The 56,692-nt window shown below is 76.5% G+C and carries 53 protein-coding genes (1 of these 53 running past the window's edge); 29 read left to right on the forward strand and 24 right to left on the reverse strand.

Translation table 11 applies throughout. The features are described 5' to 3' along the window. The 3 genes in view from CHB98_RS15170 to CHB98_RS15180 are tightly spaced (at most 48 nt apart) and all read right to left on the reverse strand, a layout consistent with a single transcriptional unit that may run on beyond the window. A protein-coding gene (locus CHB98_RS15170; protein ID WP_089306428.1) for an ABC transporter permease crosses the window boundary here: on the reverse strand, window positions 1-111 show its beginning. It extends 1,080 nt beyond the left edge of the window; 111 of the gene's 1,191 nt are visible here — the first part of the coding sequence; the start codon lies at window positions 109-111; its stop codon lies off the left edge, out of view. Then, window positions 108-1,019, reverse strand: coding sequence for an ABC transporter ATP-binding protein (locus CHB98_RS15175; RefSeq protein WP_089306429.1), 912 nt, complete (start codon window positions 1,017-1,019; stop codon window positions 108-110). The genes CHB98_RS15170 and CHB98_RS15175 overlap by 4 nt, the downstream gene beginning before the upstream one ends. 48 nt (window positions 1,020-1,067) lie before the next feature. Further along, window positions 1,068-1,778 (reverse strand): type 1 glutamine amidotransferase family protein, encoded by a 711-nt coding sequence (locus CHB98_RS15180; RefSeq protein WP_089306430.1) that lies wholly within the window; start codon window positions 1,776-1,778, stop codon window positions 1,068-1,070. Window positions 1,779-1,859: 81 nt separating this feature from the next. On the opposite strand from CHB98_RS15180, the gene CHB98_RS15185 reads away from it, so the two are divergent. Together CHB98_RS15185 and CHB98_RS15190 are read left to right on the forward strand one after the other, a co-directional pair. Next, window positions 1,860-2,534, forward strand: coding sequence for a UdgX family uracil-DNA binding protein (locus CHB98_RS15185; protein WP_089306431.1), 675 nt, complete (start codon window positions 1,860-1,862; stop codon window positions 2,532-2,534). Window positions 2,535-2,585: 51 nt separating this feature from the next. Next, a complete protein-coding gene (locus CHB98_RS15190) occupies window positions 2,586-3,029 on the forward strand; it encodes an organic hydroperoxide resistance protein (protein WP_089306432.1) in 444 nt (147 codons plus the stop codon). A 13-nt stretch (window positions 3,030-3,042) separates the two neighbouring features. On the opposite strand, the gene CHB98_RS15195 is transcribed toward CHB98_RS15190, so the two are convergent. Together CHB98_RS15195 and pdxH are read right to left on the reverse strand one after the other, a co-directional pair. Then, window positions 3,043-4,368: an MFS transporter gene (locus tag CHB98_RS15195; protein WP_089306433.1), complete on the reverse strand. Its 1,326-nt coding sequence runs from the start codon at window positions 4,366-4,368 to the stop codon at window positions 3,043-3,045. Window positions 4,369-4,444: 76 nt separating this feature from the next. Beyond that, window positions 4,445-5,101: a pyridoxamine 5'-phosphate oxidase gene (gene pdxH, locus CHB98_RS15200; protein WP_089306434.1), complete on the reverse strand. Its 657-nt coding sequence runs from the start codon at window positions 5,099-5,101 to the stop codon at window positions 4,445-4,447. 157 nt (window positions 5,102-5,258) lie between these two features. On the opposite strand from pdxH, the gene CHB98_RS15205 reads away from it, so the two are divergent. The 7 genes from CHB98_RS15205 (at window position 5,259) to CHB98_RS15235 (ending at window position 15,368) form a co-directional block, all read left to right on the forward strand. Further along, entirely contained in the window at window positions 5,259-6,389 is a 1,131-nt protein-coding gene (locus tag CHB98_RS15205; RefSeq protein WP_089306435.1) for a citrate synthase 2, read from the forward strand. Window positions 6,390-6,426: 37 nt separating this feature from the next. Next, entirely contained in the window at window positions 6,427-7,539 is a 1,113-nt protein-coding gene (serC, locus tag CHB98_RS15210) for a phosphoserine transaminase (protein WP_089306436.1), read from the forward strand. Between the two features lie 88 nt (window positions 7,540-7,627). Then, a complete protein-coding gene (locus CHB98_RS15215; protein WP_245821185.1) occupies window positions 7,628-9,079 on the forward strand; it encodes a family 14 glycosylhydrolase in 1,452 nt (483 codons plus the stop codon). Between the two features lie 136 nt (window positions 9,080-9,215). Beyond that, window positions 9,216-10,157, forward strand: coding sequence for a septation protein SepH (sepH, locus tag CHB98_RS15220; protein WP_089306437.1), 942 nt, complete (start codon window positions 9,216-9,218; stop codon window positions 10,155-10,157). Between the two features lie 241 nt (window positions 10,158-10,398). Then, entirely contained in the window at window positions 10,399-12,165 is a 1,767-nt protein-coding gene (locus CHB98_RS15225; protein ID WP_143425098.1) for a S8 family serine peptidase, read from the forward strand. Between the two features lie 162 nt (window positions 12,166-12,327). After that, window positions 12,328-14,811, forward strand: a complete 2,484-nt coding sequence (locus CHB98_RS15230; protein ID WP_089306439.1) for a putative bifunctional diguanylate cyclase/phosphodiesterase — start codon at window positions 12,328-12,330, stop codon at window positions 14,809-14,811. An 83-nt stretch (window positions 14,812-14,894) separates the two neighbouring features. Next, window positions 14,895-15,368 carry a YflT domain-containing protein gene (locus CHB98_RS15235; protein ID WP_089306440.1) on the forward strand — a complete coding sequence of 158 codons (474 nt, stop codon included), beginning with the start codon at window positions 14,895-14,897 and terminating at the stop codon, window positions 15,366-15,368. Here the strand turns inward: CHB98_RS15235 and CHB98_RS15240 are convergent. After that, window positions 15,365-16,174, reverse strand: coding sequence for a TrmH family RNA methyltransferase (locus CHB98_RS15240; RefSeq protein ID WP_089306441.1), 810 nt, complete (start codon window positions 16,172-16,174; stop codon window positions 15,365-15,367). The genes CHB98_RS15235 and CHB98_RS15240 overlap by 4 nt on opposite strands. A gap of 121 nt (window positions 16,175-16,295) precedes the next feature. On the opposite strand from CHB98_RS15240, the gene CHB98_RS15245 reads away from it, so the two are divergent. The 7 genes from CHB98_RS15245 (at window position 16,296) to CHB98_RS15275 (ending at window position 22,305) form a co-directional block, all read left to right on the forward strand. Then, window positions 16,296-17,243, forward strand: a complete 948-nt coding sequence (locus CHB98_RS15245) for an NAD(P)/FAD-dependent oxidoreductase (protein WP_245821187.1) — start codon at window positions 16,296-16,298, stop codon at window positions 17,241-17,243. A gap of 89 nt (window positions 17,244-17,332) precedes the next feature. Continuing rightward, window positions 17,333-18,055: an ABC transporter ATP-binding protein gene (locus CHB98_RS15250; protein WP_089306442.1), complete on the forward strand. Its 723-nt coding sequence runs from the start codon at window positions 17,333-17,335 to the stop codon at window positions 18,053-18,055. After that, the gene (locus tag CHB98_RS15255) at window positions 18,052-18,819 is read left to right on the forward strand and encodes an ABC transporter permease (RefSeq protein ID WP_089306443.1); all 768 of its coding nucleotides are present in this window, start codon (window positions 18,052-18,054) and stop codon (window positions 18,817-18,819) included. Before CHB98_RS15250 ends, CHB98_RS15255 begins: the two co-directional genes overlap by 4 nt. A gap of 59 nt (window positions 18,820-18,878) precedes the next feature. Beyond that, on the forward strand, window positions 18,879-19,436 hold the full coding sequence (locus CHB98_RS15260) for a TetR/AcrR family transcriptional regulator (RefSeq protein WP_089306444.1): 558 nt from the start codon (window positions 18,879-18,881) through the stop codon (window positions 19,434-19,436). 107 nt (window positions 19,437-19,543) lie between these two features. Further along, window positions 19,544-20,917: a hemolysin family protein gene (locus tag CHB98_RS15265; protein ID WP_089306445.1), complete on the forward strand. Its 1,374-nt coding sequence runs from the start codon at window positions 19,544-19,546 to the stop codon at window positions 20,915-20,917. Then, entirely contained in the window at window positions 20,914-21,939 is a 1,026-nt protein-coding gene (locus CHB98_RS15270) for a hemolysin family protein (RefSeq protein ID WP_089306446.1), read from the forward strand. The genes CHB98_RS15265 and CHB98_RS15270 overlap by 4 nt, the downstream gene beginning before the upstream one ends. 102 nt (window positions 21,940-22,041) lie before the next feature. Further along, on the forward strand, window positions 22,042-22,305 hold the full coding sequence (locus tag CHB98_RS15275; protein WP_089306447.1) for a GlsB/YeaQ/YmgE family stress response membrane protein: 264 nt from the start codon (window positions 22,042-22,044) through the stop codon (window positions 22,303-22,305). Window positions 22,306-22,324: 19 nt separating this feature from the next. Here CHB98_RS15275 and CHB98_RS15280 read toward each other — a convergent pair whose 3' ends face one another. Continuing rightward, entirely contained in the window at window positions 22,325-23,146 is an 822-nt protein-coding gene (locus tag CHB98_RS15280; RefSeq protein ID WP_089306448.1) for a thioesterase family protein, read from the reverse strand. Window positions 23,147-23,173: 27 nt separating this feature from the next. Between CHB98_RS15280 and CHB98_RS15285 the strand changes: the two genes are divergently transcribed. Continuing rightward, complete coding sequence (locus tag CHB98_RS15285; protein WP_089306517.1) at window positions 23,174-24,142, forward strand: aldo/keto reductase; 969 nt, start codon at window positions 23,174-23,176, stop codon at window positions 24,140-24,142. Between the two features lie 23 nt (window positions 24,143-24,165). On the opposite strand, the gene thpR is transcribed toward CHB98_RS15285, so the two are convergent. Genes thpR through CHB98_RS15310 form a run of 5 tightly spaced genes read right to left on the reverse strand, consistent with a single transcriptional unit; the run spans window position 24,166 to window position 28,587 of the window. After that, window positions 24,166-24,777 carry an RNA 2',3'-cyclic phosphodiesterase gene (thpR, locus tag CHB98_RS15290; protein WP_089306518.1) on the reverse strand — a complete coding sequence of 204 codons (612 nt, stop codon included), beginning with the start codon at window positions 24,775-24,777 and terminating at the stop codon, window positions 24,166-24,168. After that, on the reverse strand, window positions 24,774-25,172 hold the full coding sequence (locus CHB98_RS15295) for a hypothetical protein (RefSeq protein ID WP_089306449.1): 399 nt from the start codon (window positions 25,170-25,172) through the stop codon (window positions 24,774-24,776). The genes thpR and CHB98_RS15295 overlap by 4 nt, the downstream gene beginning before the upstream one ends. 57 nt (window positions 25,173-25,229) lie before the next feature. Next, on the reverse strand, window positions 25,230-26,552 hold the full coding sequence (locus tag CHB98_RS15300) for an MFS transporter (RefSeq protein ID WP_089306450.1): 1,323 nt from the start codon (window positions 26,550-26,552) through the stop codon (window positions 25,230-25,232). Next, window positions 26,549-26,983: a MarR family winged helix-turn-helix transcriptional regulator gene (locus CHB98_RS15305; protein WP_089306451.1), complete on the reverse strand. Its 435-nt coding sequence runs from the start codon at window positions 26,981-26,983 to the stop codon at window positions 26,549-26,551. Before CHB98_RS15305 ends, CHB98_RS15300 begins: the two co-directional genes overlap by 4 nt. A 59-nt stretch (window positions 26,984-27,042) precedes the next feature. Next, window positions 27,043-28,587 (reverse strand): NCS2 family permease, encoded by a 1,545-nt coding sequence (locus CHB98_RS15310; protein ID WP_089306452.1) that lies wholly within the window; start codon window positions 28,585-28,587, stop codon window positions 27,043-27,045. Between the two features lie 144 nt (window positions 28,588-28,731). Here CHB98_RS15310 and CHB98_RS15315 point away from each other — a divergent pair, with 144 nt between their 5' ends. Then, window positions 28,732-28,968 (forward strand): DUF2530 domain-containing protein, encoded by a 237-nt coding sequence (locus tag CHB98_RS15315; protein WP_089306453.1) that lies wholly within the window; start codon window positions 28,732-28,734, stop codon window positions 28,966-28,968. 344 nt (window positions 28,969-29,312) lie between these two features. Here CHB98_RS15315 and CHB98_RS15320 read toward each other — a convergent pair whose 3' ends face one another. Beyond that, complete coding sequence (locus CHB98_RS15320) at window positions 29,313-30,107, reverse strand: DUF3027 domain-containing protein (RefSeq protein WP_245821191.1); 795 nt, start codon at window positions 30,105-30,107, stop codon at window positions 29,313-29,315. A gap of 81 nt (window positions 30,108-30,188) precedes the next feature. Between CHB98_RS15320 and CHB98_RS15325 the strand changes: the two genes are divergently transcribed. After that, window positions 30,189-31,709 carry an MFS transporter gene (locus CHB98_RS15325; protein ID WP_245821193.1) on the forward strand — a complete coding sequence of 507 codons (1,521 nt, stop codon included), beginning with the start codon at window positions 30,189-30,191 and terminating at the stop codon, window positions 31,707-31,709. Between the two features lie 5 nt (window positions 31,710-31,714). Next, window positions 31,715-32,182 carry a DUF2771 family protein gene (locus CHB98_RS15330; protein ID WP_245821195.1) on the forward strand — a complete coding sequence of 156 codons (468 nt, stop codon included), beginning with the start codon at window positions 31,715-31,717 and terminating at the stop codon, window positions 32,180-32,182. Between the two features lie 91 nt (window positions 32,183-32,273). Here CHB98_RS15330 and CHB98_RS23090 read toward each other — a convergent pair whose 3' ends face one another. Further along, on the reverse strand, window positions 32,274-32,669 hold the full coding sequence (locus tag CHB98_RS23090; protein WP_089306457.1) for a cold-shock protein: 396 nt from the start codon (window positions 32,667-32,669) through the stop codon (window positions 32,274-32,276). A 170-nt stretch (window positions 32,670-32,839) separates the two neighbouring features. Here CHB98_RS23090 and CHB98_RS15340 point away from each other — a divergent pair, with 170 nt between their 5' ends. Both CHB98_RS15340 and CHB98_RS15345 read left to right on the forward strand, forming a co-directional pair. Next, window positions 32,840-33,199 (forward strand): YidH family protein, encoded by a 360-nt coding sequence (locus CHB98_RS15340; protein ID WP_089306519.1) that lies wholly within the window; start codon window positions 32,840-32,842, stop codon window positions 33,197-33,199. Further along, window positions 33,196-33,522 carry a DUF202 domain-containing protein gene (locus CHB98_RS15345; protein WP_089306458.1) on the forward strand — a complete coding sequence of 109 codons (327 nt, stop codon included), beginning with the start codon at window positions 33,196-33,198 and terminating at the stop codon, window positions 33,520-33,522. The genes CHB98_RS15340 and CHB98_RS15345 overlap by 4 nt, the downstream gene beginning before the upstream one ends. Here CHB98_RS15345 and CHB98_RS15350 read toward each other — a convergent pair. Next, entirely contained in the window at window positions 33,509-34,078 is a 570-nt protein-coding gene (locus CHB98_RS15350) for a nucleotidyltransferase family protein (RefSeq protein ID WP_089306459.1), read from the reverse strand. The genes CHB98_RS15345 and CHB98_RS15350 overlap by 14 nt on opposite strands. Window positions 34,079-34,154: 76 nt before the next feature. Here CHB98_RS15350 and CHB98_RS15355 point away from each other — a divergent pair, with 76 nt between their 5' ends. Beyond that, on the forward strand, window positions 34,155-34,925 hold the full coding sequence (locus CHB98_RS15355) for an endonuclease/exonuclease/phosphatase family protein (protein WP_089306460.1): 771 nt from the start codon (window positions 34,155-34,157) through the stop codon (window positions 34,923-34,925). A 102-nt stretch (window positions 34,926-35,027) separates the two neighbouring features. Here the strand turns inward: CHB98_RS15355 and CHB98_RS15360 are convergent, their stop codons facing one another. Beyond that, window positions 35,028-35,843: a ribonuclease III domain-containing protein gene (locus tag CHB98_RS15360; protein WP_143425099.1), complete on the reverse strand. Its 816-nt coding sequence runs from the start codon at window positions 35,841-35,843 to the stop codon at window positions 35,028-35,030. Between the two features lie 122 nt (window positions 35,844-35,965). On the opposite strand from CHB98_RS15360, the gene CHB98_RS15365 reads away from it, so the two are divergent. Then, window positions 35,966-39,037: a hypothetical protein gene (locus CHB98_RS15365; RefSeq protein WP_089306462.1), complete on the forward strand. Its 3,072-nt coding sequence runs from the start codon at window positions 35,966-35,968 to the stop codon at window positions 39,035-39,037. A gap of 13 nt (window positions 39,038-39,050) precedes the next feature. On the opposite strand, the gene CHB98_RS15370 is transcribed toward CHB98_RS15365, so the two are convergent. The 3 genes from CHB98_RS15370 to CHB98_RS15380 form a co-directional block, all read right to left on the reverse strand. Next, complete coding sequence (locus tag CHB98_RS15370; RefSeq protein ID WP_089306463.1) at window positions 39,051-40,706, reverse strand: AMP-binding protein; 1,656 nt, start codon at window positions 40,704-40,706, stop codon at window positions 39,051-39,053. Further along, entirely contained in the window at window positions 40,703-40,924 is a 222-nt protein-coding gene (locus CHB98_RS15375; RefSeq protein WP_089306464.1) for a hypothetical protein, read from the reverse strand. The genes CHB98_RS15370 and CHB98_RS15375 overlap by 4 nt, the downstream gene beginning before the upstream one ends. Before the next feature lie 104 nt (window positions 40,925-41,028). Next, entirely contained in the window at window positions 41,029-41,556 is a 528-nt protein-coding gene (locus CHB98_RS15380) for a hypothetical protein (RefSeq protein ID WP_089306465.1), read from the reverse strand. A 69-nt stretch (window positions 41,557-41,625) separates the two neighbouring features. On the opposite strand from CHB98_RS15380, the gene CHB98_RS15385 reads away from it, so the two are divergent. Continuing rightward, entirely contained in the window at window positions 41,626-43,884 is a 2,259-nt protein-coding gene (locus CHB98_RS15385) for a helicase C-terminal domain-containing protein (RefSeq protein ID WP_089306520.1), read from the forward strand. Between the two features lie 47 nt (window positions 43,885-43,931). Here CHB98_RS15385 and CHB98_RS15390 read toward each other — a convergent pair whose 3' ends face one another. Continuing rightward, window positions 43,932-44,909, reverse strand: a complete 978-nt coding sequence (locus CHB98_RS15390) for a GNAT family N-acetyltransferase (protein ID WP_143425100.1) — start codon at window positions 44,907-44,909, stop codon at window positions 43,932-43,934. Window positions 44,910-45,067: 158 nt separating this feature from the next. Here CHB98_RS15390 and CHB98_RS15395 point away from each other — a divergent pair, with 158 nt between their 5' ends. Then, window positions 45,068-46,753, forward strand: a complete 1,686-nt coding sequence (locus tag CHB98_RS15395; protein WP_089306467.1) for a DNA repair helicase XPB — start codon at window positions 45,068-45,070, stop codon at window positions 46,751-46,753. A gap of 20 nt (window positions 46,754-46,773) precedes the next feature. On the opposite strand, the gene CHB98_RS15400 is transcribed toward CHB98_RS15395, so the two are convergent. Further along, the gene (locus tag CHB98_RS15400; protein WP_143425101.1) at window positions 46,774-49,035 is read right to left on the reverse strand and encodes an ATP-binding protein; all 2,262 of its coding nucleotides are present in this window, start codon (window positions 49,033-49,035) and stop codon (window positions 46,774-46,776) included. Window positions 49,036-49,138: 103 nt separating this feature from the next. Between CHB98_RS15400 and CHB98_RS15405 the strand changes: the two genes are divergently transcribed. After that, window positions 49,139-49,456, forward strand: a complete 318-nt coding sequence (locus tag CHB98_RS15405) for a hypothetical protein (protein ID WP_143425102.1) — start codon at window positions 49,139-49,141, stop codon at window positions 49,454-49,456. Between the two features lies 1 nt (window position 49,457). Next, a complete protein-coding gene (locus CHB98_RS15410; protein ID WP_089306470.1) occupies window positions 49,458-50,303 on the forward strand; it encodes a CPBP family intramembrane glutamic endopeptidase in 846 nt (281 codons plus the stop codon). Window positions 50,304-50,515: 212 nt separating this feature from the next. Here CHB98_RS15410 and CHB98_RS15415 read toward each other — a convergent pair whose 3' ends face one another. Next, window positions 50,516-51,328, reverse strand: a complete 813-nt coding sequence (locus CHB98_RS15415) for an alpha/beta fold hydrolase (protein ID WP_089306471.1) — start codon at window positions 51,326-51,328, stop codon at window positions 50,516-50,518. Between the two features lie 296 nt (window positions 51,329-51,624). Here CHB98_RS15415 and CHB98_RS15420 point away from each other — a divergent pair, with 296 nt between their 5' ends. Then, the gene (locus CHB98_RS15420; protein WP_089306472.1) at window positions 51,625-53,418 is read left to right on the forward strand and encodes a DEAD/DEAH box helicase; all 1,794 of its coding nucleotides are present in this window, start codon (window positions 51,625-51,627) and stop codon (window positions 53,416-53,418) included. An 80-nt stretch (window positions 53,419-53,498) separates the two neighbouring features. Here the strand turns inward: CHB98_RS15420 and CHB98_RS21740 are convergent, their stop codons facing one another. Both CHB98_RS21740 and CHB98_RS15425 read right to left on the reverse strand, forming a co-directional pair. After that, a complete protein-coding gene (locus CHB98_RS21740; protein ID WP_179224545.1) occupies window positions 53,499-53,660 on the reverse strand; it encodes an LbetaH domain-containing protein in 162 nt (53 codons plus the stop codon). 49 nt (window positions 53,661-53,709) lie between these two features. Further along, on the reverse strand, window positions 53,710-56,688 hold the full coding sequence (locus CHB98_RS15425; protein WP_089306521.1) for an ATP-binding protein: 2,979 nt from the start codon (window positions 56,686-56,688) through the stop codon (window positions 53,710-53,712). Window positions 56,689-56,692 lie beyond the last annotated feature (4 nt).

Consider the following 56,692-nt stretch of genomic DNA (forward strand, 5'->3'; position numbering starts at 1 on the left):
GACGGAGCTGACGATGAAGTTCTTGTCCCGGATGCGGCTGGACACCTCCCGCGCGGCCACCAGCCGCACCAGGGCGGCGCTGCCCGGGTCGCGGGGGCCGGAGGCGGTCACGCGGCGACCGCCCGGCCCGGCGCGGCGACGGCCTCGCGGAACAGCTCGACCAGGGTCGGCTCGCGCCAGGCGAAGTGGGTGACCCGCCCGGTGCGCAGCGCCGCGGCCAACACGGCCTGGTCGTCTGCCCCGGCGGCCAGCTCGAGCAGGGTGTCGCCGGCGCGCTCGGAGGCCACCCGGACGCCGGGCAGCCCGGCCGCCCAGCCCGCGGGCGCGTCGGGGACCACCACCCGCAGCAGCCGGCCGGCCTCGCGGCGGCGCAGCTCGGCGACCGGCCCGGCGGCGACCATCGTGCCGCGCGCCAGGATGCCGACGGCGTCGCAGAGCCGCTCGACGAGGTCCAGCTGGTGGCTGGAGAAGACGACCGGCACACCGCCGCGGACCTGCTCGAGCAGCGCCTCGGCCAGGGCGTCGACCCCGACCGGGTCCAGGCCGGAGAACGGCTCGTCGAGGATGAGCACCTCCGGCCGGCCGACCAGGGCCGCGGCCAGCTGCACCCGCTGCTGGTTGCCCAGCGACAGCTTCTCCACCTGGTCGCGGCGGCGCTCGCCCAGCCCGAGGCGCTCGGCCCAGTGGTCGGCCGCGCGGGCGGCCGGGGCGGCGTCCAGGCCGTGCAGCCGGGCCAGGTAGGTCAGCTGCTCGGCGACCCGCATCCGGGGGTAGAGGCCGCGCTCCTCGGGCATGTAGCCGATCCGCCGGCGCAGCGCCTGGTCCAGCGGCCGCCTGCGCCAGCGCACCTCGCCGGCGTCGGCGCGGGCCAGCCCCATGGCGATCCGCATCGTGGTCGTCTTGCCGGCCCCGTTCGCGCCGCAGAAGCCGAACATCGAGCCGGGCGCGACGGTGAACGAGACGCCGTCGAGCACCCGGTCGGCCCCGTAGCTCTTGCACAGCCCGTCGAACTCCAGCACGCGCGCTCCCCAGGACGTGGACCCGCCGCCGACGCTAGCGGGGACCGCTCAGTGCACGCAGGCCCCGCTCCGCAGCGCGGTCACGGTCACGGCCGCGCCGCCGCCGTCCACCAGCCAGGCGGTGCCGCGCCCGGCCACCCGCGCTCCGTCGCCGTCGAGGTGGACGGCGGTGTCCTCGTCGAGCGCCAGCCCCCGCCCGGCACCGGCCACGGCGGTCAGCAGCCGCGGGAGGGTGCCCCACTGCGCGCAGTGCACGTCGACGGTCCACGGCGCCAGGCCCAGCCCCTCGACGACGGCGACCTCGTGCAGGTCCTCGGCGGCGTCCTCCGGGCAGACCGGCACCCCGCCGGAGCGCCAGCCGCCGACGAGGGCGCGGCCGGCGGCGACCGCCGCGCCGGCGGGGAACCCGCCGTAGGGCCGGTCACCCGCGGCCAGCCAGGCCCGCAGCTCCCCGGCGGCCGGTGCCAGCGCGGCGGCGTAGGCCGGGGTGAGGCCGCCGCAGACGAGCACCGCGTCCGCGTCGCCCAGCGCGGCCACGTCCAGCCGGCCGCCCAGCGGCACCAGCACCGGCACCGGCTCGCAGGTCGCCGTCCGCCGCAGGGCCCCGGCCCACCGCGCGGCCTGCGCCCCGCCGTCCCCCTCGTCGACCACCAGCGTGGCGACGACCGGTGCGGTGCCGGCGGCCTCCAGGAACGGCCCGTACACGGCGGCCGCGGCCGACGGGTCCCATCCCCCGCCGATCAGGTGGACGCTGGGCACGGCGGACTCCCCGGGGGTCGGTGGGTGTGGTGACGACAGTCTGCCTCGCGGGCCGGGCGCGGCCGGTGTCTCATCAGGGTCATGAGCCAGGAGAACGTGCCGGCGCAGCCGCCGACCGGGGTCGGGCTGGAGGGGCTGCGCGCCGCCGCGGCCGGCTGCCGGGCCTGCGAGCTGTGGGAGCCGGCGACCCAGACCGTCTTCGGCGAGGGCCCGGAGACCGCCCGGGTGGTCTTCGTCGGCGAGCAGCCCGGCGACCAGGAGGACCGCAGGGGCGAGCCGTTCGTCGGCCCGGCCGGGCGGCTGCTGGACCGGGCCCTGGGCGACGCCGGCATCGAGCGCGGCGACGCGTACATCACCAACGCCGTCAAGCACTTCCGCTTCACGCCGACGCCCAAGCGGCGGCTGCACCAGACGCCCGGGCCGGAGCACCTGCGCGCCTGCCGCCCGTGGCTGGAGGCGGAGTTCGCCGTCCTGCAGCCGGAGGTCGTCGTCTGCCTCGGTGCCACCGCCGCCAAGGCGCTGATCTCCCCGTCGTTCCGGATCACCAGGGAGCGCGGGCAGCTGCTGCCGTGGACCCCGCCGGGCGCGGACACGCTGTTCAGCGCGGCCGACGACGACGAGGACGCCCCCCACCAGACCTGGATGCTGGCCACCACGCACCCCTCGGCCATCCTGCGGACGCCGGACGAGGCCCGCCCGGCCGCCTACGACGCGCTCGTCGCCGACCTGCGGGTGGTCGCCCAGGCGCTGGCCTGAGCGCCGGCTGCCGCCGTGCGGGCACCCGGCCGGCCGGGTAGGACGGTGCCCATGGACCGCATCTACACCGCCGAGGCGACCGCCACCGGCGCCCGCACCGGCGAGGTGGCCTCCTCCGACGGGCGGCTGGAGGCCCAGCTGTCCCGGCCGTCGGAGATGGGCGGGGACGGCGGCCCGGGCACCAACCCCGAGCAGCTGTTCGCCGCGGGCTACGCCGCGTGCTTCCACAGCGCCATGCGCTTCGGGCTGGAGGAGCTCGGGCTGGGCCCGTCGGCGCTGGATGGCTCCTCGGTCACCGCCCGGGTGCACTTCCTGCGGGGCTCGCCCGGCGACTTCGGGCTGGCCGTGGACCTCTCCGCCCGGCTGCCGCGGCTGGACGAGGAGCAGGCCCGGCAGCTGATGGAGAAGACGCACACCGTCTGCCCGTACTCCCGGGCCACCGCGGGCAACGTCGAGGTCGTCCTGCACGTCGTCCCGACGTCCTCGGCCGCCTAGCCGGAGGGTCCGCTCACCCGCGTGCAGGGGGCTGGGCCGACCGGGAGGCCCGGAAGGCCCAGAAGGACGGGACGGCCAGCGCGACGACGACCATCGCGGCGACCACCAGCACGCCGCCGGACACCATCGCCACGGTGACCCCGGCGGCGCTGGCGACGGCACCGGCCCGGAGGTCGCCCAGCCGCGGCCCGCCGGCGACCACGACGAGGAAGACGCCCTGCATCCGGCCGCGCATCCCCTCCGGTGCGGCCAGCTGCAGCATCGAGGAGCGCAGCACCGCGCTCACCATGTCGCCGGCACCGGCCACGGCCAGGCAGAGGACGGCCAGCCACAGCGTCGGCGCGAACCCGAAGCCGATGATCGCCACGGCCCACACCGCGATGGCGGCGATGACCACCGCGCCCTGGCGGTCCACCCGGGACACCCACCCGGAGGTCAGCCCCATGAGCAGCGCGCCGATCGAGATGCCGGCGAACAGCCAGCCCAGCGCGGCCGGCGAGCCGGCGAAGCGGCCCTCGGCCAGCTCGGGGAAGACCGCCTGCGGCCAGGCGAAGAGCATCGCGACCACGTCGACCACGAAGGTCATCAGCAGCACCGGCTGGGTGCGCAGGAAGGCGAAGCCCTCGCCGACGCCGCGCACCGCGGCGCCCAGCCGCAGCGGCCCGGCGTCCCGCCCGGGCGGCAGCGGCGGCAGCCCGCGCAGCAGCCAGACGGCGACCAGGAACCCCACCGCGTCCAGGGCGTAGGTGACCGGCAGGCCGCCGAGGGCGATGAGCAGCCCGGCCAGCAGCGGGCCGGCGATGACGCCCACCTGGCGCACCGTCATCGCCAGGGCGTTCGCCGCCGGGACGCCGGCGTCCCCGACGAGCGCGGGGATGACCGCGCTGCGGGTGGGCTGGTTGACCGCGACCAGACCGGACATCGCCGCGGTCAGCACCCACAGCAGCGCCAGGTCGCCGCCCCCGGGCAGCAGCGCCTGGCCGGCCAGCAGCACGGCGGTGACCGCCGAGCCGACGCCGGTGACCAGCAGGAGGCGCCGGCGGTCCATCGAGTCGGCGATCGCCCCGCCGAGCAGGCCGAAGACGACCAGCGGCACCAGCGCCACGACCGAGGTGACGCCGACCATCAGCGAGGACCCGGTGAGGGCGTAGACCTGGTACGGGACGGCGACCAGCGTCATCTGCTGGCCGAGCATCGTGGCCGCCACGCCCCAGAACAGCCGGCGGAAGTGCGGGTTCCGCAGCGGCGTGGTGTCGATCGCCCAGGCCCGGCGGGGTCCGGGCGGGACCGGCTCCGCGACGGGGGCGCCGCCCTCGACCGGGTCGACCGGGGAGGTCACCGGTCCACCGGATGTGCACGCGTCGTCGTCCGGCCCAGCTGCGCAGCGCAGTGCGTGCACGAACCGCGGGGCGTCCTCACGGGGCGAGCCGCTGGAGGACCCAGCCCCCACCCTCCTCGTCATCGCGGACGAAGCGCAGCCGGTCGTGCAGCCGGTCGGCGCCGCCCTGCCAGAACTCCACGGTGTCGGGCACCACCCGGTAGCCGCCCCAGACCGGCGGGCGCGGCAGCTCCTCCCCCGCGGTGTCGGCGTCCAGCCGGCGCAGCCGGGCGACCAGCTCCTCGCGGGAGTCCACCGGCGTGGACTGGATCGACGCGGCGGCGGCCAGCTTCGCGCCGCGCGGGCGGGGGGCCCACAGATCGTCGGAGGCGCGCTCGCCCACCCGCTCCACCCGGCCGGTCACCCGCACCTGGCGCTGCAGCGCGTGCCACGGGAAGACCAGCGCGGCGCGCGGGTTCAGCGCCAGCTGGGCCCCCTTGGCCGAGGCCTGGCTGGAGACGAAGACGAAGCCCGCCTCGTCGTAGCCCTTGACCAGCACGATGCGCGCGTCCGGCGCCCCGTCGGCGTCGGCCGTGGCGACCACGACCGCGTTGGGCTCCGGCAGCTCCGCGGCGACCGCGTCGGCGAACCAGCGGTCGAACTGCTCGACCCAGGTGGGGGCCAGGTCGTCCTCCCGGAGGCCGCGGGTCGAGTAGTCCCTGCGCATGCGGGAGAGGTCGGGCACGACGTCCATCGTCCCAGCCGGGCAGGGGCGTCGTCGTCCCGGTCACCCGGGCACCGGGCCGCCGCCCCGGGTGACCCGGACCGGCCGGGTGCGCCTAGGGTCGCAACCGCAGTCGCCCGCGGCCCTCCGGCCGCGGACGAGTCCCGCGCGCAGAGGAGCATGCGAGATGGCCGACGACTTCGTACCCGGCCTGGAGGGCGTCGTCGCCTTCGAGACCGAGATCGCCGAGCCGGACAAGGACGGCGGCTCGCTCCGGTACCGGGGTGTCGACATCGAGGACCTCGTCGGCACGGTCACCTTCGGCAACGTCTGGGCGCTGCTGGTCGACGGGAAGTTCGGGCCCGGCCTGCCGCCGGCCGAGCCGTTCCCGATCCCGGTGCACAGCGGGGACGTCCGCGTCGACGTGCAGGCCGCCCTGGCGATGCTGGCGCCGGTCTGGGGCTACCGCCCGCTGCTGGACATCGACGCCCAGACCGCCCGCGACCAGCTGGCCCGCGCCGCGGTCATGGCGCTGTCCTACGTGGCGCAGTCCGCGCGCGGCATCGGCGTCCCGGCCGTGCCGCAGTCCCGCGTCGACGAGGCCGCGACCATCGTCGAGCGGTTCATGGTGCGCTGGCGCGGCGAGCCCGACCCCCGCCACGTGGCCGCCGTCGACGCCTACTGGACGTCGGCCGCCGAGCACGGCATGAACGCCTCCACCTTCACCGCCCGCGTCATCGCCTCCACCGGCGCCGACGTCGCCGCGGCCATGTCCGGCGCGATCGGCGCGATGTCCGGCCCGCTGCACGGCGGCGCCCCCTCCCGGGTGCTGCACATGCTCGACGGGGTCGAGGACAGCGGCAACGCCGAGACCTACGTCAAGGGCCTGCTCGACCGCGGCGACCGGCTGATGGGCTTCGGCCACCGCGTCTACCGCGCCGAGGACCCGCGCGCCCGCGTGCTGCGCCGGGCCGCCGAGGAGCTCCGCGCGCCCCGCTTCGAGGCCGCCCTGGCGCTGGAGCAGGCCGCCCTCAAGGAGCTGCGCGAGCGCCGCCCGGACCGGCCGATCGAGACGAACGTGGAGTTCTGGGCGGCCATCGTGCTGGACTTCGCCGAGGTGCCCGCGCACATGTTCACCTCGATGTTCACCTGCGCCCGCACCGCCGGCTGGTCGGCGCACATCCTCGAGCAGAAGAACACCGGCCGCCTGGTGCGCCCGGCGGCCCGCTACATCGGCCCCGACGCCCGCCGGCCGGAGGAGGTCGAGGGCTTCGACACGATCACCACCAAGGCCATCACCGAGGCCGCACCGGCCTAGCCGAAGGACCCCGCTGCCCCGAAAGGCGTCCCCCCGGATGAGCATCTCCATCCCCGCCGACCTGCTGCCGGCCGACGGCCGCTTCGGCTGCGGCCCCTCGAAGGTGCGCCCCGAGGCGCTCCGGGCCCTGGCCGACAGCGGCGCCACCCTGATGGGGACCTCGCACCGGCAGGCCCCGGTCAAGGGCCTGGTCCGCCAGGTCCGCGAGGGGCTCACCGAGCTGTTCGACCTGCCCGACGGCTACGAGGTCGTCCTGGGCAACGGCGGGACGACGGCGTTCTGGGACGCCGCCATCATCGGGCTGATCCGCGAGCGCAGCGCCCACGGCAGCTACGGCGAGTTCTCCGCGAAGTTCGCCAGCGGCGTGGCCGAGGCGCCCTTCCTCGCCGACCCGGCGGTCGCCCGGGCCGAGCCCGGCTCGCTGGCCCTGCCCACCGCCGCGGACGGCGTCGACGTCTACGCCTGGGCGCACAACGAGACCTCCACCGGCGTGATGGCCCCGGTGCAGCGGCCGCCCGGCACCGACGACGCGCTGGTGCTCGTCGACGCGACCAGCGGCGCGGGCGGCCTGCCGGTCGACGTGTCGCAGACCGACGTCTACTACTTCGCCCCGCAGAAGTGCTTCGGCGCCGACGGCGGGCTGTGGGTGGCGCTGATGTCCCGCGACGCCCTGGACCGGGTGGCCGAGATCAAGGCCTCCGGCCGCTGGGTGCCCGGCTTCCTGGACCTGTCGATCGCCGTCGACAACTCCGCCAAGGACCAGACCTACAACACCCCGGCCGTCGCCACGCTGTTCCTGCTGGCCGACCAGGTCCGCTGGCTGCTGTCCCTCGGCGGGCTGTCCGGGGCGGTGGCGCGCACCCAGGAGTCCGCCGGCCGGCTCTACGGGTGGGCCGAGCAGTCGTCGTTCGCCACCCCCTTCGTCGCCGACCGCGACCAGCGCTCCTACGTCGTGGGCACCATCGACTTCGACCCCGCCGTCGACGCCGCCGAGGTGGCCCGGGTGCTGCGCGCCCACGGCGTCGTCGACGTGGAGCCCTACCGCAAGCTCGGCCGCAACCAGCTGCGGGTGGGCATGTTCCCCGCGGTCGACCCCGAGGACGTCAGCGCGCTGACCGCCTGCATCGACCTGGTCGTCGGGAAGCTCTGAGCGGACACCGCCGGCACGTCCCCGCGTGTCGGGCGGGACACGCCGCGCGCGGCTGGACCGGCGCTGCCCGGCTGGCAGCATCGCCGGTGTGAGACGCGTCACCACCGCCCTGTCCGCGGTCGGCCTGCTGCTCGCCGGCGCCGCGCCCGCCGCCGCCACGCCCGCCGACGGGCCGGTCCCCCCGGGGGACGTGGCGCTGGGCGACCCGGCGTTCACGGCCAACGTGATGGCCCCGCTCGAGGTGACCGACTGGGCGGACTTCGAGGCCGACCTGGCGGCCGTGGCCGCCTACGGCGTGGACGCCGTCAGCGTCGACGTGTGGTGGGGCGACGTCGAGGGCGCGGCGGACAACCGGTTCGACTGGGCGTACTACGACCGGGTCTTCGCCACGATCACGGCGGCCGGCCTGGACCTCGCCCCGATCCTGTCCTTCCACCAGGCCGGCGGCAACGTCGGCGACGACTACACCAGCCTGCTGCCGGCGTGGCTGTGGGAGAAGTACGCCGGCGTCACGTACCGCGGCGTCGAGCTCGGTCCGACCGGGCTGCAGCACCGCAGCGAGCAGGGCAACCACAGCCGGGAGAGCGTGCAGGGCTGGGCCGACCCGCTGGTGCTGGCCGAGTACCGCGACTTCACCCGCGCCTTCGAGCAGCAGTACGGCGACCGCTACGCCACCGACGTCGTGGAGGTCAACGTCTCGCTCGGCCCCTCCGGCGAGCTGCGCTACCCCTCGTACAACCAGCACGACGTCGGCACCGGCTACCCGACCCGCGGCGCCCTGCAGGCGTACTCGCCCCTGGCGGTCCGCGACCTGCAGCGGGAGGTGCTGTGCCGCTACGGGTCCCTCGAGGCGGTCAACCGGGCCTGGGGGACCGACCTCGCGTCGGTCGAGGAGATCGGCCCGCCCGCGGACGCCGAGGCCTTCTTCACCAGCCGCGCGTACCTGGACACCCAGTACGGCCGTGACTTCGTCGACTGGTACAACGGCTCCCTCGTCGACCACGGCGAGCGGGTGCTGCGCACGGTGATCCGCGCCCTGGGCGAGGACTTCCCGGAAGCCGACATCGGCTACAAGGTGCCGGGCATCCACTGGTCGATGACCCACCCGGTGCACCCGCGGGCCACCGAGGTCACCACCGGGCTGATCCAGACCAGCGTGGACGTCGACTCGTGGGCCACCGGCCACGGTTACCGGCGGATCGTGGAGCTGGCCGACCGCTTCGACGGCGGTCCGCGCGAGGTGGTCCTGCACTTCACCGCGCTGGAGATGGACGACGACCCCGTCGAGCCCGCGTACTCGCTGGCCCAGACGCTGGTGCAGTGGGTCGGCGACGCCGCCCACCGCGCCGGGGTCGAGCTCAAGGGCGAGAACGCCCTCGCCGGGGGCGTGCGGTCCGACGAGGGCTGGGACAACATCGAGGAGGCCTTCGCCGGCTGGGGCTACCGCGGCCTGACCGTGCTGCGGATGGACGACGTGGCCTCGGGCAGCGGCGCCGCGCGCTACGCGGCCTTCATCGCCCGGTACCGCCCGGCGGCCTGAGGGAGGGCCGCCGCGCCACGCCGGGCGAGCCTGCCCACGCCCCCGCGCGCACGCCGATAGCCTCGGGGCACGGGCACCCCGTCCCGGGGCCGGTCCGTGCACCACCCGACCCCGTCCAGGCACCAGGAGGCCGCCCATGCGCATGCTGCGCCTCGTGGGCCTCTCCGACGACGGCTCCCACCTGGTCCTCGCCCTGGACGGCGCCGACCCCGGCGACGAGGAGGAGCGCTTCGAGCTGCCGGTCGACGAACGGGTCCGCGCCGCCGCGCGCGGGGACGCCCGCCGGCTGGGCCAGATCGACGTGGAGAGCGGCGTGACCCTGCCACCGCGGGTGATCCAGGCCCGCATCCGCGCCGGGGAGACCCCCGAGCAGGTGGCCCAGGCCTCGGGCATCCGCATCGAGCGGATCATGCGCTTCGCCCACCCGGTGCTGCAGGAGCGCGAGCGGGTGGCCGAGCAGGCCCGGGAAGCGCGGGTGCGGCTGTCCGACGGGCCCCCCGCCGTCCCGCTGCAGCAGTTCATGTCCGAGCGGCTGCGGCTGCTCGGCGCCGACCTCGACGCCGTCCGCTGGGACGCCCACCGCGCCGGCGACGGCGTCTGGCACGTCACCGCCGCCTGGCAGGCCGGCGCCAAGCACGGCGTCACCCGGTGGGCCTACGACCTCGCCGCGCGCACCGTGGCACCGGTCGACGCGGCCACCAGCGACTTCGCCGAGGGCACCCGCCTGGTGCGCGTGGTCCCCCACGTGCCGGCCGAGCGGCACGCGCCGGTGCGCGGCCGCCCGGTGGCCGTCGTCCCCGACGACGACGGCGTCGCCGCCCCCGCCTCCTCCCGGCTCGCCCGCGACGAGGACGACCCGACCCGGGACGACGACGTGCGGCCGGTGCGGCCCGTCGACGGCTCCCCCGCCGTCGGTGGGCGCACCGCCACCGATGCGCCCACCGACGAGGACGACATCAGCGAGCACGACACCGTCGTCCTCGGCCGCCCGGGCGGGAGCGGGGACGACGACGAGGACCCGCGCGCCCGCATCCCGGCGTGGGAGGACATCGTCTTCGGGGTCCGCCGGCACCGCTGAGCCGGGCGTCCTGCACCGTCCTCGCGAGTCCGCTGCGGCCCCCTCCACCCCGCACTCCCCATCGAGTGATGTCACGCCCGGTAGCTGGCCAAACACTCGCTGCTGGCTTCATGGTCGTCCCTGACCGACATCGGACGAAGGGACGGCCTGCATGAACGCAGGACAACGGAGGCTGGAGGCATGGCGGCGCCCCGCCGCACGTGCCGCAGCCGTGGCGATGGCCTCGGCCACGCTGGTGGGCATGGGGGTGACCCCGTCCGGCGCGACCGCCCCGGACGGACCCCTGGTGCCCGTGATCGTGGAGGGCGCGGCCGGCGCCGCCGCCGCCGGGGTCGAGCGGCTGGGCGGGGTCGTCGACCGCCGCCTGTCGATCCTCGACGGCCTGCACGCCCGGGTGCCGGCCGCCGGCATCCCGGCGCTGGCCCGGCTCGACGGGGTCCGGGCGGTGACGCCGGACGGTGCGCTGGTGGCCCTCGACGAGGTCTGGGGCGACGACGACACCCACGAGGACGAGCAGGCCTCGCTGGCCACCGGCCGCTGGGAGGCCGACCACGACCTCGGGTCGACCCACATCATCGCCAAGGCCACCGGCGCGGAGAACGTCTGGAGCCAGTCCGACCCCCACGACGGTCAGCGCAAGCTCACCGGGCACGGCGTGGGGGTCGCGCTGATCGACACGGGCGTGACGCCGGTGCACGGGCTCGACGGCCCGGGCAAGGTGGTCAACGGACCCGACCTGTCCCTGGACTCGCAGTCGGCCAACCTGCGCCACCTCGACGGCTACGGGCACGGCACGCACATGGCCGGCATCATCGCCGGCCGGGACGGGGGGGTGCGGTCGGGCAGCGAGAACGACAAGCAGTACTTCGTCGGCATGGCTCCGGATGCACGCATCGTCAACGTCAAGGCCGGTGCCGCCGATGGGTCGGTCGACGTCTCCCAGGTGATCGCGGGCATCGACTGGGTGGTCACCAACCGGGCCAGCCACAACATCCGGGTGCTCAACCTGAGCTACGGCACCGACTCCGCGCAGTCCTACGAGCTCGACCCGCTGGCGCACGCGGTGGAGAGCGCCTGGCGGGCCGGCATCGTGGTCGTCGTCGCTGCGGGCAACGACGGCGAGTCCGGGCCCAGGCCGCTGACCATGCCGGCGATCGACCCGTTCGTCATCGCCGTCGGGTCCAGCGACCACCTCGGCTACGACGACCGGGCACTGCACGTGGTGGGGAGCTGGACCAACTCCGGGACCAGCGCCCGTCGCCCGGATCTCCTGGCACCGGGCAAGTCGGTGGTCAGCCTGCGCGTGCACGGGTCCTTCGCCGACGCCGGGCACCCCGAGGCTCTGGTGACCGGCGACGCCTCCGGCCGCCTCTTCCGCGGCAGCGGCACCTCGCAGTCGGCGGCCGTGGTCGCGGGCGCCGCGGCCCTGCTGCTGCAGCAGGACCCGCGGCTGACACCCGACCAGGTCAAGGGTGTGCTGATGACCAACGCCGACCGGCTGCGCGCCGACGACAGCCCCGTGCAGGGCGCCGGCGTCCTCGACGTGAAGGGTGCCCACGAGCAGGTCAAGAGCGGCCTGGTGCCGGCCCACACCCAGTCGTGGGCCCACTCCACCGGCACGGGCTCGCTGGACGCGGCCCGCGGCGGCGTCTACCTCACCGACCCGGCCACCAGCACGGCGCTGCGAGGCGAGCAGGACGTCTTCGGTGTCCAGTGGGACGCCACGGCCTGGGCGGCCGCCTCGTCGGCGCGGACCGCGTGGTCGGGTGGCACGTGGCGGGGCACGGTCTGGACCGGTGACGGCTGGTCCGACGGCGCCTGGCCGACCGTCGCCTGGACCACGCCGTCGTGGACCGGCGTCGCCTGGGGCGACCGGTCGTGGTCACGGATGAGCTGGCGGGCCGACGACTGGCAGCGGATGAGCTGGCGGGACGACGACTGGCAGCGGATGAGCTGGCGGGCCGACGACTGGCAGCGGATGAGCTGGCGGGTCGCCGACGTCTGGTGACCCCCGGCAGGTGGGCCGAGGGGCGGGAGGAGCTGTGGGCCTCCCGCCCCTCGGCGCGCCTGCCCCTCCCGGGTGAGCGGACGGCCGACCGGGTCAAGGGACCGCCGCAGCCGGCCGATGTCCGACCTGACCCACCCCGCCGGACGGCGACAGGAGACGAACGTGGCCGGACCCGACCGCCGGCGCGACGCCGTCGTCGTCCTGCTGGCCGTGCTCATGGTGGCCGGCGCCCTGGGCTTGGCCGCCGGCCCCCTGGACGACGTCGACGCCGCCGTCCCCAGCCACGAGCTGCCCTGGTGGGCACTTGCCCCGTTGTTCACCGCGACCGAGCTGTTCCGCGTGCACCTGGTGGTCCGGCGGGAGTCCATCGCGATCTCCTTCGCCGAGATCCCCCTCGTCCTCGGCCTCGCGTTCTGCGATCCCACCGGCTACGTCGCGGCCAGCGTGCTCGGCTCGGCCGTGGGCCTGGTGTGGCACCGCCGCTTCGGTCTCGCCCTGCCGTTCAACCTGGCGCTGTTCGCGCTCGAGGCCGCGGTGGCCCAGACCGTCTACCACGCGGTCCTGGCGGGCGGCGACGCCACGGGCGTCCGCGGCCTCGCCGCCGCACTGGTCACCATCGTGGTGGCCCACGCGGTCAGCACCGTCGCCCTCGCCGCGGTCATCTTCATCACCTCGGGCCGGTTCTACGGCCGTGACATCGCCCGCACGGTGACGACGGCGCTGGTCGCCGGGCTGGCCAACAGCAGCGTGGGGCTGATGGTCGTGGTGCTCGTGGTGACGCAACCGGTCGCCCTGGGCCTCGTCGTGATCGTCGTCGCCACGCTCGCCGTCGCCTACCGCGCCTACTCCGTCCTCAGCCGCGGGCACGCCCGGCTGGAGTCCCTCTACCGCTTCACCGACCGCATCGGCGGTGCGGTCCGCACCGACCGGGTCGCCGAGGCCGTGCTCACCGAGGCCCGGGACGAGCTGGCCGCGGAGTCCGCCGAGCTGGTCCTGCTGCCCACGGCCGACCAGCCGGGCACGCACCTGCGCCTGGTCGGCGGCAGCGTCGTCCCGGTGCCCTTCGACCGGGCCCCGGCCTGGTGGACCCCGGCCCTGGACGGCGAGGCCGTGCTGCTCCCCCCGGGTGGCACCGCGCCCGGGGACGGCATCGCCGCGCCGCTGCGGGTGGAGGACACCGTGGTCGGCGCGCTGCTGGTCACCGACCGGCCGCCGCACCTGGACCCCTTCGGCGAGGCCGACCTGCGGCTGTTCGCCTCCCTGGCCAACCACGCCAGCCTGTCGCTGCACAAGGCGCACCTGGTGGACCGGCTGGCCGCCGAGGCCGCGGCCCAGGAGCACAGCTCGCTGCACGACCCGCTCACCGGCCTGCCCAACCGCCGCCACGTGCTGCGCCTGCTCCGCGCCCGGCTGGCCGAGGAGCCCCGCACGGCGGTCGTCATGGTCGACGTCGACGGCTTCAAGGACGTCAACGACGCGTTCGGGCACGCCACCGGCGACCTGCTGCTGTCCGAGGTCGGCCGGCGGCTGGCCGACCGGTTCGGCGCCGGCTCCGTGGCCCGGCTGGGCAACGACGAGTTCGCCGTCCTGGTGTCCGCGGTCGCCGACGCCGAGGACGCCCGCACCCGGGTGACCGCGCTGGTCGCCGCCGTCTCCGTCCCGTTCGCCGTGCACGGCCTGAGCGTCGACGTCCAGGTCAGCGCCGGGCTGGCCGTGGCCCCCGAGCACGGTGAGGACGCCGCCGGCCTGCTGCAGCGCGCCGACACCGCGCTCTACACCGCCAAGCAGCGGCGCCGCGACGTCGAGGTGTACGACAGCACCGCCGACCGCGCCAGCCACCGCGTGCGGATGACCGGCGACCTGCGCGACGCGATCGCCGCGGGCGCGCTCACCGTGCACTACCAGCCCAAGACCGACCCGGCGACGGGCCGGGTGCACGGCGCCGAGGCGCTGGTGCGCTGGGAGCACCCCGAGCACGGCCGGGTCAGCCCGGAGGAGTTCATCCCGCTCGCCGAGCAGACCGGCCTGATCCGGCCGCTGACCACGCTGGTCCTCGACACCGCGCTCGCGGCCTGCGCGGGGTGGCGCCGGCAGGGGCACCACCTCGGCGTGGCGGTCAACCTGTCCACCCGCAGCCTGACCGACACCGAGCTGCCGGCCCAGGTGGGCGAGGCGCTGCGGCGCGCGGGGCTGCCCCCGGCCGCGCTGACGCTGGAGATCACCGAGACCGCCGTCATGGCCGACCTCGCGCGCTCGGTGGCGGTGTTGCAGGAGCTGCGCGCCATCGGCGTGCGGCTGTCGGTCGACGACTTCGGGACCGGGCAGTCCTCGCTGGCCTACCTCAAGCTGCTGCCCGTCCACGAGATGAAGATCGACAAGGCCTTCGTGCTCGGGCTGGCCGACGACCAGGGCGACGCCGCCATCGTGCGGGCCGCGCTCAGCCTCGGGCGCGCCATGGGGCTGTGGGTCGTCGCCGAGGGCGTCGAGGACGGCACCACCCTGGCCCTGCTGGCCGAGTGGGGCTGCGACTCGGTGCAGGGCTACCACGTCAGCCGGCCGCTCCCCCCGGCCGCGCTGGAGGCCTGGCTGGACGCCCGGCACGCCCCGGAGCCGGTGGGCGCCGGCCGCGGGGCGCCGGGCGCCTGACCGCCCGCCGCGCGTGCCCCGACGTGACGGCGGCCTCCCGCCGGCCAGGTGTCCAGGGGCACGGCGAGGGTAGGGACGGAGCCATGTCAGCCTCGGTGTCCATGCCCCTCGGCGGCGTGCAGGTCGGTTCCTTCGACAGCTACGAGCGGGCCCAGGCCGCCGTCGACCACCTCTCCGACCAGAAGTTCCCCGTCGAGAACGTCACGATCATCGGCTCGGACCTGCGCCAGGTGGAGCGGGTCACCGGCCGGCTCACCTGGGGCCGGGTGCTCGCGGCCGGTGCGGCCGGCGGTGCCTGGTGGGGTCTGTTCGTCGGCCTGCTGCTCGGCCTGTTCGCCGTCGACGGCGGCGCCTGGGTCGGCTCCCTGCTCACCGGCCTGCTGATCGGCCTGGTGTTCGGCGCCCTGTTCGCCGCCATCGGCTACAGCGCCACCCGGGGACGGCGGGACTTCACCAGCGCCAGCGCGATCGTCGCCAACCGCTACGACGTCATGTGCAACCCGGCGCGGGCCGAGGAGGCCCGGGCGCACCTGGCCCGCTTCTCCCTGCGCGGCTAGCGCAGGGCCGCGAAGGCGACGGCGGCCGCGGCGGCGACGCCGAGGGAGTCCACCCCGGCCCGCATCGGGATCCGCGCGCGCACCCGCGCGGCCCGCTGCGCGGCCGGGGTCAGCCCCGGCCCCTCGGCGCCGAGCAGCACCGCGGTGCGCGGGTGCGCCCGCGGGTCGAGTCCGGCCAGGTCGACGGCGTCCGCGGCCGGGGTGAGCGCCACGGTCAGGTAGCCGGCGTCGTGCAGCCGGGTCAGCCCGCCGGGCCAGTCCGGCAGGACGGCGAACGGCAGCGCCAGCACGTGGCCCATCGACACCCGCACCGACCGGCGGTAGAGCGGGTCGGCGCAGCGTGGGTCCAGCAGCAGGGCGTCCACGCCCAGGGCCACCGCCGACCGGGCGATCGACCCCAGGTTCTCCGCGTCGTTGAGCGCCTCGAGCACGGCCAGCCGCCGGGGCGCGGCCGGGTCCGGCCCGGCCAGCAGCGCGTCGAGGTCGGCGGGCGGGCGGCGGTCGGCGGAGGCCAGCACGCCCCGGGTCAGCCGGAAGCCGACCACCTCCGAGAGCACCCACTTGTCCGCCTCGTAGGCCGCGACCTCCTCCGGCAGGCCCAGCGCCGCCACCCGACCGGGCACGCCGAGCACCGCCCGCACCCGGTAGGGCGAGGCGAGCAGCCGCTGCACCGCCGGGACGCCCTCGACGATGACCGGGCCGGTGCCGCGCGCGGTGCCCGGCCGCCGGTCGCCGGCCACGAGGTCGCGGAAGTCGGCCACCCGCGGGTCGTCCGGGTCGGTGATCGTCTCGGGGCTGGCGGGCACCCGCCGATCCTCGGGCACAGGAGGCAATGCGCATCGACAGCGGGTCCGGGACGTGGGCATTGCCTCCTGTGCCCACTCCGTCCGCCGCGCCGCTGCGCCGTCCGTCCCGCAGGATCGAGGCGTGCCCTCCCCCCACACCGTCGTCGGCGGCGGTATCGCCGGCATGGCCTGCGCCCGCGTCCTCGCCGGAGCCGGCGTCCCGGTCCGGGTGCTCGACCGCGGCCGCCGTCCGGGCGGGCGGATGGCCTCCCGCACCCTGCACGACCGTGCCGTCGACCTGGGCGCCTCCTACCTGACCGCCGAGGAGGGCTCGCCGTTCGCCGCGGTGGTGCGCGACTGGGTCGACCGCGGGGTGGCCCGCCCCTGGACGGACACCTTCGCCGTCGCCGGACCCGACGGCCTGCGGTCGACCACGACCGGCCCGGTGCGCTACGCCGCGCCGGGCGGGACGCGGTCGCTGGTGACCGACCTCGCCTCCGGGCTGGACGTCGAGAGCGGCCGCACGGTCACCGCCGTCGGCCCGGGCCCGCGGGTGGACGGCGAGGACGTGCCCGCCGCCGTGCTCGCCATGCCCGACCCGCAGGCCCGCCGGCTGCTGGACCCGGCGACGGCCGCCCGGCTGCTCGACGACCGGCCGTGGGAGCCGTCGCTGGCCGTCGTCCTCGGGTGGTCGCGGCGGCACTGGCCGGCCGACCTGCACGGCGCCTTCGTCAACGACGACCCGGTGGTCACCTGGGTCGCCGACGACGGCGACCGGCGCGGGGACGGCGCACCGGTGCTGGTGGCGCACACGACCGCGGAGTTCGCCGCCGCCCACCTGGCGGACCCCGACGCGGCCGCGGGCCCCGTGGCGGCCGCCGTCGGCCGGGCGCTGGGCGTCGACGTCGCCCCGGAGTGGACGACGGTGCACCGCTGGACGTACTCCCGTCCGGCGCAGGCCCGGTCCGAGCCGTTCGGCCTGGTCGACGGGATCGGCGCGTGCGGCGACGGGTGGGCCGCGCCGTCGCGGGTGCAGGCCGCCTGGACCTCCGGTACCGACCTCGGCCTGGCCCTCGCCGCAGCCCGCTGACCGCTTCCCCTCCCCGGGGGTCTTGACCGTGCCCGGAGAACTCACCTAGCGTTGACTTCATCAGGTGTTGAGTTCTCCGGGAGGTCACCGTGCACGACGCCGTCACCGTCTCGTCCCTCGTCGTCCACCGGGGCTCCCGGGAGGTCCTGCGCGGGCTGTCCTTCGGCGTCCCGGCCGGGCGGGTCACCGGGCTGCTGGGCCCCAGCGGCAGCGGCAAGACGACCCTGGCGCGCGCCGTGGTCGGGGTGCAGCGGGTGCGCTCCGGCACGGTGACCGTGCTCGGCGCGCCGGCCGGCTCCCCCGGGCTGCGCGCCCGCGTCGGCTACGTGACCCAGGCGCCGAGCGTGTACCCCGACCTCACCGTCGGCGAGAACGCCCGGTACTTCGCGGCCCTGTACGGGCGGGGCGCGCGCGAGGCGGCCGCCGCGGTGGCCGACGTCGGCCTGGCCGGGGACGCCGGCCGGCTGGTCCGCGACCTCTCCGGCGGGCAGCGCGGCCGGGCCTCGCTGGCCTGCGCGCTGGTCGGCGAGCCGGAGCTGCTGGTGCTCGACGAGCCGACCGTCGGGCTGGACCCGGTGCTGCGGGTGGAGCTGTGGGCCCGCTTCGCCGCCCTCGCCGCCGCGGGAGCCACGCTGCTGGTGTCCAGCCACGTCATGGACGAGGCGGCCCGCTGCGACCGGCTGCTGCTGCTGCGCGACGGCGACCTGCTGGCCGACTGCACCCCCGCCGAGCTGCGCGCCCGGTCGGGCACCGACGACCTCGAGGCGGCGTTCCTGCAGCTGGTCCGCGAGCGCGAGCAGGTGGCGGCGTGACCACCGCCCTCTCGCCGCGGCTGACCGCGGCCACCACCGGCCGGGTGCTCCGCCAGCTGCGCCACGACCACCGCACCATCGCGATGATGGTGCTGCTGCCCAGCCTGCTGCTCGGGTTGCTGTACCTGCTGTGGGCCGACCTGCCCGCCCCGCCCGGGACGCCGAGCACCTTCGACCGGGTGGGCCTGACCATGCTGGGGGTCTTCCCCTTCGTCGTGATGTTCCTCGTCACCAGCATCGCCATGCTGCGCGAGCGCACCTCCGGCACGCTGGAGCGGCTGCTCACCACCCCGCTGTCCCGCCCGGCCCTGCTGCTCGGCTACGGCGCCGCCTTCGGCCTGGCCGCGGCGGCGCAGGCCCTCGTCACGGTGACGGTCGCGACCACCCTCTACGACCTGGACCTCGCGGGGCCGCTGTGGGCGGTGGTGCTCATCGCCGTCGTCACCACCGCCCTGGGGGTGGCGCTGGGGCTGCTGGCCAGCGCCTTCGCCCGGAGCGAGTTCCAGGCGGTGCAGTTCATGCCGGTGGTCGTGCTGCCCCAGTTCTTCCTCTGCGGGCTGCTGGTGCCGCGCGAGCAGATGGCCGGCTGGCTGCAGGCGATCAGCGACGTCCTGCCGCTGACCTACGCGGTGGAGGCGCTGCAGGAGGTCGGGCGGTCGCCGGAGCCGACGGGCACCATGTGGGCGGACGTCGGCGTCGTCGCCGGCGCGGCCCTGCTCGCCCTCGCCCTCGCGGCGGCGACCCTGCGGAGGAGGACCGACTGAGCCAGGCACGCCGGCGACCCACGGGCCGCCGCCCCGGCAACCCCGACACCCGCGAGGCGGTGCTGGCCGCGGCCCGCACCGCCTTCGCCGAACGGGGCTACGACGGCGCCTCCATCCGGGCGATCGCGACCGCGGCCGGGGTGGACCCGGCCCTGGTGCACCACTACTTCGGCACCAAGGACCGGCTGTTCCTCGCCGCCGTGCAGGCGCCGGCCGACCCCGACGAGTTCCTGCCCGAGGTGCTCGCCGTCCCGCCCGACCAGCGGGGCGCCGCCGTCGTGGGCATGGTGCTGCGGGTCTGGGACGGCCCCACCCGGCCGGCGGTCCTCGCCCTGGTGCGCTCGGCGGTGAACCACGAGTGGTCGGCGCGGCTGCTGCGCGAGTTCGTGCTCAGCCGGATCGTGCGCCGGGTCGTCGGGTCGGTCGACGTGCCGGTCGAGGAGCGGGAGGCGCGCGGCGCGCTGGTCGCCTCCCAGGTCGTGGGCCTGGTGATGGCCCGGTACGTCTTCCGTATGGAGCCGCTGGCCTCGGCGCCGCCACCGTGGGTGGTCGCGGCGATCGGCCCGACGGTGCAGCGCTACCTCACCGGCGACGTCGAGCTGCCGCACCCCCGCTGACCCGGCCGCGGAACGGCTCCCGGCGCCCGCGCGTTGGACGGTCACATGAGGCCGGACCACAGACGCCCGGCCGTGCACCCGGTCCCCCGGAGGGCGGTGCGCGGCCGGTGACGGAGGTCCTCACGCTGCTCCTGGGCGTGCTGGTGGTGCTGGCGATCACCGCGGCCACCGGCTACTTCGTGGCCCAGGAGTTCGCCTACATGGCGGTCGACCGCTCGCAGCTGGGCGCCCGGGCCGCGGCCGGCGACGCCGCCGCCCAGCGCGCGCTCGGGGTCACCGGGCGCACCTCGTTCATGCTCTCCGGCGCGCAGCTCGGCATCACGGTCACCGGTCTGCTGGTCGGCTACGTCGCCGAGCCGCTGATCGGCGAGTCCCTCGGCGCCCTGCTCGGCGGGGTCGGTGTCCCGACCGCGGTCGGCATCGGCGTCGGCGCCGTCCTGGCGCTGCTGTTCTCCACGGTGGTCCAGATGGTGTTCGGCGAGTTGTTCCCGAAGAACCTGGCCATCGCCCGGCCCGAGCCGGTGGCCCGCCGGCTGGCCCGCTCCACGACGGTCTACCTCACCGTCTTCGGCTGGCTGATCCGGGTGTTCGACCAGGCCTCCAACCTGCTGTTGCGGGTCCTGCGGATCGAGCCCGTGCACGACGTCGAGCACGCCGCCACCGCCCGCGACCTCGAGCACATCGTCGAGGAGAGCCGGGACAGCGGGGACCTGCCCGTCGAGCTGTCCCTGCTGCTCGACCGCATCCTCGACTTCCCCCACCGCACCGTCGAGCACGCCATGATCCCGCGTTCCCGGGTGGACACCGTCACCGAGACGACGACCGTCGGCGAGCTGCGGCAGCTCATGTCCACCGGCCACTCCCGCTACCCCGTGCTGGCCGGCGGGGACGGCGACGTCGTCGGCGTGGTGCAGCTGGCCGACCTGCTCGGCACGGACGAGCCGGACACCGCCCCGGTGGCCGCCCTGACCCGCCCGGCGCTGGTCGTCTCGCACCTGACCCCGCTGCCCGACGTGCTGCGCCGGCTCGCGGACACCGGGGCGCAGCTGGCCTGCGTCGTCGACGAGTACGGCGGCTTCGCCGGCGTCATCACCGTCGAGGACCTCGCCGAGGAGCTGGTCGGGGAGATCACCGACGAGCACGACGAGGAGGCGAGCCCCGGCTACGAGCCGGTCGAGGACGACGGGGTCTGGGAGATGCCCGGCGAGGTGCACGTCGACGAGGTCGAGCGGGCGATCGGCACCGACCTCCCGCGCGGCGACTACGAGACCGTCGCCGGCCTGGTCATCGCCGCCCACGGCGGCCTGCCCGAGGCCGGCACCCGCCTGCAGGTCGAGCTGCCGCCGGACCCGGGCGACCTGGCCCACGACGGCGAGCCGGCCCTTCGCTCGCTGTCCGTGGAGGTGGTGGCCGTCGACCGGCACGTCCCGTCCCGGGTGCGCCTGGAACTGCCCGCCGCCGCCGAGGAGGGTGCCCGGTGACCGGCGACCCGTGGGCCGTCGTCCCGGTCACGATCGGCCTGATCGCCCTGAGCGCCTTCTTCGTCGCCGTGGAGTTCGCCCTGATCGCGGCCAAGCGGCACCGGCTGGAGGACGCCGCGTCCACCAGCCGGTCGGCCCGGGCCGCGCTGCGCAGCTCCACCGAGCTGACCCTGCTGCTGGCCGGTTCCCAGCTGGGCATCACCGCCTGCACCCTGGCCCTCGGCGCCGTGAGCAAGCCGGCGCTGGACCACGCCCTCACCCCGGTGTTCGAGGACTGGGGGATGCCGCCGGTCGTCGCCGACGTGCTCGCCTTCGTCCTCGCGCTGGCCGTCATCACCTTCCTGCACCTCGTGGTGGGCGAGATGGCCCCGAAGTCGTGGGCCATCGCGCACCCCGAGCGGTCGGCGACCCTGCTGGCCCTGCCGATGCGCGGGTTCATGTGGCTGTTCCGGCCGCTGCTGCGGGTGCTCAACGGGACGGCCAACTGGCTGGTCCGCCGCGCGGGCGTCGAACCGGCCGACGAGGTCGCCGCCGGGCAGGACCCGGCAGCGCTGCGCCACCTGGTCGAGCACTCGGCCGACGTGGGTGCCCTGGACGCACGGTTCTCCGCGCAGCTGTCCGGGGCGCTGGAGCTCGAGCAGCTGACCGTCCGGGACCTCCTGCGGCCCGGCGCCCGCGTCACCGGCGTCCCCGGGGGCGCGACCGTGGAGCAGGTGCGGGAGGCCACCCGCCGCTCCGGTCACCTGCGGGTCCTGCTCGGCGTCGCCGACGGCGAGCGCATCACCGGGGTCGTGCACGTCCGTGACACCCTCACCGCGGCCGGGTCCGCCCCGGCGGCCGCCTTCGCCCGGCCGGTGTTCGAGCTGGATGCCGGCACCAGCGTGCACGCGGCGCTCGAGGAGATGCGCGAGACCCGCAACCACCTGGCCGTCGTCACCGACGCCGGGGCCGTCGCCGGTGTCGTCACCCTGCCCGACGTGCTGCGCCGGCTGTTCCCCGGAGCGGCGCCCGCGGCCGCCTGAGCCCGGGACGGGCCCGTGACCGAGTCGTGTCCTCTGCCACGGATCGCGTCCGGACGTCCCGGGGTAAGCCCCCCTCTCCACCACGCGACAGGAGACAGTGCTGTGATCGGATTCCTCGTGGCCGGGCTCATCATCGGGGCTCTCGCCCGGCTCATCGTCCCCGGCAAGCAGCGCCTGGGGCTGCTGGCCACCCTCGGCCTGGGGCTGGTCGGCTCGCTCATCGGCGGCCTGATCGCCCAGTTCTTCGGCACCGGGAGCATCTGGGAGCTCAACGTCATCGGCTTCGTGCTGGCCGTGGTCGCCGCCGTCATGCTCATCGGGGTGGCCGAGAGCGTCGCCGGGGGCAGCCGCCGCCAGGTCCGCTGACGCCGGGGCGTCGCCGGGCTCAGCGGGGGGCGCGGGCCAGCTGGCGGCTCTGCGCGACCAGCCGGCCGGTGGCGTCCCAGATCCGGTAGTCCTCGTCCAGCCAGCCACCGGCGACCTCGCCGGCGCGGGCCTCGGCCAGGCACCAGCCCGGCGCGGGCAGGGCGCGCACCAGCACCTGCAGCTGCACCGTCGGCACCCAGCCGTACCGGCCGGTCGCCCAGCTGGTCGGCGGCAGGGCGTCGGCGAACAGCAGCAGCGCCAGCGGGTCGGGGTCGCGGCCGTCGGCCAGCCGCAGCCAGCCGCGCACGACCGGCTCGGTCCCCGGCCGGCCGCGCACCCACCCGGAGGTCAGCGGGTCCAGCCGGGTCTGCACGTGGGTGCGCAGCCCCACCTGCCCGCCGCGGTCGGGCGGGGCCACCTCGTCCGGCGCCAGGCAGTCGTCGACCGGGGTGGCCGACGGGCGCGGGACGGCGGACCACTCCGGCGGCGCATCCGTCAGCGTCGCCGTCGTCACCTGCGCGGTCAGCGACGGGCCGGCCGCGCCGGCGAGGACGACCGAGGCGTGCGCCAGCGTGCGCCCCGCCGGGCCGGGGGTGACGGCCAGCGACGCCGGGCCCGGGCCGGTGGCCGCCAGGAAGCCGGCCGACAGCGCGACCGGGTGCGGGTGCGGGCTCACCGCCAGCGCCGCCCGCGCCGCGACGGCGAGCAGGTAGCCGCCGTTGAGCACGCCGCCGCCGACGTCCCAGCCGGGGTCCAGGTCGGCCACCAGCCCGCCGTCCCCGGTGCGGGTCACGGCGGTGGCAGCGTCGAAGGCGGACGTCGTCCCATCGGTCTGCGGCACCCCGGGGAGCCTGCCAGGGTGGGGGCCGTGGAGTACACGCACCTGGGGCGCAGCGGCCTGTCGGTCTCCCGCCTCTGCCTGGGCACGATGAACCTCGGCTGGAAGACCGGGGAGGACGACTCCCACGAGATCATGGACCGGGCGCTGGCCGAGGGCGTCAACTTCTTCGACACCGCCAACGTCTACGGCTTCGAGGCCGGCAAGGGGCGCACCGAGGAGGTCCTCGGCAGCTGGTTCGCCCGGGGCGGGGAACGCCGGGACAAGACGGTGCTGGCCACCAAGGTCTACGGCTCGATGACCGACTGGCCGAACGACACCTTCCTGTCCGCGCGCAACCTGGTGCGCGCCTGCGAGGCCTCGCTGCGCCGGCTGCAGACCGACTGGATCGACCTCTACCAGTTCCACCACGTCGACCTCCGCACGCCGTGGGAGGAGGTCTGGCAGGCCTGCGAGACGCTGGTCGGGCAGGGCAAGGTCCTCTACGTCGGCTCCTCCAACCACGCCGCCTGGCAGATCGTCGCGGCCAACGAGGCGGCCGCGCGCCGGCACTTCACCGGGCTGGTCAGCGAGCAGTCGCACTACAACCTGCTGACCCGGCACGTGGAGCTGGAGGTGCTGCCGGCCGCCCAGCGGTACGGCGTCGGCATCATCCCGTGGAGCCCGCTGGCCCAGGGGCTGCTGGCCGGCGTGCTGGGCGACCAGGCCGGCGACCGCCGCCGCCTGGAGAGCAACCGCGAGCGCATCGAGGCCCACCGCCCGGCGCTGCAGGCCTACGAGGACGCCTGCCGGGAGTGGGGGCTCGCCCCGGCCGACGTCGGGCTGGCCTGGGTGCTGCACCAGCCGGCGGTGACCGCGCCGATCGTCGGCCCGCGCACCATGGAGCAGTTCGAGGGGTCGCTGCGGGCCCTGGACGTGCGTCTGGACGACGCCCAGCTGGCCCGGCTCGACGAGGTCTTCCCGGGCTACCGGCCGGCGCCCATGGAGTACGCCTGGTGAGCGAGGCCGCGGAGGGTGTGCGCTCAGGCCCCGTTCCCTGGGTCGGAACAGGGCATGCGCGCACCCGCTGACGATGCCACCGGCCAGCTCGCCAGCGGCTCGTAGCGGGGCTCGGGGCCCAGGTGGCTCTCCACGAGCTGCACCTCGGTCACCGGCCAGTCCGGCCCGCGGTAGCCGGCCAGCCGGGCGGGCAGGTCGCCGTCCGCCGGCCGGCCCGGCCGCCAGCGGCCGACGGTGAGGTGCGCACGGAACGGCCGGTCCTCCACCGGCAGACCCAACCCGCGGGCGGCGCCGGCCAGCCGGCCGGCCAGGGCGGACACCGCGGCGTCGTCCCCGGCCACCCCCACCCAGAACACCTGCGGACGGCGGCGCGAGCCGAACCGCCCCGCGCCGGCCAGCCGCAGCGCGGCCGGTCCGGTGCCCGCCACGGCGGGCCCCGTCGCGGCGAGCAGCCCCGCCACCCGGTGGGCGGGCACGGCCCCGAGGAACAGCAGCGTCAGGTGCCACCGCGCCGCCGGCGTCCACCGGGGTGCGCCCGGCTCCGCGCGCAGCGGCGCCAGCGCACGGTCCAGGTGCTCGACCACCCCGGCCGGCGGGGTCACCGCGAGGAACAGCCGGCGGCTGCCCGGGGTCAGTCCGGCACCGCCAGGCCGGCGTCGGCGAGGGCGGCCTGCACCCGCAGCCGCTCGACGTCCCGGGCCCGGCCGGGCCGCAGGTCGCCCAGCGCGTGCGGCACCTCCAGCAGCCGCGCGGCCTCGGTGAGCACGTCGTCGTAGGCCGCCTGCAGCCCCAGGCGCCGGGCCATGGGCGCCCCGGCCGGCACGGCGGCGACCTGGCGGCCCAGCCGGCGCAGGTCGGCGGCGACCTGCTCGAGCGGCCGGCCGGCGGGCGCGGCCTCGTGCTCGCGGCGACGGCTCCGCAGCGGCAGCCGCGCCGACCCGAACGCCAGCCGGGCCAGCCAGCCCATGAGCGCCACCGAGCCGACGACGCCGCCGACGATCGCCCCCAGGTGCGCCAGCGCGGTCCCCATGCCGCCTCCACCACGGATCGGGAGTGGTGCACGTCACGGTACGACGCGGCGGGCGGGTCAGCCCGTGCTGTGGCCGCCGGGCGCCTCGGCGGGCGTCCGCGCCGGGGAGACGTGCAGCTGCAGCCGCGGGGGGACGACGCCCGCCTCCACCCGCACCCGCCGCCCGCGCGCCAGCCACGCCGCCGCCGCGCTGCCCGCCAGGACGGCGACGGTCCCGCCGGTGACGAACCCCCAGGGCGCGCCGAAGCGCTCGGAGATCCAGCCGATCAGCGGAGCGCCCACCGGGGTGCCGCCCAGGAAGCAGGTGAAGTACAGCGCCATCACCCGCCCGCGCAGCTGCGGGTCGACGCCGAGCTGCACGAAGCTGTTGTTGGCCACGGCGAACACCAGGCCGGCGGCGCCGGTGGGCACGAGCAGCACGGCGAACGACCAGAACGTGGGCATGAGGCCGCAGGCGATGGACAGCAGCCCGAAGGCGACGGCGGCCAGGACCAGGAAGCGCTGCAGCGGCCGGGCGCTGCGGCGGGCGGACAGGAACGCGCCGGACAGCGAGCCGACCGCGAAGCAGGTGGTGAGCAGGCCGAACGCCTCGGCGCCGAGCCCGAACACCTCGCGGGCCATGAGCGCGATGGTCACCTGGGAGTTGAACGTGAAGGTGCCCAGCACCAGCGCGAGCCCCATCGCCAGCCGCAGGTCCGGCCGGGACCACACGTAGGCCAGGCCCTCGCGCAGCTGGCCGCGGCCGCGGGCGACCGGCGCGGTGGCGTGCAGCTCCTCCGGCCGCATGCACAGCAGCGCCCCGATGGTCACCGCGAAGCTGGCGGCGTTGACGAGGAAGGCCGGGGCGGTGTCGCCGGACGCGGCGCCGATGAGCAGCCCGGCCACGGCGGGGCCGACCAGCCGGGCGCCGTTGAAGATCGTGGAGTTGAGGCTGACGGCGTTGACCAGCAGGTCCGGCCCGACGAGCTCGGCCACGAAGGCCTGGCGCACCGGGGCGTCGACGGCGGACACCGAGCCGAGGGCGGCGGCGAGCACGAAGACGTGCCACAGCGCGATGCCGTCGGATGCCACCAGCACCCCGAGCAGCAGGGCGAGCAGCCCCATGAGCGTCTGGGTGGCCACCAGCATGCGGCGCTTGGGGTAGCGGTCGGCGAGCACCCCGCCGTAGAGGCTGAGCACCAGCGTGGGGGCGAACTGCAGGGCGGTGACCACCCCGAGGGCCACGCCGTTGTCGCCGGACAGCTGCAGGACCAGCCAGTCCTGGCCGATCCGCTGCATCCAGGTGCCGGTGAGGCTGACCAGGTTCGACGCCGCGTAGAACCGGTAGTTGCGCACGCGCAGCGACCGGAACGACCCGGAACGGTCGGCGGGCCGGCTCACCCACTCGCCAGCTCGTCCAGGATGACCGCCGCCTCGCGCAGGACCGCCCGTTCCTCGGCGGTCAGCGCCGCGAGCACGTCGGTGAGCCAGGCCTCGCGGGCGCGGGCCTCGGCACCGAGCAGCTCCTCCGCGGCCGGCGTCAGGTCGATGACCACCTGCCGCCCGTCGGTCGGGTGCGGGCTGCGCGTGACCAGGCCCATCCCCTCGAGGGCGACGACGACCCGGGTCATCGACGGCGGCTGGACCCGCTCGTGGCCGGCCAGCTCACCGGGGCTCATCGCGCCGTGCCGCTTGAGCGTGGACAGCGCCGCGAGGTGGGTCAGCGTGACCGAGCTGTCGACGCGCTGGTACCGGAGCCGGCGGGAGAAGCGCATGACGGCCAGCCGCAGGTCGTGGGCGAGCCCCGCGTCGTCCAGCCTCGTCCGGCTCACGGGTCGTCAGCCTAGCTAAGGACCTCCGGCCGGCGTCCCGGGGCTCGTCCCCAGCTCGCTCAGAACAGCTGCTGCAGCGGCTCCAGGGCGAAGTAGACGACGAACACCGCGGCGATGAGCCACATCAGCGGGTGCACCTCGCGCCGCCTGCCGACCGCGGTCCGCAGGAGCACGTAGCTGATGACGCCGGCGCCGATGCCGTTGGTGATCGAGTAGGTGAAGGGCATGAGCGCCAGCGCCAGGAACGCCGGGATGACCAGCGACAGGTCGTCCCACTGGAGGTGGCGGATCTGGCTGATCATCAGCGCGCCGACGACGACCAGCGCCGGGGCCGCCGCCTCCGACGGCACGACGAGCACCAGCGGGCTGAGGAACACCGTCCCGAGGAACAGCACGCCGGTGACGACGCTGGCGAGACCGGTGCGCGCGCCGTCGGCGACCCCGGAGGCGCTCTCGATGTAGGTGGTGTTGGAGGAGACGCTGCCCGCGCCGCCGGCCGCGGCGGCCAGCGAGTCGACCAGCAGCACCGGCTGGGACCGCGGCAGGTTGCGGTCCTCGTCGAGCAGGCCGCCCTCGGCCCCGACGGCGGTGACGGTGCCGACCGTGTCGAAGAAGTCCGCGATCATGATGGAGAAGACGATGAGCAGCGCGGCGATGACGCCGATCCGCTCGAACCCGCCGAACAGCGAGAACTCGCCCAGCAGCGACAGGTCGGGGGCGGCGACGACGTCGTCCGGCACGGCCGGGACCTGCAGCGCCCAGCCGCGCGGGTTGACCTCCTCGCCGTCGACGATCCGCGGGCCGACGTCGGCGACGGCCTCGATGACGATGGCGAGGACGGTGGTGGCGGCGATGCCGATGAGCAGGCCGCCGCGCACCCGGCGGACCACCAGGACGGCCATCAGCAGCAGGCCGACGACGAAGACCAGGATCGGCCAGCCGGCCAGCTGGCCCCCGACGCCGAAGCTGATCAGCGGGTTGCCGGGCCGGATGATCGCGGCGTCGGCCAGCCCGATGACGGTGAGGAAGAAGCCGATGCCCACGGCGATGGCCGTCTTCAGCTGCGGCGGGATGGCCTCGAACACGGCCTTCCGGAAGCCGGTCAGCACCAGCACGGTGATGGCCAGGCCCTCCAGCACGACCAGGCCCATGATCTCCGGCCAGGACAGCTGGGTGGCCGCGAAGACCGCCACGATGGCGTTGATGCCCAGGCCGGTGGCGACCGCGAAGGGGTAGCGGCCGACGACGCCCATGAGGATCGTCATGACGCCGGCGATCAGCGCGGTGGCCGCGGCGATCGCCGAGAACGGCAGCACGGCGCCGGTGACGTCGGCTCCCGGTGTGCCGTCCGGGCCCGGGATGCTGGTCAGGATGATCGGGTTGAGCAGCACGATGTAGGCCATCGTGAAGAACGTGGTCAGCCCGCCGCGCACCTCGCGGGTCGTGGTCGAGCGCCGGGCGCTGATGCCGAAGTAGCGGTCCAGGCCGTTGCTCGGCCGGATCCGCGGGCCCTCGCTGCGGCGTGCGGGCCGCGCCCCGGCGGCGACGTCGGCCGGCGTACCGCCGTCCGTGGTGCCCGTGGACGGGCGGGACTTCTCTGCCATGGCGACTCTCCGGGCGCGCGGCCGGGCGGCGGCGTGGGGCGCGCCGGCCGACCGGTGGGGACTGCGATGAGCGGCGACAGCGTGCCACACACGTGTTCCGGACAGGTCACGGCCGCGCGGGCCCGCAGGTCCTAGGGTCGAGGCGTGCCCCGACCGGCCCGGAAGGCCCCTCCCCCGCTGCAGGTGGACACCGTGCGCGTGGTGCTGGCCGGGACGGCGCTGTGGGCCGTCGCGCTCGTGGTGCTGCTGCTGCTCGGCGACCGGGTGGACCGGGTGTGGACCTGGACCTGCGTGGCGGGCATCGCCCTGACCGGCGTCGGCCTGGGCATCATGCGCCTGCAGGGCCAGATCGGCCGCCGCGACGCCGACGACGACCGGTAGGCGCCCGGCTCACCCGGCCGGCAGCAGCAGCCGCACCGTCGCCACGCCAGCACCCGGGTGACCGCGGTGGGCTCGTCGAGGTCCGCGACACCGCCGAGCTCGAACGCGCCGTCCGGCGGCTGCGGGCGCTGCCCACCGTCGCCCGGACGGAGAGCGCGGTGGTCCTCCCCCGGCTCATCGACCGCTCGCGGGTCTGAGGGCCCGGCTCACCGGGGGCGGCTGCTGGCCGCGGTGCGGGGTCCGCGCGAGCGGGGGGCCGGAGGCCCCCCGAGCGGGGACGGGGGTCGGGGGCTCAGCGGCGGCTGGTGCGCACCTGCCGCGGTGCGGTCCGGAGGACCGCCGTGTCACAGCACGTCGAAGGTGCCCGTGTCGTAGCGGGCGGAGTGCACGACCTCGGTCGCGTCGTCGGGGGCGAGGGTCGCCTGGCTGTGCGCGCCGCAGCCGTAGTCGATGGCGACCACGCGCCCGTCGGCGGGGGCGTAGACGTTGCCGCAGGCGCCGAACGCGTGCCGCAGTGAGCCGGCCAGGGGCAGGAAGAAGCCGCAGGTGCCGCACGGCCCCGGTGCCTGGCGGGCCATCGCCGAGCGGGGACCGAACTCGCCGGCGTCCCAGCGGGCCGCGGCCTCCGCCCGCCCCTCGCGGGACATGACCCGCTCCCGGCCGAGGCCGATCTCGCGGGCGACGACCGAGCCCTCGGGGTCGTCGGCGGAGTCGTCGTCGGTGGCGTAGCCCGGCACCAGCCGGGGGTCGTCCTCGGTGGAGGGCAGCACGTCGCCGACCGACAGGTCGCCGGGGCGCAGCCGCTCGTGCCAGGGCACCCAGGCCGGCGCGAGCAGGGCCTGCTCCCCGGGGAGCAGCACGACCTCGTCGACGGTCGCCTGCTCCTCGCCGGGCACCCGGGCGAGGGTGACCGCCCAGTACCAGCCGACGTAGCCCGGCAGCCGGCTGGCGAAGGAGTGGGTGACCACCTCGCCGAGGTCCGCCGTCGACGGCGTCTCGGGGACGGCGCCGAGGTGCTCGCCCACCAGGTCGGGGGACCCGGCGGTGCCGACCGCCGCGGCCCGCGCCCGCTCGACGTCGGTACCGGGTGCGTCGCTCCCCGCGCCGGCGGGGTCGGTTGAGTCGGCCACGGACCCCATCCTCCCTGACGCACCCCGAGCGGCCACGGGCGCGGGGCTGCGCGCCGCGTCCTCCCAGGTCGGTGCGGCACCATGGGGTGCGTGTCGTCCTCCCCGCCCGGCGCCCGGCGCCCGCCACTGCGCCGGCGGGCGGGGTCGCCGGGGGCGGACACCACACCCCTCGACGCGGGCCGGCCGGCCACCCGGCCGCTGCCGGCGACCGGTCCGGACGCCGGGGACGGTGGGGTCACCCCGCCGACCGTCCCGCTGCCGCGGAAGCCGACCGTCACCCGGGTCGCGGCGGCCCGCACCCGCGAGCTGACCGGGGCCGCCGTCCGCCGGGTGCAGACCGCCAGCCGGGCCGACGGCGCCGGGCACAGCGGGCTGGCCCAGCTGCTGTGGGTCAACGCCCTGCACATGGCCGGCGACGCCATGGTCGCCGTCTCGCTGGCCGGCACGCTGTTCTTCGCCGCGACCACCGACGCGCAGCGCGGCAACGTCGCGCTCTACCTGCTGGTCACGATGGCGCCGTTCGCGGTCGTCGCCCCGGTGATCGGGCCGCTGCTCGACCGGCTGCAGCGCGGCCGCCGGTGGGCGATGGCGGTCAGCCAGCTGGGGCGGGCCGCCCTGGCGCTGGTCATGGCCGCGCACTTCGACGACTGGTGGCTGTACCCGGCGGCCCTCGGCGTGCTGGTGCTGTCCAAGGCGCACAACGTGCTGCGGGCGGCGGTCATCCCCCGCGTGCTCCCCGGCGCCATGTCGCTGACCTCGGCCAACGCGCGGACGTCGGTGTTCGGCCTGCTGACCGCCGGCGTCTTCGGGGCGGTCGGCGCCGGGCTGGCGTGGGGGGTGGGGTTCACCTGGCTGCTGTGGGCCACCGCCGTCGTCTTCGCCGTCGGCGCGGTGCTGGCGGTGCGGCTGCCGCGCCACGTCGACGTCCCCACCGGCGAGCTGCCCGCCGACGTGCTGTCGACCGCGCCCCAGCCGGTGGCGACCGGGCGCGGGCGCCGGGCGGTCAACCCGCGGGTGGTCGTGGCGCTGCGGGCCAACGCCGCGCTGCGGGGGCTCGGCGGGTTCCTCACGATCTTCTCCGCGTTCCTGGTGCAGGCCACCGTCGAGGGCGGCTGGCAGGGCACCCTCGCGCTGGGCGCGGTCGCGGGCGCGGCCGGCCTGGGCAGCGTGCTGGGCACGGCGGTCGGCTCGCGGCTGCACCGCGCCGACCCCGACCGGGTGGTGCTCTGGTCGGCCGGCGCCGCCGCGGCGGTCACGGTGGCCGCCGCGGTGTTCTACAGCTTCGCGATGGCCGCGCTGGTGGCCGGCGTCGCGGCCGTGGCCAACGCGCTGGGCAAGGTGGCCCTCGACGCGATCATCCAGCGCGAGGTGCCCGAGCGCCTGAGGGCCTCGGCGTTCGCCCGCTCGGAGACGGTGCTGCAGCTGTCCTGGGTCGTCGGCGGTGCGCTCGGCATCGCGCTGCCCCCGACCGGGTGGCTCGGCTTCACCGTCGCCGCTGCGCTGCTGGTGCTCGCCGTCGCCCTGGTGCTGGTGCGCCCGCGCCGCCGGCCGGTCCCGCCGCCGGCGGACGCCCCCGAGACCCCGACCGACCCGCTGGGCCGGCTGGCGTGAGGCGGGTGGTCCTCCCGGTCGCGGTCCTGCTGGTCGCCGGGTGCGGGTCCGAGCCGTCCGGGCCGCAGGACGTCCTGGTGGAGGCGGGGCCGCAGGAGGTGCGGGTGCCGCCCAGCCAGGAGTGCATCGACGGGGAGCTGCAGCGCTTCTCGGGCCGCCCGCCGCTCGTGGAGGTCTCCCCCGACACGACGATCCGGCTGACCGTGCCCGACTCGGTGGCCGAGCAGGGCTGGGGCGTGCAGGTCTACGACGACCAGCTGCAGCAGCGGCTCGGCATCGTCGACGTCGAGAGGGGCCAGGCCGTGCTGGAGGAGATCGACACCTCCGACGTCGTCCCGGCCGCGTTCTACCTGGTGGTCGTGGAGGACACCGGGGAGGCGTGCGAGGGCCTCAGCGGCGCCTGGCCGGTCGGCTTCCTCCGCGCCGGCGGCGACCAGACCGGCCCCGCGACCGAGGCGCCCCCCGTCCCATAGCGGCGGGAACCGCTCCGGGCGACGTGCTGGAGCGGCCACCGTCCAGGGACCCGCGCCGAGCCTGCGAGGCGTGGGGGGAACGGTGGTCCTGTCAGTGCTCCAGGTCGGTGGCGACCGCGCGCAGCACGGAGGCGACCTTGCGGGCCACCGGCCGGTCGGGGTGCCGGCCGCGGCGCAGCCCCTCGCCGACGTCGTCGAGCAGCTTGATGAGGTCCTCGATGATCGGGACCAGCTCGTCGGGCTTCTTGCGGGTGGCCGCCGCGTGCGCCGCCGTCACCGACGGCAGCGGGTCGAGCACGCGCACCTGCAGGGCCTGGTCGCCGCGGCGGCCCGCGACGATGCCGAACTCCACCCGCTGGCCGGGCTTGAGCTCGCTGGTGCCGGTGGGTAGGGCGTCCTTGTGCACGAAGACGTCCGGGCCGTCCTCGCGCGAGAGGAAGCCGAACCCCTTCTCCGGGTTGAACCACTTGACTCTGCCGGTGGGCACGCTGATCCCTCGGTCGTCGGACGGCGGCCCCGGCACCTGGCCGGGAGGGCGGGTGCGGCACGGGTGCCGCAGGCCTCAGGTTAGTCGCCGGGCCCGTGCCGCCCACCAGCATTCCCGCGGGCCCGGCCCGCCACGTCCCGGCCGGCGCGCCGCCGACCTAGCCTGTGCCGGTGCCGCCCGCCGACCAGCCGCCCGGCCACCCCGACTACCGCTTCACGCTGGCCAACGAGCGGACCCTGCTGGCCTGGCTGCGGACCGGGCTGGCCCTGGTCGCCGGCGGCGTCGCGGTGGCGGAGTTCGCCCCCGACCTGGGGGCCCGCTGGGGCAGCACGGCGGTGTCCGCGGCGCTGGTGCTCACCGGGCTGGTCTCGGCCGTGGGCGGGTACCTGCGGTGGCGCGACAACGAGCGGGCGATCGCCGCCGACCGCCCGCTGCCGCCGAGCCGGGTCGTGCCGGCGGTGGTCGCCGCGGTCGTCGGCGTGCTGCTGGTCGTGGCCGTGCTGGTCGCGGTGGAGGTGCTGCGCCGGTGAGCGGGCCGGCGTGGCGGGAGACCCAGCCGGAGCGCACCGACCTGTCCTGGCAGCGCACCGGGCTGGGCGTGCTGGCGGTGGCCGGCCTGATGTCGCGCGCCGCGGTGCACGGCGGGGCGCCGGTGCGCCTGGCGGCGGCCGGGGCGGCCGCCCTGCTCGGGCTGCTCGTGCTGGGCGGGCTGGCGCCGCTGCGCGCGCGGGCGGTGCAGCGGGCGGTCGAGCGCGGGGCCGCGGTGGCGGCGCCCCGGGTGGTGCTGCTGCTCACCGCCGTCGTCGTCGCCGTGGCCGGTGCGGCCCTCGTCTCGGTGCTCAGCCCGCCCTGACCGGCCCCGGCACGATGCCGAGCCGGTCGAGCAGCACGAGGAACACGACGGCGAAGTCGTTGCCCGCCACCGCGTCGCGCACCGTCGCCCAGTCGACCTGCTCGCGCAGCGCGCGGGCCACCGGCAGCACCCGCGCGTAGTCGCAGTAGTGCTCGTCGAGGGCCATGAGCTTGGTGACGACGATGTCGGTCGCCTGCAGCACCGGCATGTGCACCGAGAGCACCGGCAGCTCCTCGGCCCGGTCGATGAGGTCGGCCTCCACCGGGACGCCGCAGGTGCGCCACAGGACGTCGACGACCGAGGCTCCCTGCACGACCTTGGTCAGCCAGTCCTCGGGCGGGTCCAGGACCTGCAGCCCCGCCTCGGCCAGCACCTTGGCCGCCCGCTCGGCCTCCGCGGCCGGGACGAGGAAGTCCGCGTCGTGGTCGGGCTCCGGCGCACCGCGGACGTAGGCCGCGTAGCCGCCGCACAGGGCGAAGGGCACGTCACCCTGTTTGAGCGCGACGGCGACGCGCTTGAGCAGGTCTCGGATCTCGTCGCGGTCGTCGGGCTGCACGCGGTCCCTGCTACCCGGGGGGCGCCGGCCGGAACGCGGCGGTGTGGACGGCGGTGCGCGGGGCACAGCAGGCTGCGTGCGGATCGCGACCTTCAACATCCTCCACGGGCGCTCGCCGGTCGACGGCCGGGTGGACGTCGAGCGCCTGGCCGCCGCGGTGAAGACGCTCGACGCCGACGTCCTCGGCCTGCAGGAGGTCGACCGCGACCAGCCCCGGTCGATGAACGCCGACCTCACCGCGGTCGCCGCGCAGGCGATGGGCGCCGTGGACTCGCAGTTCGTCGCGGCGCTCGCGGGCACCCCCGGCGGCACCTGGATGGCGGCGACCGGCGACGAGCAGCCGGGCTCGGCCAGCTACGGCATCGCGCTGCTGTCCCGGTACCCGGTGGTGTCCTGGCGGGTGGTGCGGCTGCCGGCGCTGCGCAGCCGGGTGCCGGTGTGGTTCCGCGGCGCCCGGCGTCCGAAGCTGGTCGGTGACGAGCCGCGGGTGGCCCTCGCCGCCGTCCTGGACGGTCCGGCGGGGCAGTTCACCGTCTGCAACACCCACCTGTCCTTCCTGCCCGGGTGGAACGCGCTGCAGCTGTCCCGGCTGGTCCGCTCGCTGGCCGGCACCCGCGAGCCGCTGGTGCTCATGGGCGACCTGAACACCGGCACCCGGCAGGCGGTGCGGGTCAGCGGTCTGCGGTCCCTGGCGCCGGAGGCGACACCGACCTTCCCGGTGGACGCACCGACCCGGCAGCTGGACCACGTGCTGGCCCGCGGGCCGGTCACCGCGAGCGGGCCGGCCGAGGCGGTCCGGCTGCCGCTGTCGGACCACCGCGCCCTCGTCGTCCCCGTCGCGGTCTGACCGCCGGCGACTCCTGCACCGCGCGCGGCTTCGCCCCGATGCGGGCGCATGGCCGGCACCGGTGCGGCCCGCGCCCGCTCGCTCGCCGCCGCGACTGTCAGGTCAGGAACGCACGCCGTGCGCAGGCGGCCAGAGCAGCTGCCGCGCGACCGCGACCGCACGGTCGGCTCCCGCGCGTAGCTGCTCCAGGCCCACGGAGGCCTGGACGTGGTCGACGAGGTGCCGGCGGCCGCGCGAGCGGCAGGAGCCGCTCGGTCTCCGGGCGTGCGGCAGGAGCCGGCCCCCCGCGAGCAGCAGGTGCCGGCGGGCGGTCAAGTCGCCCTCGTCCCCCGGATGGCGGGCCACGAGGTCCAGGCTGGCCGCCGCCTCGAGCACGTAGCTGCCGAGCGTCGCCGCGCCCCGGAACAGCTCGGAGGAGCACGGCGGCTCCGCGAGGTGCGGGTGGCTGCCCTCGATGAGCGTCGCGGCCTCGGCCGCGAACGACGGGTGGACGAGCCGGCTCGCGGCAGCGGCGGCGTCCGGCCAGCCGCCGACCAGCCAGGCCGCCGCGACGCAGGCCTCGACCAGGTCGGCCTGCCGGTGGGCGCTCGGCGTCCAGTCCAGCAGCTCGAGCACGCCCGAGCCGCGCACGGCCGCGCAGAGGTCGTCGTCGGAGACGAGGTCGGCATGGGTGCGGCCGCTGCAGCACCCCGCCCCGCGGGCCGACGCGAGCAGCCGGTGGTGGGCGGTCACGTGGTCGAGCAGGGAGTCCCCGAGCCACTCCAGCCGCTGGAAGTGCCGGCCCCGCGGGTCCAGCAGGGCGGCCGTGTCGACCAGGTCGAGGCGGGCCCGCCCGCCGAGTGCGCGGGTCAGCGCCCACGCCTCGTCGTGCGTCGCCGGGCCACGGCGGACCGCGGGCACTGTCGCGCTGCTGCTCACCTCCGGTTCCTCGACCGGCCGGGCCGACAGCTTGAGGGTCGCGGGCCGGACCACCCCGCGAGGAGGCCGTCAAGGACGGCGGCCGGACTGCCGATCGTCCCGGGGACGAGAGGAAGGGTCCCATGACGACGCTGCTGCACCCCCGCACGCCCGCAGACGACGACATCGTCGCCGGTCCTCCGGCCGAGGACGGGCCGGACCTGCGGTTCGACGCCGAGGAGCTGCACGAGACCGACGAGGCGGACGACGACGTCGAGGGTGACTCCCTCGCCGACGAGATCCACGTCGAGGACCCCGCCGTCGAGGCACGGCTCTTCACCGCCCGCGAGGTGCGGCGCGCGGCATGGCACGTCTCCCCGCTGACCCTGACGCTGATCCTGCTCACCGTGGGCGTGGCCCTGCTGGCCGCCACCGGGCTGCCGTTCCTGCCGATGGGGGCCGAGGCCGAGTACCACAGCGCCGCGGCCGGCGGTCTCATGGCGCTGGCCGGCATCGTCCCCGCGGTGCTGGCCGCCGTGTCGGCCGGGCGCCCGGTCACCCGGCTCGACGGTGGCAGCCTCATGCGCCGGGGCCTGGCGGGCTGGGTGGTCGGCATCTACTGCGTGGCGTGGGGCGCCGCCTTCACGCTGCCGCTGCTCACACTGGTCCACGCCTGGCCATGGCTGGAGCAGCCCGCCGGGATCGGAGCCGGACTCGGCCTCCTGGTCGTGACGACCCTGGGTACGCCCATCGTCTTCCTCGTGCTGGCCGCCCGCCTGCACCCGCGGACCAGCACGCTGTTGGCGGTCAGTCGGGCGGTGCGGCGCAACGGCCAGCCGTCGGCGGCTGACATCCGCGACCGCTGCGCGCTGGTGAAGGACCTGCGCGACCTGGCCATCAGCGAGCACGAGGCCGGCGACCGGCGAGCGGTCCGGCACCGGATGGCGGGCCTGGCGACCATCGCGGCGAGTACCCCGGTCCGCGAGGTCGCCCACCTCGCCTTCGACGAGCTGGGGCTGGTCTGCCAGGGCGTGTGCCTGGACCGTGACCTGGCCCGGGAGGGCGTGGCGCTGGTCCGGCTCGCCGCAGAACAGCTGGCCGCCTCGGACCCGGAGCTGCTCGACCGCGCGATCAGCGAGACCGCGGCGATCTGGACGGCGGTGGCGAAGCGGGACGCCTCGCCCAAGGTCGCCGAAGACGCCGTCGTCGCAGCGACGGAGATCGCCCTCCTGCGGGGACCGGCTCCGCAGCAGGCCCTCGGTGCACTCGTCACGGTGCTCGCGCGGGCCGACGACGGCTCCCGTGCATGGGCGGTGGACCACATCAGGCTCGTGGACGAGCGCGTCGACTTCCCGGCGCTGCCCCACGACGACCCGGTCGCCGCCACGTGGGTGGAGACCCGGCGGCGGCTCGGGCCCGACGGCTTCCTCCCGCTCGTCCACCGCCTGAGCGCGCTGCTCCTGCACGGCGGCGACCGCGAGACGACGGCGCTGGTCGCCCGTGCCGCGGCGCACCTGCTCCTGACGCACAACACCGACCCGTCCCTGACGTCGAAGTCGCTGCGCGACGACGTCCAGTCGCTGGTGCGGGACGGCCACGCGCCGGCCCTCCGGCGGATCGCCGCCGCGGCGCTCAAGGCGGACCACCCGGCGCCGGATGCCGCTCGGGGCGTCCTCTTCGCCGAGCTGCTGCGCCACTGGGCGTTGTTGAGCAAGAGCCAGTTGGAGGCGGTGGTCAGGTTCCTCGTCGGCCTGCCCGACGACCGGTTGCTGGACCGCGTCGCACCGGCCCTCCTGCCCCGGCTGAACGGGCTCGTGCCGCCCACGCTGCTCAGGACGTGGGGCCCCGACCGCACCGTCCTGACGGTGCACCAGCAGTTCGTCGTCCTGCGGCTGGTGGCCCGGGTGCGCTCCGCCGCCGCCCACCGCGACCCCTCGATGGCCGACGCGCACCCCCTGCTGAACACGGTGTTCAGCCGACTGGTCGACGCCGGTCTCGTCGACGCGCTCACCGAGGAGCACCAGACCGCGCTCCGCAAGCTGACCGCGGCACTGGTCCACCAGGTCGGCGAGGTCGATCCCGAGGCTGCCGCCGCCCTCGCAGCGCCCGCCATCCCGCTCCTCGTGGCGGGCGAGGGCGACTTCGGCGCGGCCTGGCTGCTCTGGTGGCAGCGCGAGGCCAAGGGACTCGTCCCGGAACGCACCACGTCGGTCTGGGTGGCGAGCGCCGTCGCGACCCTCGTCGCGCTCCGCGCCCGGCTGGCAGTCCTCGACGCCGCGGCTCCTCTCAACCTGCCCGCTGAGGACCCGCACGCCGGCCGCGGCTGGACCTACGGCGCGGTGGCGGAGGCGGCCTCCGACGCCCTCGTCCAACTGCAGGCCGACCTCCCGCCGGGCACCTGCGGTGTGGTGCTGTCCGCCGTGCGCCGCTGGGTGATCCACCGGGAGGGCGGGGGCGCGCCGTCGGAGGACGTCGGCGAGTCGCAGACCCGGGTCACCGAGGCCCTGCGGGCGCTGCCCGACGTGCCGGACGACGACCCGCGCGCCGCCGGCATCCACCGCCACCGTGCCGCCCTCGAGCTCTGGCAGCGATGGGTGATCGGCCGTCGAGCGGGCGACCGCGGGGACTTCCGCGCGGCCGACGAGGCGCTCGCCGTCCACGGGCAGCAGCTGCTGCGGGCCAAGGACGAGATCAGCATCCAGGTGCTGGCCACGGTGGTGCCCACGTGGTGCGAGGGGGCCACCGGGATGCCCGACCCGGAGGACCCCGCCGTCGTGCACCTGGTTCGGGCACTGACCACGTTCCACCAGGTGCGTGCCGAGGTGGGCAAGGCACTGCGCCTGGGAGCCGTCGCACCGGCGGTCTGGGAGGCGCTCGTGCCCTTCTTCTCCACCGACGTCCTGACCCTGGCCCAGCTCGTCCGGCAGGCGTCGGTCGAGGCGCCCGCACTGGTCGCGGTCGTGGTGGGGCCGCTGCTGGACGCACTCGCCGACCCCGCCGTGGTCAGGAAGCGGGACCGACAGCTGCCCGAGGCGGCCCGGTGCCTGGCCGACGCGGCCGGGAGCGGTGCCTGGCGCGCGGAGCTGGCGCCGGTGCTGGCCACCCTCGAGCGGCTCGGTCGTCGACCGGGAGCGACGAACGCGGCCAGGGCCGCCCTGGCGCAGCTCGGGTCAGGGACGGACGGGACCCGAGGAGGACCCGCGACCGCGGGATGACGGGGGCGGCGGATCAGGCGTTCTTCGTCGCGGCGGCCGCCTGCAGGCCCAGCTCCTCGACCGAGACCTGGCGCATCTCGACCTTGCGCACCTTGCCGGTGACGGTCATGGGGAAGGCGTCGACCACCTTCACGTAGCGGGGCACCTTGTAGTGGGCCAGCTTGCCGGCGCAGAACGCGCGCAGCACCTCCGGGGTGAGCGGCTCGGCGCCCTCGCGCAGCCGCACCCAGGCCATGAGCTCCTCGCCGTAGCGCTCGTCGGGCACCCCGATGACCTGCGCGTCGACGACGTCGGGGTGGGTGTAGAGGAACTCCTCGACCTCCCGCGGGTACACGTTCTCCCCGCCGCGGATCACCATGTCCTTGATCCGGCCGACGATGTTGAGGTAGCCCTCGGCGTCCATCACCGCGAGGTCGCCGGTGTGCATCCAGCGGGCGGCGTCGATGACCTCGGCGGTCTTCTCCGGTTCCTCCCAGTAGCCGAGCATCACCGAGTAGCCGCGGGTGCAGAACTCCCCCGGCGTCCCGCGCGGCACGGTGAGCCCCGTGGCGGGATCGACCACCTTGACCTCCAGGTGCGGGTGCACCCGGCCGACGGTGGAGGTGCGCCGGTCCAGGTCGTCGTCCGCGCCGGTCTGGGTGGACACCGGGCTGGTCTCGGTCATGCCGTAGCAGATGGTCACCTCGGTCATGCCCATCTCGGCCACGACCCGCTTCATCACCTCCACCGGGCACGGCGAGCCGGCCATGATGCCGGTGCGCAGGCTGGACAGGTCGTAGGTGGCGAAGTCCGGCAGGCCGAGCTCGGCGATGAACATCGTCGGGACGCCGTACAGCGAGGTGCACCGCTCCTCCTGCACCGCCCGCAGCGTGGCCGCCGGGTCGAAGCCGGGCGCCGGGATGACCATCGTGGCGCCGTGCGAGGTGGCCGCCAGGTTGCCCATGCCCATGCCGAAGCAGTGGTAGTACGGCACCGGGATGCAGATCCGGTCGGCCTCGGTGTAGCCGCAGCCCTCGCCGACGAAGAACCCGTTGTTGAGCAGGTTGTGGTGGGTGAGCGTGGCGCCCTTCGGGAAGCCCGTCGTCCCCGAGGTGTACTGGATGTTGACCGGGTCGTCGGCGGACAGCTGCGTCGCCCGCTCGGCCAGCCGCGCCCGGTCACCGGCCCGGCCGGTGGCCACCAGCGCCTCCCACTCCGGGGAGCCGAGGAACAGCACCTCGCGCAGGTCCGGGCAGTCGCCGCGGACCTCGGCGACCATCGCCCGGTAGTCGCTGGTCCGGAACTCCGGCGCGCTGACCAGCACCGAGATGCCGGCCTGGCGCAGCACGTAGGCCAGCTCGTGGGTGCGGTAGGCCGGGTTGATGTTGACCAGGATCGCCCCGAGCTTCGCCGTCCCGTACTGCACGAAGGCCCACTCGGCGCAGTTGGGCGCCCAGATGCCCACCCGGTCGCCCTTGGCGACCCCGAGGGCGTCCAGGCCGAGAGCGACCGCGTCGACCTCGGCGACGAACTGCGGGTAGGTGAAGCGGCGACCCGTGGCGCACTCGACCAGCGCCTCGTGGTCACCCACCCGCGCTGCCGTCCGGTCCAGGTCGGCCCCGATGGTGTCGCCGAGCAGGGGCACCGTCGACGTGCCGCTGCTGTAGGACGGCAGCGCGGGCGCGTTCACCGCTGCTCGCTCGCCGGGACGCCGGCCCGGTTGGGCTTGTCGGTGGGGTGGGCGTAGCGCAGCCGGCTGGGCGGCAGCGGGAAGTCGTGGTCCTCCCCGAAGGGCGACAGGGGCCCGGCCGACTCGGCGAGCAGCTCGGTGACCGGCGCACCGCCCTCGTCGTTCTGGCCCCAGGTGGGCTCGACCAGGTGCTCGTGCTTGGGCTTCCGCTTGGCCATGGTGTCCTCCGTGCTGGTGTCCGCGGTGCACCCCCCGGTGCCCGCGCCTGCCCTGCATCTTCGCCGATCCGGTACCCCGGACGCACGCAGTCGATCCGGGTGCGTCAGTGTCGGCGCACCGCGCGGGCGCCGTACACGGTCGGGACGCCGTCCGCGGTGAGCACCCACTCGCGGGAGCCGACCGGCGCGGCCCGCACCACCGCGTCGTGCAGCTGCTGCACCGCGCGGGTCCGCCACACCGCGGTGCTGGCCAGCCGCAGCCGCACCGGGTCCGCCGTCGGGTCCAGCTCGTCGTACCCCTCCGGCTCGAAGGCGAGCACGGCGGGCCCGGCGATCCGCAGCACGCCGGTCTGCCAGGGCACCCGGCGCAGCGCCCGCAGCCAGCGGTGGAACCGCAGCAGCGCGCCGGCCCCGGCGACCGCGGCGACCCCGCCGACGAGGACGAGGGAGACCACGAGCAGGCCGGCCAGGGGCAGCGGCCGCCCGGTGTCGCGGGAGATGGCCACCGCGGCACTGGCCAGCAGCACCCCGAGGACGACGGCGATGACACCGCCGGCCAGCCAGCGCAGCGCAGCGGCCTGGTAGCCGGTGAGCGCGGCACGGGTCCGCGGGTCGTCGGCGGCCGGGGTCACGTCCCCATGCTGGCAGGGGCGCCGGCCGCGGCGGGGCGGAGGGCCGGACGGCGTCGTAACGTGGACCGGATGTCCTCACCGGCCCCCGCGACGCTCGCCTCCTGGCTGCGCACCCGCAGCGACGAGCAGCTCGCCGCGCTGCTGGCCGCCCGGCCCGACGTGGCCCGCCCGGCGCCCTCCGACGTGGTGGCGCTGGCCAGCCGGCTGGCCGTGCCGGTGTCGGTCGACCGGGCCCTCGACGAGCTGGACGCCGCCACGCTGCAGGTGCTCGACGTGGTGCTGCTGGCCGGCACCGACGGGGTGGACGCCGCCGACCTGCCCGGGGCGCTGCCGGAGCTGCCCGACGGGGTGCTGGAGGGCGGCGTCGAGCAGCTGACCACGCGGGCGCTGCTGTGGGGGGACGGCGTGCTGCACGCCCCGGAGCCGGTGCGCCGCGCGGTCAGGTACCCGGCCGGGCTGGGCCGCCGGGCGGCGGAGCTGCGGCTGGCGCTGCCGGCCGACCTGCCGCGGGCGCTGGCCGAGCTGCCGGCCGAGGAGCGGGAGGTGCTGCAGCGGCTGGCCGGCGACCGGCCGGTGGGCCACCTCCCGGACACCGACGGCCGCACCGACTCCCCCGCCCGACGGCTGCTGCAGCGCGGGCTGCTGGCCCGCATCGACGCGCTGACCGTCGAGCTGCCGCGGGAGGTCGGCCTGCAGGTGCGCGGGGACCGGCCGTACGGCCCGCCGCGGCTGCGCCCGGAGCCGCCCGCCGTCGAGCGCGACCCGGCGGTGGTGGACCGGCAGGCCGCCGGTGCGGCGATGGAGGCGATCGGCCGGGTCGGCGAGCTGCTGGCCCTGCTCGAGGAGGAGCCGGCCGGGGTGCTGCGCAGCGGGGGCGTCGGCGTCCGCGACCGGAAGCGGCTGGCCCGCGCCCTGCACGTGCCCGAGCCGGAGGCCGGCTGGCTGCTGGAGCTGGCCTCCGCCGCCGGCCTGCTCGACGTCGGCGGGCCGCACCGCGACGAGTGGCTGCCCACCCGCGCCTTCGACCTGTGGCGGGAGCAGGAGCTGCCCGGCCGCTGGGCCACCCTGGCCGCCGGCTGGCTGGCCACGGTCCGGCTGCCGTCGCTCGCCGGGCAGCGCGACGTCGCGGGCAAGGCGGTCAACGCCCTGTCGCCGGACCTGGTGCGGCACACCGCCCCGGCGATCCGCCGCTCGGTGCTGGCCGCGCTCGCCGACCACCCGCCCGGGCGCGGCGTGGCCCCCGACGACCTGGTCGCGCTGCTGCGCTGGCGCACCCCGCGGCGGGCCGACCGGCTGGCACCGGTCCCCGACCTGCTGGCGGAGGCCGCCCGGCTGGGCGTCGTGGTCGGCGGCGTGCTGTCCGCCGGAGGGCGCGGGCTGCTGGCCACCGGTGCGGACGGCGCCGCCGACGGCGTGCGCGGGCTGCTGCCCGAGCCGGTCGACCACGTGCTCGCCCAGCCGGACCTCTCCCTGGTCGCACCGGGCCCGCTGGTCGCCGAGCTGGCCGACACCCTCGCCGTCGTCGCCGACGTGGAGTCCTCCGGCGGGGCGACGGTCTACCGGGTCACCGAGGGCACCGTGCGCCGCGCCCTGGACGCCGGCTGGTCGGCCACCGACCTGCACGACTTCTTCGCCCGCGCCTCGCGGACGCCGGTGCCCCAGGCCCTGGACTACCTGGTCGACGACGTCGCCCGCCAGCACGGCCGGCTGCGGGTCGGCGCCATCGAGAGCTACGTGCGCTCCGACGACCACGGGCTGCTCTCCCAGGTGCTCAGCGATCGGCGCACGGCCGCCGCCGAGCTGCGCCGGCTGGCGCCGGGGGTGCTGGTCAGCGGGCTGGGCGCCGACGAGGTGCTGACCGTGCTGCGCGACGCCGGGTACGCCCCGGCCGGCGAGTCCCCGGGCGGCGCCGTCCTCACCCGCCCGCCGGCCCGGCCGCGCGCCGCGGGACGGCGTCCCGGCGGTGCCGCCCCCCAGGCGCCGCGCCCGCTCACCGGCGAGGAGCTGGCCGCCACCGTGCGCGAGGTCCGGGCCGGGGACGCCGCGCTGGCCGCCCGCCGCGGCGAGGCGGTCCGCCAGGTGCCCGGGGTGACCACGGCCGGCACGCTGGAGCTGCTGACCCGGGCGGTCCGCGAGGGCGTGCCGGTGTGGCTGGGCTACGTCGACGCCCAGGGCAGCGGCAGCCAGCGGGTGGTCCGGCCGGTGTCGCTGGCCGGCGGCTTCCTGCAGGGGTACGACGAGCGCCGCCGGGAGAGCCGCACCTTCGCCGTCCACCGGATCACCTCGGTGGCGCTGGTGGAGGACGACGACCTCGCGCCGTCGTCCTGAGCCGCGGGTCGCCGCGGCGGACCGTGCCCGCCGCGCGCGGGAGGGACTCAGGTCGGGGGCAGCCCGCGGACCAGTGCCTCGATGCGGCGCCGCCGGGTCGCCTCCTGAGCGGCGTCCTCGACCGGCTGCAGCAGCCGTCGGCGCTCCGCGGGGCGGCGCCGCGCGAAGGCGCCCTGCCGGCCGGAGGCCTCCAGGGCGGCCTGCACGTCGGCCGGCACCGGCACGTGGTCGGGGTCGGCCGGCCGGAGCCGGCAGGCCACCACGTCGCCGGCGCGGGCGTCCAGCCGGCGCTGCAGCGCCGCGCCGATGTACAGGAAGGGGCGCCGGGAGACGTCGGCCCTGTTGACGCCGAGGTTGACCTCGACCTCGTCGAGACGGCCCTCGACGCGCCGGGTGGCTGCTGCGGCGACGGCGTCCTCGAGCAGGTCGTCCAGCAGCAGGACCGTGTAGGTGTTGCGGCCCCACGGCAGCAGTTCGAGCGGGGCGTCGAACTCGACCCAGCCGTCCTCGGAGGCCGGCCGGACCGTCACGAGCTCCCAGCGCCAGACGGCGCCGGCTCCGGGGTCGGTGAGCTCGGCGGTGCGTCGGAAGCCCAGCCGGCGGAGGACCGCTGTGGAGGGGTTCTCCTCGGCGAGGGTGTGGGCACACACCCTCGCCACACCACGAGTGGCCGCGATGTCGATCAAGTGGTGGGCGGCCTCGGTGGCGTGACCGCGTCCGCGGTGGGCCGGAGCGATGCTGTAGCCGATCTCGACGGATCCGTCGGTCGGTGGACCCTTGAACCCGCCGTGGCCGATGACCGTGGTCGTCCGCGGGTCGATGACCAGGTGGCTCCACCAGCCGGGGTCCACGCCGTCCCGGAGTGCCCGGACGATCGCGGGCAGGGCCTCCGGGAACTCCAGGTAGCCGTCGGCCACCCGGTGGCCGAACCTGCGGGGAAAGGCGTCGCCCCCCTCGAGCAGCGCCTCGGCGCCGTCCCGCGTGAGCGGTTCGACGGCGGTGTGCTGCGCGTCCGGTCCGGCCATCCCCGACAGCGTGCCGCTGCGCACGACGGGCGGCAATCGACTTCGCTCGGTCTCCGGGCCCGCCCGTTCCCAGGCGGGAAGGACCCGTCACCCCCTGTGGTTACCGTGTCGGTGGCTCTGCGAGCCGCCCTCCCCCGTTCTCTGCCGAGAGGTCACGCGTGTCTGACGGCCCCCTGATCGTCCAGTCGGACAAGACCCTGCTGCTGGAGGTCGACCACCCGGCCGCCCGCGACTGCCGGGCCGCGATCGCGCCGTTCGCCGAGCTCGAGCGCTCCCCGGAGCACGTGCACACCTACCGGGTGACCCCGCTGGCGCTGTGGAACGCACGGGCCGCCGGGCACGACGCCGAGCAGGTCGTCGACGCGCTGGTGCGCTTCTCCCGCTACCCGGTGCCGCACGCGCTGCTGGTCGACGTCGCCGACACGATGGACCGCTTCGGCCGGCTCACGCTGTCCAACCACCCGGTGCACGGCCTGGTGCTCACCACCTCCGACCGCGCGGTGCTGGAGGAGGTCGTGCGGAGCAAGCGGGTGGCGCCGATGCTGGGCGCCCGGATCGACGCGGACACCGTCGTCGTCCACCCCTCCGAGCGCGGCCGGCTCAAGCAGGCGCTGCTCAAGGTGGGCTGGCCGGCCGAGGACCTCGCCGGCTACGTGGACGGGCAGGCCCACCCGATCGAGCTCGACCAGTCCGGCTGGCACCTGCGGGACTACCAGCAGGAGGCCGTAGAGGGCTTCTGGGCCGGCGGTTCGGGCGTCGTCGTCCTGCCGTGCGGGGCGGGCAAGACGCTGGTCGGCGCCGCGGCGATGGCGCAGGCCAAGGCGACCACGCTGATCCTGGTCACCAACACCGTCTCGGGGCGGCAGTGGAAGCGCGAGCTGATCGCGCGCACGTCGCTGACCGAGGAGGAGATCGGCGAGTACTCCGGGGAGCGCAAGGAGATCCGCCCGGTCACCATCGCGACCTACCAGGTGATCACCACCCGCCGGAAGGGCGAGTACCGGCACCTGGACCTCTTCGACGCCCAGGACTGGGGCCTGATCGTCTACGACGAGGTGCACCTGCTGCCGGCGCCGATCTTCCGGCTGACCGCCGACCTGCAGTCCCGCCGCCGGCTGGGGCTGACCGCCACCCTGGTGCGCGAGGACGGCCGCGAGGACGACGTCTTCTCCCTCATCGGCCCGAAGCGCTACGACGCCCCGTGGAAGGACATCGAGGCGCAGGGCCACATCGCGCCGGCCGAGTGCATCGAGGTGCGGGTCGCCCTGGACGACGAGGAGCGGATGACCTACGCCGTCGCCGAGCCCGAGGAGCGCTACCGGATCGCGGCCACCGCCACCTCCAAGCTGCCGGTGATCCGGCGGGTGCTGGAGCGGCACCCCGGGGAGCCCTCCCTGGTCATCGGGGCCTACCTCGACCAGCTCGACGAGCTGGGCCGGGCCCTCGACGCCCCGGTCATCCAGGGCTCGACGACCAACCGGGAGCGGGAGAAGCTGTTCGACGCCTTCCGCCGCGGGGAGATCCGCACGCTGGTCGTGTCCAAGGTGGCCAACTTCTCCATCGACCTGCCCGAGGCCGCGGTCGCCGTCCAGGTGTCGGGGACGTTCGGCTCCCGGCAGGAGGAGGCCCAGCGGCTGGGCCGGGTGCTGCGGCCCAAGGCCGACGGCCGGCAGGCGCACTTCTACACCGTGGTCAGCCGGGACACCCTGGACGCCGAGTACGCCGCGCACCGGCAGCGGTTCCTCGCCGAGCAGGGCTACGCGTACACGATCGTGGACGCCGCCGACCTGGCCGGCCCCGGTGAGGTCAACGGCCCGGACTGGGCGGACGAGCCGGCCGACTGACGAAAGGGCCCGGGGCGCGCTCAGTCGTGGACGGCGGCCCACGCGGCGATCTGCGCACGGGAGCGGAAGCCCAGCCGGGTCAGGATCTGCTCCACGTGCGACTCCGCCGTGCGCGGTGAGATGACCAGCCGGGCGGCGATCTCCCGGTCGGTCAGCCCCTGGGCCACCAGGCCGGCCACCTCCTGCTGGCGGCGGGTCAGCGGGCCCGGGGACGGGCTCTCGCGCGGTCGGGCCGGAGGCTGCTCGTCCAGCGCCAGGGCGACCGCCGCGGCCCGCTGCAGGGAGCTGCCCTCCGCGTGCCAGGTCCGCCACTGCTGCTCGCCGAGCGCGCGACGGGCCACGCCCTCCCACTGCTCCTGCACGGCGGCCAGCGGCGCCGGCAGCCGGGCGGGGACCGACCGCCACACCGACTCGGCGGCACCGGCCAGCCGGGCCGCCGTCCGGGCGTCCCCGTGGGCGGCCGCGGTCCAGCCGAGCGCGCTCACGCACAGCGCGACGCCGCTGCGGTCGTCGACCTCGCGCATGAGCCGCAGCGCCTGCCGCTCGAGCCGGCCGGCCGCCCCGGGGGCGCCGCCGGCCAGCCGGACCAGGCCCCGGCCCCACAGGGCGTGGGACCGGGTCCACGGGTCGGCGGCGGCCGCGAGGCTCGTGCCGAAGGCCGCGTCGGCGGTCCCGAGGTCTCCGGCCAGCAGGGCCACCACCCCGACATCGGCCCAGCAGAACGCACCCGCCGGCGCGCCGACGGCCTCGTGCGCGGCCGCGGCCGCACGCAGCAGCCGGTCGGCGGCCGGCAGGTCCCCGCCGAACAGCGCCGCCTGGCCGAGGTACTGCGTGGCCAACGCGGCCACCGCCGGCAGGTCCAGCGCCCGCGCGTTCCGCAGCCCCTCCTCCAGGAGCGGGACGGCGGTCCGCGGATCGGTCGCGACGAGCGCGAGGTAGCCGGCGACCACGAGCCCCCGCGCCCGCTCGGGGCAGGACGCCGGCACCGCGGCCAGCAGCAGGTCCAGCCGGCGCCGTCCCTCGCCGAGGTGGCCGCGGGCCGCCCAGTACAGCCAGGCGTCGGCGGCGATGCAGAGGCCGGTCGCCTCCTCCCCCGGCGTGCGCCGGCAGTGCTCCAGCGCTCCGGCGATCTCGGGGTGGACCGCGGCCAGCCGGTCGAAGGCGGCGACCTGTCCGGGGCCGAGGAACTGCGCCGCCGCGTCCGCCATGAGCCGGGCGCACCAGTCCCGGTGCCGCCGCCGCACGGCCGGCGCCTCCCCCGCGGCGTTCAGCAGCTCGCGGCCGAACGCGCGGACGGTCTCCAGCATCGCGAACCGGCTCCGGGCGCCGTCGCGCACCACGGTGACCAGGGAGGCGTCCACCAGGCCGTCGAGCACGTCGAGCAGGTCGTCGGCCGGCAGCCCGTCGCCGGCACACACCGCCGCAGCGGCCGGCAGGTCGAAGTCCCCGGCGAAGACCGCCGCCCGGGCCCACAGCAGCCGCTCGGGCCCCCCGAGCAGGTCGGCGCTCCACTCCATCGTCGCCCGCAGCGTGCGGTGCCGGACCGGCCCGCCGGGTCCGGACCGGCGCAACAGGCCGAAGCGGTCGTCCAGCCGGTCCAGCAACTCGGCCGGGGTGAGCGTGCGCAGCCGCACGGCGGCCAGCTCGATCGCCAGCGGGATGCCGTCCAGCCGGCGGCACAGCTCGGCGAGGGTACCGTCGTCCGCCGCGGTCAGGACGAGGTCCGGAGCCGCCGCCCGGGCCCGCTGGGCCAGCAGCGCCGCGCCGTCCGACCCGGCACCGACCGGCAGCGGCGGCACCGGGCACAGCGCCTCCCCGGGCAGGTCCAGCGGCGCCCGGCTGGTGGCCAGGACCGACAGGCCGGGGCAGCCGGGGAGGAGCGCGTCGACCAGCACCGCGCAGGCGTCGCGCAGGTGCTCGCAGTTGTCCAGCACGAGGAGCACCCGCCGCTCGCCGAGGACCTCGGCCAGGGCTGCGGGCAGCCAGCGGCCGGTGGTGTCCCGGACGTCGAACGCGGCGGCGACGTGCGCGGCGGTGAGCGCGGGGTCGGCCACCGCGGTCAGCTCGGCCAGGGCGGTCCCGTCGGGGAAGGACCGGCCCAGCTCGCGCGCCGCGCGCAGCGCCAGCCGGGTCTTGCCCACCCCGCCGGGACCGACCAGCGTCACCAGCCGGGACTCCACAAGCAGCGTCCGCACCCGGCCCAGCTCGGCCCGCCGGCCGACGAACGAGCTGCGCTCGGCCGGCAGCCGGAGCCCCGCCACGGGGGCTGCCCGCCGCACCATGGCCGCGGACCGTAGCGGCCGGGTACGGGTGCGGGCGAGGACCCGTACCCCCGTCCGGGAGATCCCCGCTGTGCGGGCCGGCCGCCCGCGGCAGCGTGGCCGCATGGGCGAGGAGCGGCACCGGCAGGCCGGGCTGTTCCTCGTGCAGTTCCGGAGCTGCCCTCCGTCGGTGGGTGACGCGGTGGAGATGCACCGCGCCCTCCACCGGGCGGTGACCCGGCTCGGCTCGGCCGGGACGGCGATCCGCTGGTGCGCCGCCTGGCTCCTCCCCGACGAGTGCGGGTGCCTGTGCCTCGTGCAGGCGGTGCGGGAGTCCGACGTCGTCCTCGCCCGCGACCTGGCCGCCCTGCCCAGCGCGTCGGTCTCCCCGGCCCGCGCGCTGGGCGGGCCGCCCCCACCACCGACCGGAAGCAGGTCCTGACGTGTCCACGACCGACGCCCGCCGTCCCGCCGCCACGACCACCGGCCTGCGCGGCCGGGTGGCCCGGCACCCGCTGACCGCCTTCCTCGTCCTCGTGCTCGCCGCCGGGTGGCCGCTGATGTCGGTGCCGGCGCTCACCGCGCACGGGGCCCTCCCGGGCGGCGCCCTGCCCCAGGAGCCGTTCGCCCTCGCGACCACGCTGCTCGTGATGCTGCCCGCGGCGCTGTGGGTCACCGCCGTCGCCGACGGGCGCCCTGCCGTCGGCACCCTCCTCCGCCGCGCCGTCCGGTGGCGGTTCGGTCCCGGGTGGTGGGCGACCGTGCTCCTGGCCCTGCCGCTGCTCACCCTCGCCCTCGGGGTGGCCGCCGGGCGGGACCTGCTGACGGGGGACCTGCTCGCCACGCTCGCCTCCGGCGTCCTCTCCGTGGTCGTCGCGGTGCTGCTCGTGCACCTGTGGGAGGAGACGGTCTGGGCCGGCTTCTTCCAGGGCCGCCTGGAAGGGCGGCACGGCTTCCTGCCGGCCGCCGTCCTCACCGCCGTGCCGTTCGCGCTCGTCCACCTGCCGCTGGTGCTCATCGACGACCTGGCGGCCGGGCAGGTCGCGCTCTCGGTCGGCGCGTTGCTCCTGCTCGGGGTGATGGTGCGCCTGCTGGTCGGCGCCACGGTGCGCGGAGCCGCCGGCAGCCTGCTGGCCGCCGGCCTGGTGCACGCGACGTTCAACGCGTCGAACAACGAGGGGAACCTGGTCGACGACCTGCTCGGCGGGGGGCAGCCCTCGCTGCCCGCCGTCGCCGCCGCGGCGCTGGTCACCGCCGGGGCACTCCTCGCGATCCGCGGCCGGCGCTGACGTCCGGCCCGAGAGGGCGCCGACACCGCGTACGCCGCCGCCCACCGGCAGCAGTCCCCGGTGACCGGGGGCCGAGCAACGCGCCGAACGGCTGTGATGGCCTTCGACGGCTCGGCCCTGGCCACGCTCGTCGTCCGCGAGCAGGAGACCGACCCGCTGCGCGTGGTCGCGCCGTCCTGACCCCCTCGATCGCGGGGCCGGCGCCCCCCGGATCAGTCGCGGTCGAGGTGGTCGAGGACGGCCTCGGCGACCTCATCGGGGGCGTCCTCGGTCGGGATGTGCTTGCCCGGCACCTCGACGAGGTCGGCACCGGGCACCTGGGCGACGTATCGCCGGGCGAACTCGATCCTCTGGAACACGTCGTCGCGGCCCCACACCAGCCGGGTGGGGACCGCCCGCTCGATCAGCCCGGGGACCAGGTCCAGGGTGTAGCGGGCATCGGCGGCGGCAGCCATCGCCATCCACGACCTGACCCGGCGCTCGTCGTGCCAGGGCGAGACGTAGTCCTCGACCTCGGCGTCCGACAGCGGGCGGGCGACGGCCTTGCGGGTGCTCTCGCGACGGGCGGCCAGGAGGTCCTCGACCGTCGTGCCCGCGCGCACGGCCGGGTCCCGGAACCGCGCCACGGCCGGGACCGGCCACGAGTCCAGCAGCACCGCGTTCACCAGCACCATGCTGCGGATGCGCTCCCCGCCGGTGACCACCACGTGCTGGGCGACGGCCCCTCCGATGTCGTGAGCGGCGAGGTCGAACGTGGACAGCCCCAGCGCATCGGCTGCCTCGAGCACCGTGGCCGCCAGCGCCGGCACGGCGGCGTCCGAGTCGTCGAGCTCGCCTCCGCTGCGCCCGAAGCCGGGCAGGTCCAGCGCCAGGCACCGGCGCCGCTCCCCGAGCCGGTCCAGGACCGGTTGCCACACCCGGCTCCAGAAGGTGCCGTGCAGGAGCACCAGCGGGGGCGCCGACGACGCCCCCGCCGTGAGGTAGGACAGCTCGGTCCCCTCGACGTCCACGGTCTCGCGCTGCATGGCTCCCCCGGTGCCCGCCGGTCCGGCGCCGGAACCCTCCCGCACCTGCGGCCAGCGAAGCGGTCGACGGGCGCGGGCCTGCCGGTCGTCACCCCCCGTGCTGCCCCGCTCGGGCCCGACCGAGGCACCGGCCCGGCCCGGCCCGGCCCGAGACGAGTGCCACACCCGCCGGTGCGCGCATGCGTCCGCGCAGGTCAGCGGGCCACTCGCGGACCCCATACGTCGTCGCCCGCGGGACGCGCGGGAGGCGGCCGGTTGGGCGTGTCCGCCGCGCCGCAGGCAGGATGACTGCCGACATGGGGAGTGCAGCACGCGCGGAGGCGGTCGCCCCGCAGGGGACCGGCCGACCGCTCCGGGCCTGGCAGCAGGCCGCGCTGGCGGAGTACGAGCAGCGCTCGCCCAAGGACTTCCTGGTCACCGCGACCCCGGGTGCGGGCAAGACCACCTTCGCCCTCACCCTGGCCGCGCGGCTGCTGCAGCGGCGCGAGGTCGCCCGCGTCGTCGTCGTCTGCCCCACCGACCACCTGCGGCTGCAGTGGGCCGACGCCGCCGACCGGATGGGCATCGTGCTGGACCCCGGGCTGACCAACGCCGTCGGCCCGGTGCGCGCCGGCACCCAGGGCTACGTGACCACCTACGCGCAGGTCGCCGGCAAGCCGATGCTGCACGCCGCCCGCGCCACCACGGTCAAGACGCTGGTGGTCCTGGACGAGGTGCACCACGCCGGTGACGGGCTGTCCTGGGGCGAGGCGGTCGAGGAGGCCTACGGCCGGGCCGCCCGCCGGCTGTGCCTGACCGGGACGCCGTTCCGCACCAAGGCCGACGAGCGCATCCCCTTCGTCCGCTACGAGGAGGACGGCTTCGAGGCCGACGCCGGGGAGAGCGGCGCCGGCCTGGTCAGCCGCGCCGACTACACCTACGGCTACAAGGAGGCGCTGGCCGACAGCGTCGTCCGCCCGGTCGTCTTCGCCGCCTACACCGGCACCTCGCGCTGGCGGAACTCCGCCGGCGAGGTGGTCGCCGCATCGCTGTCGGAGGCCGGCACCCGGTCGGTGGAGATGCAGGCCTGGCGCACCGCGCTGGACCCCAAGGGGCAGTGGGTGCCGCACGTCATCGCCGCCATGGACGACCGGATCACCCACCTGCGCGAGGAGGGCGGCATGCCCGACGCCGCCGGGCTGATCCTCGCCAGCGACCAGGACGACGCGCGCGCCTACGCCCGGATCGTCCGCCGGGTCACCGGGAAGGCGCCGGAGGTGATCCTGTCCGACGACCCCAAGGCGTCGAAGAAGATCGAGCGGTTCGCCACCGGGTCGGCACGGATCGCGGTCTGCGTGCGGATGATCTCCGAGGGCGTCGACGTCCCGCGGGCCGCCGTCCTGGCCTGGATGACCTCCTACCGCACGCCGCTGTTCTTCGCCCAGGCCGTCGGGCGCGTCGTCCGCGCCCGGGCCGCGCACGAGTCGGCGACGGTCTTCCTCCCCGCCGTCCGGCCGCTGCTGAGCCTCGCCGCGTCCATGGAGGAGCAGCGCAACCACGTGCTGCCCCCGCCGAAGACGGTGCAGGGCGACGAGCTGGACCTCGAGCCGCTGCCGGCGGAGGAGCGCGAGCCGGTCACGGCCAAGCATTTCGAGGCGCTGGAGGCCGACGCCCGCTTCGCGCACGTGCTGCACAGCGGCACCGCGCACACCGGGTCCGGCGGCGCCGTGGAGCCGCTGGCCGCCGAGGAGGAGGAGTTCCTCGGCATCCCCGGCCTGCTCACCCCGGAGCAGACCGCGTCGCTGCTGGCCCGCCGGGACGACGAGCTGCGGCTGCGCATCGCCCAGCGGGCGCACGCCGCCGACGACACCGGCGAGCTGCCGCTGGTGCAGGACCACCCCGACGAGGACGACGCCGGCCGGTCCTGGCGCGACGCCGCCGAGCTGCGCCGGGAGGTCAACCGGCTGGTCGCCCGGGTGGCGGCCAAGACCTCCCGGCCGCACGGCGTGGTGCACACCGAGCTGCGCAAGGCGGTGCCCGGCCCACCGTCGGCCTCGGCGTCGGTCGACGTCCTCCGCGCCCGACGGGAGCGCCTGCGCACCATGCTCTGAGCGTGCCTGCGGGCGTTCCACCCGCCGTGCCGGCCCGGTGGCGCCGGCGGAGGACGGGGAACGCCGGCCGTGCGGGAGGGCTACACCGGCTGGCCGCGCCCGGTGTGCCCGACGGTGACCTGCTGGTCGACCCGGCAGTCCCGGCCGATCCGCCGGGCGGTGGTGGTGGTCGCGGAGCCGTGCTCGATGAACAGGCCCGGGCCGATCTCCGCGCAGTCCAGGTGCAGCGTGGGCGACGGCACGCCGTCACCCTGCCCGAGCGCCGTCCCCGGGCCAGCCACCCGACGGTGGTCAGCTCGCCGGAGCGGTCAGCAGACCGCGGGCCGCGGCGAGGGCCACCGCCTCGGTGCGACCGCCCGCGCCGAGCTTGGCCAGGATCCGGCTGACGTGCACGCTCGCCGTCTTCTCGCTCATGAAGAGCTCCGCGCCGATCTGCCGGTTCGTGCGGCCCTGCGCCAGCAGCCGGAGCACCTCGGTCTCCCGGGGCGTGAAGACCGCGCTCGCGGCGGGGACCCGTCCGGTGCCGGGCAGGTCCAGCCGGCCACGCCGGGCCAGCCTGGTGACCGCCGACCGCAGGGGCGCGGCGCCGAGCCGGGCGGCGACCTCGGCGGCCGCCCGCAGTTCCCCGGCGGCCGCGGTCCGGTCGTCGACGGCCAGCAGTGCCTCGGCCAGCCGCCACCGCGAGCGGGCCTGCTCGTACACGTGCCCGTAGCCGAACGCCTCCACCGCGGCCCGCCACGGGCCCGGGTCCGCCCGGCCGGCCAGGCGGGCCGCCTCCGCCTCGACCCGGGCGCGCCAGGCGACCGCCTCGACGCCGAGCGGGCCGACCCCCCGCAGGTGGTCGTCGACCGCCGAAGAGGCCAGCGTGACCAGCTCCTGCCCCAGGGCCACCCAGTGCCGCACACCGGCGTCGTCGCCGGCCACCCGGGCGGCCGCGGCGGCATCCCCGACCGGGGCCAGCGCGGTCGCGACCAGCCGGAGCGCGGCCAGCCGGTCGACGTCCCAGTGGGTGTGCAGCTGCCGCACCGCCGCCCGGGCCCGCTCGGCCGCCGTGCCGGCGTCGCCGGCCCAGGCGGCGAGGTCGATCTCCGCCCCGGCCGTGGCGAGCAGCAGCAGGACGTGCGCGTCCAGCCGGGCGGTCAGCCCCCGCGCCCAGACCAGCCGCTCGGCGGCCGACGCGTCCCCGCGGCCGACCTGGACCAGCAGACCCGCGGCCCGCACGTGCGCCGCCATCTCGGGCACCCGCGCCAGCCCCTCGGCGAGCTCCAGGCTGCCGTCCCAGTCCCCCGCGACGTAGCGGGCCGAGACCCCCAGGTGGCGCAGCTCGGCGCCGTAGAAGGACCACTCGACGCCCAGCTCGGCCGCCCGCGCCAGCGCCGCGTCGACCCACCGCAGGGTCGCGCCGACGTCCCCGGACTCGTAGGGCACGACGGCGAGGTTGAACAGCACGCGGAGCTCGACGTCGGTGTCGCCCGACCGCCGGGCCCGCACCAGGGCCTCCTCCAGCCGCCGGGTGACCGCGTCCCGATCGCCCCCGCCGCGCATCCGGGCCAGGGAGACCGCCGTGTCGGCCCACGCGCTGTCCAGGGCGAGCGCGTCCGCGGCGGCCAACGCCTCGTCGGCCGCCGCGTCGGCCTCGGCCCGGCGGCCCAGGGCGTAGCTGGTCCGTGCGTGGGTGGCTGCTGCCCAGGTGCGCACCGGAGACGGGGGGTCGGCCGGCACCAGCTCCATCGACCGGCTGCTCTCCCGGTACGCCGCCGCCTGGTCCTCGATGCGGGCCAGCGCCTGGGCCAGCCGGTAGTGCAGGCGGGCCTGCTGCACCGGGTCGCCGTCGGGACCCAGCAGCGCGAGGGCCGAGCGGATGAGCGCCACCGCGCGGGTCGGCTCGCCCGCGGTGCGGGCGGCGGCCGCGCTGTCGAGCAGGAGGGTTGGCTGGTCCCGGCCTGCGCGTGCAGCGGCGTCCGGTACCGCGGTCCACAGCGCCAGCGCCGCCTCGAGGTGCTGCAGCTGCTCGGCCGGCGCGCCGGCCGAGGACGCCTCGGCCGCTGCGTCCAGCGAGGCGGAGAACGCCCCCGCGAGGTCGTTGCTGCCCCGGGCGTGGTGGGCCAGCTCGGCGGCCGTGCCGGCTCCGGGCGTCGCCGCCAGGTACGCCGCGACCGTCGCGTGCAGCCGTACCCGCTCGCCGGGGAGCAGGTCGGCCAGGACCGCCTCGCGCAGCAGGGCGTGCCGGAAGCGGTAGCGGCCGTCGCCCGAGACGACGAGCAGGTGGTGGTGCACCGCCTCGGCCAGTGCGGCCTCCAGCTGCGCCGGCGCCAGCCCGCTGACGGCGGTGACCAGTTCGTGGCGGACGCGCCGCCCGGCGACCGCGGCCACCCGCAGCACCTGCTGGGCTGCCGCGCCGAGCTGCTCCACCCGCGCCAGCAGCACGTCCGTCAGCCCCATCGGCAGCGTCTCCCCGGCCAGCCCGGCGGCGAGCAGCTCCTCGGCGTAGAAGGCGTTGCCCTCCGCCCGCACCACGACGTCGTCGACCGTCCGGTCGGGCACACCGGCGGCCAGCCCGCGCACGAGCTCCCCGACCGCGGCGTCCGGCAGCGGCGCCAGGTCCAGCCGCTCGACCCCCGGCATCCGCACCAGCTCGGCCAGCAGCGGGCGCAACGGGTGCCGGCGGTGCAGGTCGTCGGACCGGTAGGAGGCGACGACGACGATCGGCGCCTCGGTCAGCCGGGCGAGCAGGTAGCGGAGCAGGTCGCGGCTCGACCGGTCGGCCCAGTGCACGTCCTCGAGGACGACGAGCAGCGGCCCCTCCGCGGCCAGCTCGGTGAGCACTCCCGCGACCGACTCGAACACCTGCAGCCGACCGTCGTCCACGAGCGGCCGGGGTGACAGGGGCCGGCCGAGGTCCGCGGCGTCGCCCGACGGCAGCTCGCGCACGCCGCCTGCGGCCCGGCCGGCGGCCAGGCCCGCGAGGGCCGGTGGTGCCGCGGCGGAGGGGACCGCCGGCTCGCCGGTCACCGGCCGCAGCAGGTCCACGAACGGCAGGTAGGGCAGCCCCACGTCGCCGAGGTCCACGCAGTGCCCGGTGAGCACCCGCAACCCGCGCCCGGCGGCGCGGGCGGCGAGCTCGTCGAGCAGCCGGGTCTTGCCGACGCCGGCGTCTCCGGCGACCAGCACCGCGCAGGCGCGCCCCTCGAGGGCGCGGTCGACCGCAGCGAGCAGGCGGGCGAGTTCGGCGTCCCGGCCCACCAGCGGTCGGTCGCCCCACTGTGGCACGGGG

Origin of the sequence: Geodermatophilus pulveris, assembly GCF_900188375.1 — a bacterium.
In the GTDB taxonomy this organism is placed as follows: Bacteria; Actinomycetota; Actinomycetes; order Mycobacteriales; family Geodermatophilaceae; genus Geodermatophilus; species Geodermatophilus pulveris.

What these genes read in the sequence shown, in the direction of transcription:
- CHB98_RS15185 (WP_089306431.1), top strand. Translation starts at nt 1,860, where the DNA reads ATGAGCCAGGAGAACGTGCCGGCGCAGCCGCCGACCGGGGTCGGGCTG.
- CHB98_RS15190 (WP_089306432.1), top strand. Translation starts at nt 2,586, where the DNA reads ATGGACCGCATCTACACCGCCGAGGCGACCGCCACCGGCGCCCGCACC.
- pdxH (WP_089306434.1), bottom strand. Translation starts at nt 5,101, where the DNA reads ATGGACGTCGTGCCCGACCTCTCCCGCATGCGCAGGGACTACTCGACC.
- CHB98_RS15205 (WP_089306435.1), top strand. Translation starts at nt 5,259, where the DNA reads ATGGCCGACGACTTCGTACCCGGCCTGGAGGGCGTCGTCGCCTTCGAG.
- serC (WP_089306436.1), top strand. Translation starts at nt 6,427, where the DNA reads ATGAGCATCTCCATCCCCGCCGACCTGCTGCCGGCCGACGGCCGCTTC.
- sepH (WP_089306437.1), top strand. Translation starts at nt 9,216, where the DNA reads ATGCGCATGCTGCGCCTCGTGGGCCTCTCCGACGACGGCTCCCACCTG.
- CHB98_RS15225 (WP_143425098.1), top strand. Translation starts at nt 10,399, where the DNA reads ATGGGGGTGACCCCGTCCGGCGCGACCGCCCCGGACGGACCCCTGGTG.
- CHB98_RS15235 (WP_089306440.1), top strand. Translation starts at nt 14,895, where the DNA reads ATGTCAGCCTCGGTGTCCATGCCCCTCGGCGGCGTGCAGGTCGGTTCC.
- CHB98_RS15295 (WP_089306449.1), bottom strand. Translation starts at nt 25,172, where the DNA reads ATGGGGACCGCGCTGGCGCACCTGGGGGCGATCGTCGGCGGCGTCGTC.
- CHB98_RS15310 (WP_089306452.1), bottom strand. Translation starts at nt 28,587, where the DNA reads ATGGCAGAGAAGTCCCGCCCGTCCACGGGCACCACGGACGGCGGTACG.
- CHB98_RS15320 (WP_245821191.1), bottom strand. Translation starts at nt 30,107, where the DNA reads ATGGGGTCCGTGGCCGACTCAACCGACCCCGCCGGCGCGGGGAGCGAC.
- CHB98_RS15365 (WP_089306462.1), top strand. Translation starts at nt 35,966, where the DNA reads ATGACGACGCTGCTGCACCCCCGCACGCCCGCAGACGACGACATCGTC.
- CHB98_RS15375 (WP_089306464.1), bottom strand. Translation starts at nt 40,924, where the DNA reads ATGGCCAAGCGGAAGCCCAAGCACGAGCACCTGGTCGAGCCCACCTGG.
- CHB98_RS15385 (WP_089306520.1), top strand. Translation starts at nt 41,626, where the DNA reads ATGTCCTCACCGGCCCCCGCGACGCTCGCCTCCTGGCTGCGCACCCGC.
- CHB98_RS15390 (WP_143425100.1), bottom strand. Translation starts at nt 44,909, where the DNA reads ATGGCCGGACCGGACGCGCAGCACACCGCCGTCGAACCGCTCACGCGG.
- CHB98_RS15400 (WP_143425101.1), bottom strand. Translation starts at nt 49,035, where the DNA reads ATGGTGCGGCGGGCAGCCCCCGTGGCGGGGCTCCGGCTGCCGGCCGAG.
- CHB98_RS15405 (WP_143425102.1), top strand. Translation starts at nt 49,139, where the DNA reads ATGGGCGAGGAGCGGCACCGGCAGGCCGGGCTGTTCCTCGTGCAGTTC.
- CHB98_RS15415 (WP_089306471.1), bottom strand. Translation starts at nt 51,328, where the DNA reads ATGCAGCGCGAGACCGTGGACGTCGAGGGGACCGAGCTGTCCTACCTC.
- CHB98_RS15420 (WP_089306472.1), top strand. Translation starts at nt 51,625, where the DNA reads ATGGGGAGTGCAGCACGCGCGGAGGCGGTCGCCCCGCAGGGGACCGGC.